General features: G+C 54.9%; 54 protein-coding genes, 2 tRNA genes and 1 pseudogene (2 of these 57 running past the window's edge). 37 read left to right on the top strand and 20 right to left on the bottom strand.

The window, feature by feature from the left end:
* A protein-coding gene (gene rstA, locus OGY35_RS19860) for a two-component system response regulator RstA (protein ID WP_286633211.1) crosses the window boundary here: on the top strand, positions 1-205 show its final stretch. The gene continues 530 nt to the left of window position 1, outside the view; 205 of the gene's 735 nt are visible here — the last part of the coding sequence; its start codon lies off the left edge, out of view; the stop codon is at positions 203-205.
* Between the two features lie 18 nt (positions 206-223).
* Here the strand turns inward: rstA and OGY35_RS19855 are convergent, their stop codons facing one another.
* The gene (locus OGY35_RS19855; protein WP_286633210.1) at positions 224-853 is read right to left on the bottom strand and encodes a hypothetical protein; all 630 of its coding nucleotides are present in this window, start codon (positions 851-853) and stop codon (positions 224-226) included.
* Positions 854-1066: 213 nt separating this feature from the next.
* Between OGY35_RS19855 and rstB the strand changes: the two genes are divergently transcribed.
* Together rstB and tus are read left to right on the top strand one after the other, a co-directional pair.
* Positions 1067-2368 carry a two-component system sensor histidine kinase RstB gene (gene rstB / locus OGY35_RS19850; RefSeq protein WP_286633209.1) on the top strand — a complete coding sequence of 434 codons (1302 nt, stop codon included), beginning with the start codon at positions 1067-1069 and terminating at the stop codon, positions 2366-2368.
* Positions 2369-2441: 73 nt separating this feature from the next.
* Positions 2442-3371 carry a DNA replication terminus site-binding protein gene (gene tus, locus OGY35_RS19845; protein WP_286633208.1) on the top strand — a complete coding sequence of 310 codons (930 nt, stop codon included), beginning with the start codon at positions 2442-2444 and terminating at the stop codon, positions 3369-3371.
* Here tus and fumC read toward each other — a convergent pair.
* Positions 3368-4771: a class II fumarate hydratase gene (gene fumC / locus OGY35_RS19840; RefSeq protein WP_286633207.1), complete on the bottom strand. Its 1404-nt coding sequence runs from the start codon at positions 4769-4771 to the stop codon at positions 3368-3370. The genes tus and fumC overlap by 4 nt on opposite strands.
* A 140-nt stretch (positions 4772-4911) precedes the next feature.
* Positions 4912-6558: a class I fumarate hydratase gene (gene fumB, locus OGY35_RS19835; protein WP_152404807.1), complete on the bottom strand. Its 1647-nt coding sequence runs from the start codon at positions 6556-6558 to the stop codon at positions 4912-4914.
* Between the two features lie 217 nt (positions 6559-6775).
* On the opposite strand from fumB, the gene manA reads away from it, so the two are divergent.
* Positions 6776-7951: a mannose-6-phosphate isomerase gene (gene manA / locus OGY35_RS19830; RefSeq protein ID WP_286633206.1), complete on the top strand. Its 1176-nt coding sequence runs from the start codon at positions 6776-6778 to the stop codon at positions 7949-7951.
* A gap of 101 nt (positions 7952-8052) precedes the next feature.
* Entirely contained in the window at positions 8053-9534 is a 1482-nt protein-coding gene (locus OGY35_RS19825) for a YdgA family protein (RefSeq protein ID WP_286633205.1), read from the top strand.
* Between the two features lie 26 nt (positions 9535-9560).
* On the opposite strand, the gene OGY35_RS19820 is transcribed toward OGY35_RS19825, so the two are convergent.
* Positions 9561-10589 (bottom strand): Mal regulon transcriptional regulator MalI, encoded by a 1029-nt coding sequence (locus tag OGY35_RS19820; protein WP_286633204.1) that lies wholly within the window; start codon positions 10587-10589, stop codon positions 9561-9563.
* Between the two features lie 176 nt (positions 10590-10765).
* On the opposite strand from OGY35_RS19820, the gene malX reads away from it, so the two are divergent.
* The 3 genes from malX to add all read left to right on the top strand — a co-directional run bounded on the left by malX (position 10766) and on the right by add (position 14646).
* Positions 10766-12358, top strand: a complete 1593-nt coding sequence (gene malX / locus OGY35_RS19815; RefSeq protein ID WP_152404811.1) for a PTS maltose transporter subunit IICB — start codon at positions 10766-10768, stop codon at positions 12356-12358.
* 10 nt (positions 12359-12368) lie between these two features.
* Positions 12369-13541: a MalY/PatB family protein gene (locus OGY35_RS19810; protein WP_286633203.1), complete on the top strand. Its 1173-nt coding sequence runs from the start codon at positions 12369-12371 to the stop codon at positions 13539-13541.
* Between the two features lie 103 nt (positions 13542-13644).
* Positions 13645-14646, top strand: coding sequence for an adenosine deaminase (gene add / locus OGY35_RS19805; RefSeq protein WP_286633202.1), 1002 nt, complete (start codon positions 13645-13647; stop codon positions 14644-14646).
* A 39-nt stretch (positions 14647-14685) separates the two neighbouring features.
* Here the strand turns inward: add and OGY35_RS19800 are convergent, their stop codons facing one another.
* Entirely contained in the window at positions 14686-15726 is a 1041-nt protein-coding gene (locus tag OGY35_RS19800; RefSeq protein WP_046480531.1) for an oxidoreductase, read from the bottom strand.
* 241 nt (positions 15727-15967) lie between these two features.
* On the opposite strand from OGY35_RS19800, the gene blr reads away from it, so the two are divergent.
* From blr to gstA, 12 genes are all read left to right on the top strand, one after another.
* Positions 15968-16093: a division septum protein Blr gene (gene blr, locus OGY35_RS19795; protein WP_178826111.1), complete on the top strand. Its 126-nt coding sequence runs from the start codon at positions 15968-15970 to the stop codon at positions 16091-16093.
* Positions 16094-16375: 282 nt separating this feature from the next.
* Positions 16376-16591 (top strand): transcription modulator YdgT, encoded by a 216-nt coding sequence (ydgT, locus tag OGY35_RS19790; RefSeq protein WP_012905703.1) that lies wholly within the window; start codon positions 16376-16378, stop codon positions 16589-16591.
* A 78-nt stretch (positions 16592-16669) separates the two neighbouring features.
* Positions 16670-17110, top strand: coding sequence for a DUF2569 domain-containing protein (locus tag OGY35_RS19785; protein WP_286633201.1), 441 nt, complete (start codon positions 16670-16672; stop codon positions 17108-17110).
* Between the two features lie 76 nt (positions 17111-17186).
* On the top strand, positions 17187-17768 hold the full coding sequence (rsxA, locus tag OGY35_RS19780; protein ID WP_005121199.1) for an electron transport complex subunit RsxA: 582 nt from the start codon (positions 17187-17189) through the stop codon (positions 17766-17768).
* Complete coding sequence (rsxB, locus tag OGY35_RS19775; RefSeq protein ID WP_286633200.1) at positions 17768-18346, top strand: electron transport complex subunit RsxB; 579 nt, start codon at positions 17768-17770, stop codon at positions 18344-18346. Before rsxA ends, rsxB begins: the two co-directional genes overlap by 1 nt.
* Positions 18339-20477: an electron transport complex subunit RsxC gene (gene rsxC, locus OGY35_RS19770; protein WP_286633199.1), complete on the top strand. Its 2139-nt coding sequence runs from the start codon at positions 18339-18341 to the stop codon at positions 20475-20477. Before rsxB ends, rsxC begins: the two co-directional genes overlap by 8 nt.
* A complete protein-coding gene (gene rsxD, locus OGY35_RS19765; protein WP_286633198.1) occupies positions 20478-21536 on the top strand; it encodes an electron transport complex subunit RsxD in 1059 nt (352 codons plus the stop codon).
* Positions 21537-21539: 3 nt separating this feature from the next.
* Positions 21540-22160 carry an electron transport complex subunit RsxG gene (gene rsxG / locus OGY35_RS19760; RefSeq protein WP_152404819.1) on the top strand — a complete coding sequence of 207 codons (621 nt, stop codon included), beginning with the start codon at positions 21540-21542 and terminating at the stop codon, positions 22158-22160.
* Between the two features lie 3 nt (positions 22161-22163).
* Positions 22164-22862 (top strand): electron transport complex subunit E, encoded by a 699-nt coding sequence (locus OGY35_RS19755; protein WP_046480516.1) that lies wholly within the window; start codon positions 22164-22166, stop codon positions 22860-22862.
* Complete coding sequence (nth, locus tag OGY35_RS19750) at positions 22859-23494, top strand: endonuclease III (RefSeq protein WP_286633197.1); 636 nt, start codon at positions 22859-22861, stop codon at positions 23492-23494. Before OGY35_RS19755 ends, nth begins: the two co-directional genes overlap by 4 nt.
* 608 nt (positions 23495-24102) lie before the next feature.
* A complete protein-coding gene (dtpA, locus tag OGY35_RS19745; RefSeq protein WP_152404821.1) occupies positions 24103-25608 on the top strand; it encodes a dipeptide/tripeptide permease DtpA in 1506 nt (501 codons plus the stop codon).
* A 105-nt stretch (positions 25609-25713) separates the two neighbouring features.
* Entirely contained in the window at positions 25714-26319 is a 606-nt protein-coding gene (gstA, locus tag OGY35_RS19740) for a glutathione transferase GstA (protein WP_152404822.1), read from the top strand.
* Between the two features lie 48 nt (positions 26320-26367).
* On the opposite strand, the gene pdxY is transcribed toward gstA, so the two are convergent.
* From pdxY to anmK, 5 genes are all read right to left on the bottom strand, one after another.
* The gene (gene pdxY, locus OGY35_RS19735) at positions 26368-27228 is read right to left on the bottom strand and encodes a pyridoxal kinase PdxY (protein ID WP_152404823.1); all 861 of its coding nucleotides are present in this window, start codon (positions 27226-27228) and stop codon (positions 26368-26370) included.
* 66 nt (positions 27229-27294) lie between these two features.
* The gene (gene tyrS, locus OGY35_RS19730) at positions 27295-28569 is read right to left on the bottom strand and encodes a tyrosine--tRNA ligase (RefSeq protein WP_042319202.1); all 1275 of its coding nucleotides are present in this window, start codon (positions 28567-28569) and stop codon (positions 27295-27297) included.
* 126 nt (positions 28570-28695) lie between these two features.
* Positions 28696-29352, bottom strand: coding sequence for a pyridoxamine 5'-phosphate oxidase (gene pdxH, locus OGY35_RS19725; protein WP_046480507.1), 657 nt, complete (start codon positions 29350-29352; stop codon positions 28696-28698).
* 58 nt (positions 29353-29410) lie between these two features.
* Positions 29411-29734 carry a C-type lysozyme inhibitor gene (gene mliC / locus OGY35_RS19720; RefSeq protein ID WP_044254665.1) on the bottom strand — a complete coding sequence of 108 codons (324 nt, stop codon included), beginning with the start codon at positions 29732-29734 and terminating at the stop codon, positions 29411-29413.
* Positions 29735-29827: 93 nt separating this feature from the next.
* Positions 29828-30949 carry an anhydro-N-acetylmuramic acid kinase gene (gene anmK / locus OGY35_RS19715; RefSeq protein WP_286633196.1) on the bottom strand — a complete coding sequence of 374 codons (1122 nt, stop codon included), beginning with the start codon at positions 30947-30949 and terminating at the stop codon, positions 29828-29830.
* A gap of 274 nt (positions 30950-31223) precedes the next feature.
* Here anmK and slyB point away from each other — a divergent pair, with 274 nt between their 5' ends.
* Positions 31224-31691 (top strand): outer membrane lipoprotein SlyB, encoded by a 468-nt coding sequence (gene slyB / locus OGY35_RS19710; RefSeq protein WP_046480503.1) that lies wholly within the window; start codon positions 31224-31226, stop codon positions 31689-31691.
* A 44-nt stretch (positions 31692-31735) separates the two neighbouring features.
* Here the strand turns inward: slyB and slyA are convergent, their stop codons facing one another.
* Entirely contained in the window at positions 31736-32176 is a 441-nt protein-coding gene (gene slyA / locus OGY35_RS19705; RefSeq protein ID WP_080949892.1) for a transcriptional regulator SlyA, read from the bottom strand.
* 222 nt (positions 32177-32398) lie between these two features.
* On the opposite strand from slyA, the gene OGY35_RS19700 reads away from it, so the two are divergent.
* From OGY35_RS19700 to OGY35_RS19690, 3 genes and pseudogenes are all read left to right on the top strand, one after another.
* Positions 32399-32608 (top strand): DUF1656 domain-containing protein, encoded by a 210-nt coding sequence (locus tag OGY35_RS19700; protein ID WP_152754576.1) that lies wholly within the window; start codon positions 32399-32401, stop codon positions 32606-32608.
* A 2-nt stretch (positions 32609-32610) separates the two neighbouring features.
* A complete protein-coding gene (locus OGY35_RS19695) occupies positions 32611-33468 on the top strand; it encodes an efflux RND transporter periplasmic adaptor subunit (RefSeq protein ID WP_152404827.1) in 858 nt (285 codons plus the stop codon).
* Positions 33469-35509: pseudogene (locus OGY35_RS19690) on the top strand (FUSC family protein).
* Here the strand turns inward: OGY35_RS19690 and sodC are convergent.
* The 3 genes from sodC to OGY35_RS19675 all read right to left on the bottom strand — a co-directional run bounded on the left by sodC (position 35485) and on the right by OGY35_RS19675 (position 37270).
* A complete protein-coding gene (gene sodC, locus OGY35_RS19685) occupies positions 35485-36006 on the bottom strand; it encodes a superoxide dismutase [Cu-Zn] SodC (protein ID WP_286633195.1) in 522 nt (173 codons plus the stop codon). The pseudogene OGY35_RS19690 and the gene sodC overlap by 25 nt on opposite strands.
* A gap of 78 nt (positions 36007-36084) precedes the next feature.
* On the bottom strand, positions 36085-36981 hold the full coding sequence (locus tag OGY35_RS19680; RefSeq protein WP_286633194.1) for an aldo/keto reductase: 897 nt from the start codon (positions 36979-36981) through the stop codon (positions 36085-36087).
* Between the two features lie 49 nt (positions 36982-37030).
* Complete coding sequence (locus OGY35_RS19675; RefSeq protein WP_152404831.1) at positions 37031-37270, bottom strand: DUF1289 domain-containing protein; 240 nt, start codon at positions 37268-37270, stop codon at positions 37031-37033.
* 101 nt (positions 37271-37371) lie between these two features.
* On the opposite strand from OGY35_RS19675, the gene OGY35_RS19670 reads away from it, so the two are divergent.
* From OGY35_RS19670 to OGY35_RS19650, 5 genes are all read left to right on the top strand, one after another.
* Positions 37372-37971, top strand: a complete 600-nt coding sequence (locus OGY35_RS19670; RefSeq protein WP_152404832.1) for a TetR/AcrR family transcriptional regulator — start codon at positions 37372-37374, stop codon at positions 37969-37971.
* Positions 37972-38028: 57 nt separating this feature from the next.
* Positions 38029-39126 carry an alkene reductase gene (locus tag OGY35_RS19665; protein ID WP_152404833.1) on the top strand — a complete coding sequence of 366 codons (1098 nt, stop codon included), beginning with the start codon at positions 38029-38031 and terminating at the stop codon, positions 39124-39126.
* Positions 39127-39222: 96 nt separating this feature from the next.
* Positions 39223-39630 carry a lactoylglutathione lyase gene (gene gloA, locus OGY35_RS19660; RefSeq protein ID WP_043000807.1) on the top strand — a complete coding sequence of 136 codons (408 nt, stop codon included), beginning with the start codon at positions 39223-39225 and terminating at the stop codon, positions 39628-39630.
* Between the two features lie 104 nt (positions 39631-39734).
* A complete protein-coding gene (gene rnt, locus OGY35_RS19655; protein WP_102601897.1) occupies positions 39735-40382 on the top strand; it encodes a ribonuclease T in 648 nt (215 codons plus the stop codon).
* A gap of 146 nt (positions 40383-40528) precedes the next feature.
* Positions 40529-45208, top strand: coding sequence for an ATP-dependent helicase (locus tag OGY35_RS19650; protein ID WP_286633193.1), 4680 nt, complete (start codon positions 40529-40531; stop codon positions 45206-45208).
* A gap of 82 nt (positions 45209-45290) precedes the next feature.
* On the opposite strand, the gene grxD is transcribed toward OGY35_RS19650, so the two are convergent.
* Entirely contained in the window at positions 45291-45638 is a 348-nt protein-coding gene (grxD, locus tag OGY35_RS19645) for a monothiol glutaredoxin 4 (RefSeq protein ID WP_042319226.1), read from the bottom strand.
* Positions 45639-45973: 335 nt separating this feature from the next.
* Between grxD and OGY35_RS19640 the strand changes: the two genes are divergently transcribed.
* Positions 45974-46807, top strand: a complete 834-nt coding sequence (locus OGY35_RS19640; protein WP_286633192.1) for a C40 family peptidase — start codon at positions 45974-45976, stop codon at positions 46805-46807.
* A gap of 126 nt (positions 46808-46933) precedes the next feature.
* Entirely contained in the window at positions 46934-47515 is a 582-nt protein-coding gene (gene sodB / locus OGY35_RS19635; RefSeq protein ID WP_061077390.1) for a superoxide dismutase [Fe], read from the top strand.
* Positions 47516-47561: 46 nt separating this feature from the next.
* On the opposite strand, the gene OGY35_RS19630 is transcribed toward sodB, so the two are convergent.
* The gene (locus tag OGY35_RS19630; RefSeq protein WP_286633191.1) at positions 47562-48728 is read right to left on the bottom strand and encodes an MFS transporter; all 1167 of its coding nucleotides are present in this window, start codon (positions 48726-48728) and stop codon (positions 47562-47564) included.
* A gap of 168 nt (positions 48729-48896) precedes the next feature.
* Complete coding sequence (cydH, locus tag OGY35_RS19625; protein ID WP_086512609.1) at positions 48897-48986, bottom strand: cytochrome bd-I oxidase subunit CydH; 90 nt, start codon at positions 48984-48986, stop codon at positions 48897-48899.
* Positions 48987-49280: 294 nt separating this feature from the next.
* On the opposite strand from cydH, the gene purR reads away from it, so the two are divergent.
* A complete protein-coding gene (gene purR, locus OGY35_RS19620; protein WP_042319232.1) occupies positions 49281-50306 on the top strand; it encodes an HTH-type transcriptional repressor PurR in 1026 nt (341 codons plus the stop codon).
* Here the strand turns inward: purR and punR are convergent.
* On the bottom strand, positions 50303-51235 hold the full coding sequence (gene punR / locus OGY35_RS19615; RefSeq protein ID WP_152404843.1) for a DNA-binding transcriptional activator PunR: 933 nt from the start codon (positions 51233-51235) through the stop codon (positions 50303-50305). The two genes, purR and punR, sit on opposite strands and share 4 nt — an antisense overlap.
* A 111-nt stretch (positions 51236-51346) precedes the next feature.
* Between punR and punC the strand changes: the two genes are divergently transcribed.
* Both punC and cfa read left to right on the top strand, forming a co-directional pair.
* On the top strand, positions 51347-52552 hold the full coding sequence (gene punC / locus OGY35_RS19610) for a purine nucleoside transporter PunC (protein WP_152404844.1): 1206 nt from the start codon (positions 51347-51349) through the stop codon (positions 52550-52552).
* A 290-nt stretch (positions 52553-52842) separates the two neighbouring features.
* Positions 52843-53991 (top strand): cyclopropane fatty acyl phospholipid synthase, encoded by a 1149-nt coding sequence (gene cfa, locus OGY35_RS19605; protein ID WP_152404845.1) that lies wholly within the window; start codon positions 52843-52845, stop codon positions 53989-53991.
* Positions 53992-54029: 38 nt separating this feature from the next.
* Here the strand turns inward: cfa and OGY35_RS19600 are convergent, their stop codons facing one another.
* Positions 54030-54671 carry a riboflavin synthase subunit alpha gene (locus OGY35_RS19600; protein WP_152404846.1) on the bottom strand — a complete coding sequence of 214 codons (642 nt, stop codon included), beginning with the start codon at positions 54669-54671 and terminating at the stop codon, positions 54030-54032.
* Positions 54672-54889: 218 nt separating this feature from the next.
* Between OGY35_RS19600 and mdtK the strand changes: the two genes are divergently transcribed.
* The 3 genes from mdtK (at position 54890) to OGY35_RS19585 (ending at position 56582) form a co-directional block, all read left to right on the top strand.
* A complete protein-coding gene (gene mdtK / locus OGY35_RS19595; RefSeq protein WP_152404847.1) occupies positions 54890-56263 on the top strand; it encodes a multidrug efflux MATE transporter MdtK in 1374 nt (457 codons plus the stop codon).
* A 151-nt stretch (positions 56264-56414) separates the two neighbouring features.
* Positions 56415-56491, top strand: a tRNA-Val gene (locus OGY35_RS19590).
* Positions 56492-56505: 14 nt separating this feature from the next.
* Positions 56506-56582 (top strand) — tRNA-Val (locus tag OGY35_RS19585).
* 54 nt (positions 56583-56636) lie between these two features.
* Here the strand turns inward: OGY35_RS19585 and OGY35_RS19580 are convergent.
* Positions 56637-57671 carry the 3' portion of a phospholipase D-like domain-containing protein gene (locus tag OGY35_RS19580; RefSeq protein ID WP_286633190.1) on the bottom strand. The gene runs 696 nt beyond the window's last position, so the window shows 1035 of its 1731 coding nt (coding positions 697-1731); its start codon lies beyond the right edge, outside the window; it ends in the stop codon at positions 56637-56639.

Here is a 57671-nt window from a genome sequence, read left to right as displayed (position 1 = left end):
CGGACAGATTATGGACCGCGATGCGCTGCTGAAAAATCTACGAGGCGTAAGCTACGACGGTATGGATCGCAGCGTGGACGTCGCCATCTCGCGCCTACGTAAGAAACTGCTTGATAACGCGGCAGAACCCTATCGTATTAAAACCGTACGTAACAAGGGCTATCTGTTTGCCCCGCACGCCTGGGATGAAGTACAAGGCCAGTAAGACGACGCCGTTCGCCCGTTACGGCATGACGATATGGGGAGGCAGTCTCAGGATCCGGAGATTGCCATAATGAATATCCAGCCCGGGGACCGTTTGAAACAGATGCTCATAGTAAACCGTCCAGTGCATGTGCGAACGGTTTTCTGTTGTACAGAACCGACGTAATTTTTCGTGGCAGGACAGTGGATAATGAATGCGTCCCAGTTGACGTGCAGGACTGGGATCGCGATTGGTCACCTGACAGGGGCAATAGGTAAGAAAGACGTCGGCGCGCCGGGGAAGACGATGTCGATGGTTCGCGAAATCCCGCAATACTTCATCCCAGTGTTCAATCATTGCTTCTTCCGCATGTCGCCCCTCGGGATCCATAGCGGTTCTCGCTGCCATATTCCTCGCGAAACCAATCAGTTCTCGGTAGCGCAGTTGGCCTTGTGCGCTATCGTAAGGCGGAGGGTCTTCGTGTCCTCGGTGCAGCAAGTCATGATGCAGTTCCAGCCTCCTTTGCAGAACGGAGCTGGCAACCTGATCGCGGGTCTGGCGACTATGAAAAATATAATAACGCGCGCCTTCCAGACTCAACACCAGGCCCACGGCCCCTGCCCGCGTACGTAATGGTAAGGCTTCCGTCAGCGTATTACGCACCAGCATTTGTTCTCTCCCTTGAAAAGATCCATTCCTGTTATTACGACACCATATACTTTAGCCAGGAAAGAGGTTTCCCTCTTCATCACAAAATTTTCACGCAGGACAGGACAGTGTACACTGCCTGGCGGGATGCGCATGATGACGACCAGGACAACAGAGCAACGTGCCTGCAATCCGTTTGCATCAGACACAACATTGAACATTCGGTGATTTTTAATGAAGAAACTGTTCGTGCAGTTTTATCTCCTGCTGTTTGTCTGCTTTCTGGTGATGACCCTGCTGGTCGGACTGGTTTATAAATTCACCGCGGAACGGGCCGGCAGGCAGTCGCTCGATGATTTGATGAAAAGCTCGCTCTATCTGATGCGCAGCGAATTGCGCGAGATCCCCCCGCGCGACTGGGGTAAAACGCTCAAAGAGATGGACCTTAATCTCTCTTTTGACCTGCGCGTTGAGCCACTGACGAAATTCACGCTGGATGCCCCAAGTATGCAGCGTCTGCGTGAAGGTGACATCATTGCACTCGACGATCAGTACACCTTCATTCAGCGTATTCCGCGCAGTCACTATGTACTGGCCGTTGGCCCCATTCCCTATCTCTATTTTCTCCATCAGATGCGCCTGCTGGATATCGCGCTAATGGCGTTTATCGCCATTTCACTGGCCTTTCCGGTGTTTATCTGGATGCGTCCTCACTGGCAGGAAATGCTGCGACTGGAAGCTGCCGCTCAGCGGTTCGGCACCGGTCATCTCAGCGAACGACTGAATTTTGACAGCAGTTCCAGCTTTGAACGCCTGGGCATTGCCTTTAACCAGATGGCGGACAATATCAATGCGCTGATCGCCAGTAAAAAACAGCTGATCGACGGGATTGCCCATGAACTGCGTACCCCGTTGGTTCGACTTCGCTACCGGCTGGAGATGAGTGAAAACCTCAGTGAGCAGGAGTCGCTGGCGCTTAATCGCGATATCGGGCAACTCGAAGCCTTGATTGAGGAACTGTTAACCTACGCCCGGCTCGACAGACCGCAGAATGAACTGCATTTGAGCGAACCGGACCTCCCAAACTGGCTCACGGCGCACATTGACGATGTACAGAGCGTGAATCCTGAGCGAACGCTTCAGGTTTCACACCTCGTCAACGGCGATTACGGTGCGCTGGATATGCGACTCATGGAACGGGTGCTGGATAATCTGTTAAACAACGCGCTGCGCTATTGCCAGTCCACGGTGCAGATAAGCCTGCAACTTAGCGATCGTTTCGCCACGCTGGTCGTTGAAGATGACGGTCCAGGCATTGCCCCGGAAGCCAGAGAGAACGTTTTCGAGCCTTTTGTTCGCCTGGATCCGAGTCGGGATCGTGCCACTGGCGGTTGCGGTCTGGGTCTGGCTATCGTCTACTCCATCGCTCAGGCGATGGGTGGCACGGTCAGTTGTGGGGAAAGTGAACTGGGCGGTGCCCGCTTCAGCTTTTGTTGGCCGATCCGGCACACACTTTCCGAATTAACCGCTGGCTGACGCCACCCGCACCGTAGTCGCAGGCGAAATAACCTGCTATAAATTGAGTATGTTGTAACTAATGAGGTGTGCAATGACCCGTTACGATCTCGTCGACAGACTGAATACCACGTTTCGCCTGATGGAGCAGGCGCTGGCAGAACTGACACAAACGCTCGGACAACATCAGCTGATGATTGCCCGCGTCTTTTCGCTACCGGAAGTGACCAAAGAGGCCGAGCACTCCCCGCTGGATACCATTGCGGTGAAGCAGCATCTTGGCAAAGAGGCCGAAACGCTGGCGCTGGCGCATTATCGTCACCTGTTTATTCAGCAGCAGTCCGAAACCCGCAGCAGTAAAGCGGCGGTGCGTCTGCCGGGTGTGCTGTGCTATCAGGTTGACGGTGCCGGCCAGGCCGCGCTGGAAAACCAGGTGCTGCGTATCAATCAGTTGAAAACCACTTTTGAGCATATTGTCACCGTCGAGTCCGGTTTGCCGTCCGCCGCGCGCTTTGAATGGGTCCATCGCCATCTGCCGGGGTTGATTACGCTTAATGCCTACCGGACGCTGACGGTGATAAACGATCCGGCGACACTGCGCTTTGGCTGGGCGAACAAGCATATCATCAAGAATCTGACGCGCGATGAGGTCCTGGCGCAACTGGAAAAGAGTCTGAATACCCCGCGCAGCGTGCATCCCTGGACGCGCGAAGAGTGGCAGGCAAAGCTTGAGCGCGAGTATCAGGACATCGCCGCCCTGCCGCAGCAGGCAAAACTGAAAATTAAGCGTCCGGTGAAGGTTCAACCCATTGCCAGAGTCTGGTACAAAGGCGAACAAAAGCAGGTACAGCATGCCTGCCCGACGCCGCTTATCGCGTTAATCAATACGGAAAACGGTGCAGGCATGCCGGATATTGGCGAGCTACTGAACTACGACGCCGAAAACGTACAGCATCGATTTAAACCGCAGGCGCAACCGCTGCATCTAATCATTCCGCGACTGCACCTGTATGTGGCAGATTAACGACCCGGTTTCATGCTGCCGACCATCTGCTCTGGCCGCACCCAGCTGTCGAACTCCGCTTCGGTGAGATAGCCCAGCGCCAGAGCCGCCGCTTTCAGCGTCAGCCCCTCTTTATGCGCTTTCTTGGCGATTTCCGCCGCTTTGTCGTAGCCAATATGGGTATTCAGCGCGGTGACCAGCATCAGCGATTCATTGAGCAACTGATTAATCCGCTCGCGATTTGGCTCAATACCGACCGCACAATGCGCGTTGAAGCTCTCCATACCATCCGCCAGCAGACGCACCGATTGCAGGAAGTTGTGAATCACCATCGGACGGAAGACGTTCAGTTCGAAATTGCCTGACGCTCCCCCGATGTTGATCGCCACATCGTTCCCCATCACCTGACAGCACAGCATCGTCAGCGCCTCGCACTGGGTCGGGTTGACCTTGCCTGGCATTATCGAGCTACCCGGTTCATTTTCCGGGATCGCAATTTCGCCAATGCCGCATCGCGGCCCCGATGCCAGCCAGCGCACGTCGTTGGCGATTTTCATTAGCGACGCCGCCAGCCCTTTCAGCGCGCCGTGGGCGTGAACCAACGCATCGCAGGTTGCCAGCGCTTCGAACTTGTTCGGTGCCGTGACAAAGGGAGCGTGGGTAATTGCCGCCAGTTCGTCGGCAACGCGGCGGGCATACTCCGGATGCGCATTCAGCCCGGTGCCAACGGCTGTACCGCCCAGCGCCAGTTCCGCCACGTGTGGCAGGCTGTTTTCGATGTGCCGCAGATTATGTTCTAACATCGCCACCCAACCGGAAATCTCCTGCCCCAGCGTCAGCGGCGTGGCGTCCTGGAGATGAGTACGGCCAATTTTGACAATATCTGCGAAGGCGTGTGATTTTTCGTTCAGCGTTTTTGTTAATACCTGCAACTGCGGAATAAGATGGCTGCGTAGCGCCAGCAGCGCAGCGACATGCATCGCCGTCGGAAAGACGTCGTTTGAACTCTGGCTCTTGTTGACATCATCATTAGGATGGACTTTGCGCTCCATGCCGCGAACGCCGCCAAGCAGTTCACTGGCCCGGTTTGCCAGCACCTCGTTCATGTTCATGTTGCTTTGCGTACCTGACCCGGTCTGCCAGATAGCCAGAGGAAACTCCTGGGCGTGTTTATCTGCCAGCACCTCATCGGCAGCCTGCATAATTGCGGCGGCTTTTTCGGCGTCCAGCAGCCCTAAATCTTCGTTAACCTTTGCCGCTGCGCGCTTGGTGAGCGCCAGCGCGTGGATCAGCGAGACGGGCATTTTCTCGGTAGAGATACGAAAATGCTCAAGCGAACGCTGGGTTTGCGCTCCCCACAGCTTATCTGCCGGGACATCAATCGCGCCCATCGAATCTTTCTCGCTGCGTACCGTTACCATGACCTGCTCCTTAGATAATGAATTGATTAGGTTATGTTCGACATTGCCCACTTGCTTGCGGTCTTATGAGTATCAACGATGACAGCACCACCGTTTGGTGGTTTGTGCGATAAAAAAACCGCCCCGAAGGGCGGCTGACGTTACTTAACGCAGCGTGCGCACTGCGACGTCTGAATCTGCTGGAAGAAATCGTTTCCTTTATCGTCAACGAGAATAAAGGCCGGGAAATCTTCGACTTCGATTTTCCAGATAGCTTCCATTCCCAGTTCCGGATATTCCACGCACTCCAGGCTCTTGATGCTGCCCTGCGCCAGAACGGCTGCCGGACCGCCAATGCTGCCGAGGTAGAATCCGCCGTGTTTTTGACAGGCATCGGTCACCTGCTGACTGCGGTTACCTTTCGCCAGCATGATCATACTCCCACCCTGCGACTGAAGCTGATCGACATACGAGTCCATACGCCCGGCGGTAGTCGGACCGAGTGAACCGGAGGCGTAGCCTTCCGGCGTTTTCGCCGGACCCGCGTAGTAAATCGGGTGATCTTTCACATACTGCGGCAGCCCTTCGCCATTATCCATCCGCTCTTTCAATTTAGCGTGCGCGATATCACGACCAACGATAATCGTGCCGTTCAGGGAAAGACGAGTCGAAACCGGGTATTGCGATAGCTGTTCAAGGATCGCTTTCATGGGACGATTCAGGTCCACGCGTACCGCTTCCCCTTCGCCCGCTTTACGCAGTTCTTCAGGAATGTACTTACCCGGATTGTGCTCCAGTTTTTCGATCCAGATGCCTTTGCGGTTGATCTTCGCTTTGATGTTTCTATCCGCCGAACAGGAGACGCCCATCCCGACCGGACAAGACGCGCCGTGACGCGGCAGACGGATCACGCGAACATCATGGGCAAAGTATTTGCCGCCAAACTGTGCGCCTAAGCCGAGGTTTTGCGCTTCCAGCAGCAGTTCTTTTTCCAGCTCAACGTCGCGGAACGCCTGACCGTGCTCATTTCCTTCCGTCGGCAGTTCGTCATAGTATTTTGCCGACGCCAGCTTCACGGTCTTCAGGTTCGCTTCCGCCGACGTCCCGCCTACCACAAAAGCGATATGATATGGCGGACAGGCTGCGGTTCCGAGCGTGCGCATCTTCTCGACCAGGTAGTTTTTCAGCTTGCCCGGTGTTAATAGCGCTTTGGTTTCCTGCCAGAGATAGGTCTTGTTCGCTGAGCCGCCGCCCTTCGCGATGCAAAGAAATTTGTACTCATCGCCATCGACGCTATAGAGGTCAATCTGCGCAGGCAGGTTGGTGCCGGTATTCACCTCTTTATACATATCCAGCGCGGCATTTTGCGAGTAGCGCAGGTTATCTTCGATGTACGTGTTGTACACCCCACGCGCCAGCGCCGCCTCATCACCACCGCCGGTCCAGACGCGCTGGCCTTTTTTCCCGACGATTATCGCCGTGCCGGTGTCCTGACAGGTTGGCAGAATACCTTTTGCCGCGATGTCGGAGTTACGCAGGAACTGCAGCGCCACATACTTGTCGTTTTCACTGGCCTGCGGGTCACGCAGAATATCGGCAACCTGCTGTTGGTGCGCAGGACGCAGCATAAATGAAGCGTCATGGAAGGCCTGGCGCGCGAGCAGCGTCAGCGCTTGCGGGTCGACTTTGAGGATCTCTTGTCCTTCAAATTCGGCGACGGAAACATATTCACTGGTCAGCAGGGTGTATTCGGTATCATCCTTTTTAAGGGGAAAAGGATCCTGATAATGAAAGGGTTTGTTTGACATTGTTCTCTCACTTACTGCTCGGTCTGATTTTCTTAGGCTTCAGGGCAGATGTTCCATTGCCCTCGTTAAAAGCGAGTTACACTATCCTACACATTTTTTTAACAAAAACTGAGACAAGTACGACTTTTTGCGCCCACAGGTTACTTCCCACAGGTTTCTTGCTTTAATAGTCGAATTAAGTTTTCACTGATTTCCAACTTGCAACAGGGCATTGAACATGCAAAAACTCATCAACTCCGTGCAGAACTACGCCTGGGGAAGTAAAACAGCGCTGACGGAACTCTATGGTCTGGCGAATCCGCAGCAGTTACCCATGGCGGAACTGTGGATGGGCGCACACCCGAAGAGCAGTTCGAAGATTGAAGATGCCAGCGGACGCATTGTGTCGCTGCGTGACGCGATCGACAGTCGGCAATCCGCCTTGCTCGGCGATGCCGTGGCAAAGCGCTTCGGGGAGCTGCCATTCCTGTTTAAAGTGCTGTGTGCTGCGCAGCCGCTGTCCATTCAGGTACACCCAAACAAGCGTAATTCTGAAATCGGCTTTGCTAAAGAAAATGCCGCCGGTATCCCGATGGATGCCGCAGAGCGCAACTACAAAGATCCGAACCATAAGCCGGAACTGGTTTTCGCCCTGACCCCGTTCCTTGCCATGAACGCATTCCGCGAATTCTCTGAAATCGTTTCACTGCTGCAACCGGTGGCTGGCGCGCACATCGCCATCGCCCATTTCCTGGAACACCCCAACGCTGAGCGTCTGAGCGAGCTGTTTGCCGGTCTGCTGAGTATGCAGGGCGAAGAGAAATCCCGGGCGCTGGCGATTCTGAAAGCGGCGCTGGAAACCCAACAGGGCGAACCGTGGCAGACTATCCGCCTTATCGCAGAATTTTACCCGGACGACAGCGGTCTCTTCTCGCCTCTGTTGCTGAACGTGGTGAAACTGAATCCTGGCGAAGCGATGTTCCTGTTCGCCGAAACGCCGCATGCCTATTTGCAGGGCGTGGCGCTGGAAGTCATGGCGAACTCCGATAACGTGCTGCGTGCGGGTCTGACACCGAAGTACATCGACATCCCGGAACTGGTCGCCAATGTTAAGTTCGACGCAAAACCGGCAAACCAGTTACTGACCACGCCGGTGAAAAACGGCGCGGAACTCGATTTCCCTATCCCGGTGGATGATTTCGCGTTCTCCCTGCACGCTCTGTCAGCCGAAGAGACGACGATTGACCAGCAAAGCGCGGCGATCCTGTTTTGCGTTGAAGGCGAAGCGGTGTTGAGCAAAGGCGAACAGAGTCTGGTACTTAAACCGGGGGAATCGGCGTTTATCAGCGCCGAAGAGTCGCCGGTGAGCATGAGTGGCGTGGGCCGTGTGGCGCGGGTTTACAACAAACTCTAGCAACTTACTGAATTCTGTAGTAACTCTTGCTAAGCTTGTAAAGGGCTTATGACTTTGCCGGGCGCTCCCTACCGCCTGGCTTCATTTTATGGACAAACAATATGAAAAAATCGCTGGTAGCTGCAGGTGTGATCGTCGCACTCGGCGTCGTCTGGACAGGCGGTGCGTGGTACACAGGTAAGAAGCTGGAAACCCATCTTGCTGAGATGGTCAGCCAGGCCAATGCGCAGATTAAACTCACCGCACCGGAAGCAAACGTGGAACTCGCTTATCAGAACTATCAGCGTGGCGTATTCAGTAGCCAGTTACAGTTAGTGCTTAAGCCGGTGGCGGGAAAAGAGAATCCGTGGCTGAAAGCGGGCCAGAGCGTGGTGCTTGATGAATCCGTCGATCACGGTCCCTTCCCGTTTGCCCAACTGAAAACCTTTAATCTCCTGCCGTCGATGGCTTCGGTGAAAACCACTCTGGTGAACAACGACGTCAGCAAACCGCTCTTTGAGATGGCGAAAGGTGAAACGCCTTTTGAGGTCAATTCTCGTATTAGCTATAGCGGCGATACCCGTTCCGCACTGTCGCTGAAACCGCTGAACTATGAGAAAGGGGCTGAGAAAGTCGCGTTCAGCGGCGGCGACTTTATCTTCAATGCTGATAAAGAAGGAAAAGTGGTATCCCTTTCCGGTGAGGCGAAGAGCGGTCTGGTCGATGCAGTAAATGAGTACGATCAGAAGGTCCAGGTCTCCTTTAATGACCTGAAAACAGAAGGTTCCAGCACGCTTGCCAGCTTCGGTGAGCGCGTCGGCAACCAGAAAGTCACGATTGGGAAAGTAGCGCTCGCCGTGGAAGGCAAAGAGATGGCGCTGCTGGAAGGCATGGAGATCAGCGGTAAAACCGATCTCGTGGATGACGGTAAAACCATCAACAGCCAGCTGGATTACGTCCTGAACAGCCTGAAGGTTCAGAATCAGGATCTGGGCAGCGGCAAGCTGACGCTGAAAGTGGGCCAGATTGACGGCGCGGCCTGGCATCAGTTCAGCCAGCAGTATAACGCCCAGACCCAGGCGCTGTTATCTCAACCGGACATAGCGGATAACCCGGAACTGTATCAGCAGAAAGTGACCGAAGCCTTCTTCGGTGCCCTGCCGCTGTTGATGAAAGGCGAACCGACGATCACCATTGCACCGCTGAGCTGGAAAAATGCCAAAGGCGAAACCGCGCTGAATGTATCTCTGTTCCTGAAGGATCCGTCCACCGCACAGGGCGAGCCGCAGACGCTGGCTGACGAAGTCGATCGCTCTGTGAAATCGTTCGACGGTAAGCTGTCGATTCCGGTGGACATGGCCGTTGAGTTCATGACCCAGGTTGCCCGACTCGAAGGTTATCAACAGGATGAAGCGGCTAAGCTTGCCAACCAGCAGGTGAAGGGGCTGGCCGCAATGGGACAGATGTTCCGCATTACCACCCTTGAGGACAACACCATTGGCACCAGCCTGCAGTACGCTAGCGGTCAGGTGACCTTAAACGGTAAGAAGATGCCGCTGGAAGAGTTTGTCGCGATGTTTGGTATGGTATTGCCGCAGCAATAATCGTTAAAGCCCCTCTACGGAGGGGTTTATTTTTGCACCACCAGCCGCGCAGACAGCGTCTGATTACGGGAGTGACTCTCTTCGTGTGCAAGACGTTGCAGCATGCGCTCCGCCAGGCTGTACCCCATTTCCCGGGCCGGTATCGTCGCCCAGACAATCGGCAAATCGTCCAGTGCGTTTTCCGCCACGTCAGCAAAGGCGCCTAACGAGACCTGTTGTTCAAAGTAGCGATCGACACCCACTTCACCGCTCTGCCGCCCCGCCCGCATCAGACCAAACCACGCCCCCATCGCAATGGTTTCGTTGTAGCACACCACGGCGCTGATGGTTGGATTGCGCCGCAGTAACGCGCCGATTGCCTCGGCGGCCTGCTTCTGGCTGGACGCGCACTCCATCACCCAGTCGCTGTGAAACGGTAAACCGTATTTCAGCAGCGTCGCACAGTAGCCGCCGACGCGTTCCGCACGCGTTAATGAAGAACTCTGCCCACCCAGCCAGGCGATGCGCTGATGACCGTGGCGAATCAGATGCTCGGTCAACAGTTGCGCGGCCTGCATGTTGTCCGGACGCACGGTATCCATATCATCCAGATAGCTGGCCCGCGAGGCAAAAACCACCGGAATGCCCTTCTCTTCCGCCATCACGCACAGATCGTCGCTACTGCCAGCCGCCCCGGCGATCACCACCCCGTCAACGCCCTGATTCAGTAACATGGCAAAGCGCTGGGCCAGTTGTTCGCCATCCTGACCGCCATGCAGTAAAAACACCATCCGCCCCTGTGCTTCCAGCGCTTCCGTTAGCCCCGCCGTCAGTTCCGCATAAAACTGCGCCGACAAATCGCGGACAATCAGTCCGATCACGCCGCTCTGCCCACCCCGTAACGCCGAGGCCTGACGGTTACGCACAAAACCCAGTTGTTCTATTGCCGCATTCACCCGTTCGCCGGTGGCGGTTGAAATGCGGCCCTTGCCGCTGAGCACCAGTGAAACCGTACTGACGGAGACACCTGCCGCAAGGGCGACATCGTGAATAGTGATTTTTTTGGCTATAGCCATAAAAACGCCGGACTCCCTGATAATGTGACAGATAAAACGTTTTATCTATAACTTATATTTATACGCGTAATCATCCGCTGATAATGTGACTCTCACCGCACTAAAAAATGGTAAAACGTTTTATCTTCTTGCTCAAATTTGCTCATTACCAATGGATTTGCACAAGGAGTCGTTAGATGACGGCGAAGACAACACCAAAAATTACGTTGTGGGAGTTTTTCCAGCAGTTGGGGAAAACGTTTATGTTGCCCGTGGCACTGCTTTCGTTTTGCGGGATTATGCTCGGGATTGGCAGTTCGTTAAGCAGCCACGATGTGATCACCCTGCTTCCGGCACTGGGTAATCCGGTGCTACAGGCCATCTTTACCTGGATGAGCAAAGTGGGCTCCTTCGCCTTTAGTTTCCTGCCGGTGATGTTCTGTATTGCTATCCCGCTCGGACTGGCGCGCGAAAACAAAGGCGTTGCGGCGTTCGCCGGTTTTGTCGGTTACGCGGTTATGAACCTCGCCGTCAACTTCTGGTTGACCGCGAAAGGTATTCTGCCAACCACCGATGCGGCAGTACTGAAAGCCAACAACATCCAGAATATCCTCGGCATCCAGTCCATCGACACCGGGATCCTCGGCGCGGTAATCGCCGGTATCATCGTCTGGATGCTGCACGAACGTTTCCATAACATCCGCCTGCCGGATGCGCTGGCGTTCTTCGGCGGCACCCGCTTTGTCCCGATCGTCTCCTCGGTGGTGATGGGTCTGGTCGGTCTGGTGATCCCGCTGGTGTGGCCGGTTTTCGCGATGGGAATCAGCGGCCTGGGCCATATGATTAACAGCGCGGGTGACTTTGGTCCAATGCTGTTTGGTACGGGCGAACGCCTGCTGTTGCCGTTTGGTTTGCATCACATTCTGGTGGCGCTGATTCGCTTTACCGACGCCGGAGGCACCCAGGAAGTGTGTGGTCATTCGGTGAGCGGCGCACTGACTATTTTCCAGGCACAGTTGAGCTGTCCGACCACGCAGGGCTTCTCGGAAAGCGCCACCCGCTTCCTGTCACAGGGTAAAATGCCGGCGTTCCTCGGCGGCTTGCCGGGTGCAGCGTTAGCGATGTACCATTGCGCACGTCCGGAGAACCGTCACAAGATCAAAGGACTGCTGATCTCAGGGTTGATTGCCTGCGTCGTTGGCGGCACGACTGAACCGCTGGAGTTCCTGTTCCTGTTTGTCGCGCCGGTGCTCTATGTTATTCACGCGTTACTGACCGGTCTGGGCTTTACCATGATGTCGGTACTGGGCGTGACTATCGGTAATACCGACGGCAATATTATCGACTTTGTGGTGTTTGGGATCCTGCACGGGCTGTCGACCAAGTGGTATCTGGTACCGGTCGTGGCGGCAGTCTGGTTCGTGGTGTACTACGCCATCTTCCGCTTCGCCATCACCCGCTTTAACCTCAAAACACCGGGTCGTGACAGTGAAATCGCCAGCACGCTCGAAAAAGCCGTTGCCGGAACGCCGGGAAAATCGGGTTATAACGTTCCTGCTATTCTGGCCGCGCTGGGCGGTGCTGATAACATCGTCAGTCTGGATAACTGCATTACCCGGCTGCGTCTTTCTGTTAAAGATATGTCGCAGGTGAACGTGCAGGCGCTGAAGGATAACCGAGCCATTGGCGTTGTGCAGTTGAATCAGCATAACCTACAGGTGGTGATTGGTCCGCAGGTCCAGTCGGTTAAAGACGAAATGGCAGGCCTGATGAATACGGTTCAGGCATAAGGACACGCGCATGTTTGATTTTTCACAGGTTGTCGACCGTCACGGTACGTGGTGCACGCAATGGGATTACGTGGCCGATCGTTTCGGTACCGCCGACCTGCTGCCGTTTACCATCTCTGATATGGATTTCGCGACGGCTCCCTGCATCCTGGAGGCGCTAAATCAGCGCCTCGCACATGGTGTACTGGGCTACAGTCGCTGGAAGAATGATGCGTTTCTCAGCGCGATCGCCCACTGGTTTGCCCGGCGTCACAACACGCCCATTGATACCGGGTCGCTGGTGTATGGCCCTTCTGTAATCTATATGGTGTCGCAGCTCATCCGCCAGTGGTCTTCTGTCGGCGACGGTGTGGTGCTTCACACTCCGGCCTATGATGCCTTTTATAAGGCCATCGAAGGCAATGAGCGCCACGTTGTGCCGGTGGCGCTGGAGCAGCGAAATGGCGGCTGGCATTGCGACATGGACAAACTGGATGCGGCGCTGGCTCGCCCGGAAAGTAAAATTCTGCTGCTGTGCAGTCCGCATAACCCAACTGGTAAAGTCTGGACGCGCGAAGAACTGGAGACGATGGCGGAACGCTGCCAGCGTCACGGCGTGCGGGTGATATCTGATGAGATTCATATGGATATGGTCTGGGGCGAACAGCCGCATATTCCCTGGAGCAACGTAGCACGCGACCACTGGGCGCTGTTCACGTCCGCCTCCAAGAGCTTCAACATTCCGGCGCTGACCGGCGCCTGGGGACTGATCGAAAACGCTGACAGTCGCGATGCGTATCTGAGTGCGCTAAAAGGCCGCGATGGCCTGTCGTCTCCCGCCGTGCTGGCGCTGACTGCGCACATTGCAGCCTACGAACAGGGCGCGCCGTGGCTGGATGCGCTGCGGGAGTATCTCAGGGACAATCTGCGCTACGTTGCGGATACGCTGAACCACGCATTTCCTGAACTCAACTGGCAGATGCCTCAGTCGACCTATCTCGCATGGATTGACCTGCGGGCGTTGAACGTTGACGATAGCGCATTGCAGAATGCGCTGATTCAGCAGGAAAAAGTCGCCATCATGCCCGGCTACACCTACGGTGATGAAGGACGCGGTTTTGTGCGCCTGAATGCCGGTTGTCCCCGTTCAAAACTGGAAAAAGGGGTGAACGGGTTAATTAACGCAATCCGCTCAATACGCTGACAGCCTGTTGCGCAATGGAATTAATCATTGCGCAACATAGCTTTTCCCCTGCTTTTGTTTTTATAATAGAGCGCACTTTTATATTCGAATAATGAGTGCGACCATGATTGATACTTCCCTGCCGTTAACTGACATTCATCGCCACCTTGATGGAAATATCCGGGCACAAACCATTCTGGATCTTGGCCGCCAGTTCAATTTGCCCCTCCCCGCACAAACCCTTGAAGCGTTGATCCCTCATGTGCAGGTGACAGCCACAGAACCCGATCTCGTCAGCTTTCTGTCGAAACTGGACTGGGGCGTAAAGGTCTTAGCCTCCCTTGACGCCTGTCGCCGCGTGGCTTTTGAAAACATCGAAGACGCCGCGCGTAATGGCCTGCACTATGTTGAGCTGCGTTTTTCCCCAGGCTACATGGCAATGACGCATCAGCTGCCGGTCGCTGGCGTGGTTGAAGCCGTGATTGCCGGCGTGCGTGAAGGCTGCCAAACCTTTGGCGTACAGGCGCAACTGATCGGCATCATGAGCCGGACCTTCGGCGAAGCCGCCTGCCTGCAAGAACTGGAAGCACTGCTGGCGCACCGCGATCGGATAGCCGCCCTCGACCTTGCCGGTGATGAACTGGGCTTCCCCGGCAGTCTGTTCCTGTCCCATTTCAACCGAGCCCGTGATGCCGGTTGGCATATTACGGTGCACGCCGGTGAGGCCGCCGGTCCGGAAAGCATCTGGCAGGCCATTCGCGAACTGGGTGCGGAACGTATCGGTCACGGCGTAAAAGCGGTAGAGGATCCCGCGCTGATGGATTTCCTCGCTGAACAGCGTATTGGAATCGAATCCTGTCTGACGTCAAATATTCAAACCAGCACCGTGGCGTCGTTATCCGTCCATCCGCTGAAGACGTTCCTGGAGCACGGCATCCTCGCCAGCCTGAATACTGACGACCCGGCGGTCCAGGGGGTGGATATTATTCACGAATATACGGTCGCGGCACCGGCAGCGGGACTGAGCCGTGAGCAGATTCGTCAGGCGCAGATCAACGGGCTGGAAAGCGCCTTCCTGAGCGCAGCGGAAAAACAGGCGCTGCGTGAAAAAGTCGCAACGGCATAAAGATAAAGGCCCGATGAATTTCATCGGGCCTTTCAGACATCAGGCAAGACATAACGTCGAACGATGCTTCGCCGACTCAATGCCCAGCTCAATCAATTCCATGATCTGGATGGCCTGGCTCGCCGGTACCGGGTTTTCGCCGTTACCATTCAGCGCGTCGCGGATCCCGGCATAATACGCCGGATAATTCCCCGGCACGGTCAGCCAGGTCTCCTCCACCCGCGTTTCGCCCTCAACGCGTGTGACGATGCCATCACGCATATCATAGCCCCAGTCTTCCTGTGGCAGACGTTCCCCGCTTTTTAGGCGCTCTTCCTGCGGATCCAGACCATACTTCACATAGCTGCCGCGCGAACCATGCACGATGTAACGTGCCGATTCCGCCGCGGCCAGCATCGTACCGTGCAAAATAACCCGACGCTGTGGATAGGAAAGCGTGGCATGGAAGTAGTCCGTTGACTGCGCCCCCGGACGCAACTGCGCTAAATCTACCGTCATGCTGACAGGCAGGCCGAACAAATTGATCGCCTGGTCAAGGAGATGCGGAGCCAGATCGTACCAGATACCGCTCCCCGGCCCCCCTTGCTCACGCCAGCGGTCGCGGACCTGCGGACGAAAGCGATCGAAATGCGATTCGAAATAGGCGACCTCACCCAGAACGCCTTCTGCCAGCATCGCTTTCAGGGTCAAAAAGTCACTGTCCCAGCGGCGATTGTGGAAAACAGAAAGCACCCGTCCCAGGCTGCGCGCCAGCGCATCCAACTCACGAGCTTGTGACAGTGTCACGGTGAAGGGCTTATCCACCACCACATGTTTGCCGGCTTCCAGCGCTGCTTTGGCCAACGGGAAGTGGGTATCGTTGGGGGTAGGAATGACAATCAGATCGATATTGGGGTCATTAAACAGATGCTTCGGCTCAGAGACAACGGCCACGGAAGGCCAGTCCGCCTTCACTTTCGCTGCATCGCTACTGGATACTGCCGCCAGCTCCAGTCCCGGTGTGCCGTCAATCAGGGGAGCATGGAACGTTTTACTGGCGTATCCGTAGCCAATCAGTCCTACACGGATGTTGTCACTCATATCTATGCCTCTCGTTTCAGTCTGCGACTATTTCACACTATCCATAAACCACTAACAATAGTTTACTCACCCCGCTGCAAGAAAGGTCGTTATTTAACTTAAGTCAAATAAATGTCACTTTCGCGCATTTTGTCGATATAAAGTCACTGAAATCGTTCCCAAAACACTTGCCGGGATAATTATTGCTAAGTAACATCTGCTGCCTGTATTTAAGGATAAAACAACGCAAATGTCGTCAGTCATCGATCGTCTTATTGAATTAACTGGTTGGGTGGTTCTCGCAGTCTCTGTGGTGCTCCTCGGCGTCGCTAATCATATTGATAATTATCAGCCTCCCGAACCGACCGCCGCTATTCAGCAGAAATAGTGTGCCAGGCGACGTATGTCGCCTGGAAGGTCTGTTTTCCCCTGTTGATTGCAGAAAAAGCCGTAAAAATTATCTGAAAAAGCGGATTGTGCGGCTTCCTGCCTCTGCGCGTATTGCCAGTCATAGCGAAGCGCGTTACCCTTCGCTCTGGTGTCGTCTGACACGTCAAACACCACTTAAGAAAATACTTTGTTGACATTTGCCTGCCGGTTCTTTTCGCCGGAAAGGTTTATTTACGTTCACGACTCGTAGGCTTTATTTTTATAATAGGGATCCCTGTTTATGACTGTTCAGGATTATTTATTAAAATTTCGCAAAATTAGCTCGCTCGAAAGTCTGGAAAAACTGTTTGACCATCTGCACTACACCCTTACCGATGACCAGGACATTATCAATATGTATCGCGCTGCCGATCACCGTCGCGCTGAACTGGTCTCCGGCGGTCGCCTTTTTGATGTTGGCCAGGTACCGAAATCAGTCTGGCGCTACGTGCAATAAGAAAGTAGCGCTTGCCGGTAAAAGCTTTATAATAACCGCCCCAAAAAGAACGGTACATATGGCAATTCCGGAGATTTTATGACCACAACACCGGCACAGCGCATTGGCGGTTGGTTACTGGGCCCGCTGGCCTGGCTTTTAGTCGCCTTGATGAGTGCCTCGCTGGCCCTGTTTCTGTATGCTACAGCACTCGCCTCTCCCAAAACGTTTGCGATGCTGGCAGAGCAAAGTACCGGCAATCTGCTGTTGTGGGGCGTCTCTTTTCTCACCGCGATCGCCATGTGGTATTACACCCTGTGGTTGACGATTGCGTTCTTTAAGCGCAGACGCAGTGTTCCGAAACATTATATTATCTGGCTACTGGTCTCCGTCTTACTGGCGGTTAAAGCCTTTGCTTTTTCGCCGGTACCCGACGCACTCGCGGTACGCCAGTTGCTATTTCCGCTGCTGGCGGCGGCACTGTTAGTGCCCTATTTCAAGCGCTCAGTACGTGTGAAAACCACCTTTGTGAATCCGTAATAACCCTACAGTTAACCTGTTGTCGCCTGCTGTAGATTGTCAGATAATAGGCGGCTTTTTTATTTCAGGCCGAAAAATGACTGATTACCTGCTGCTGTTTGTCGGAACTGTACTGGTCAATAACTTTGTACTGGTTAAGTTTCTGGGTCTTTGTCCCTTTATGGGCGTTTCCAAAAAACTGGAAACCGCGATGGGGATGGGGCTCGCGACCACGTTTGTGATGACGCTGGCTTCAATCTGCGCCTGGCTGATTGACACCTGGATCCTGATTCCGCTCGATCTCATTTATCTGCGTACGCTGGCCTTTATTCTGGTTATCGCGGTCGTGGTGCAATTTACCGAAATGGTGGTGCGCAAAACCAGCCCGGCGCTCTATCGTCTGCTGGGGATCTTCTTGCCACTTATCACCACCAACTGTGCGGTCCTCGGTGTGGCGCTGTTGAATATCAATCTCGGCCACAACTTTTTGCAGTCGGCACTGTACGGCTTTTCCGCCGCTGTCGGCTTCTCACTGGTGATGGTGCTGTTTGCGGCGATTCGCGAGCGTCTCGCCGTCGCGGATGTGCCAGCTCCGTTTCGCGGTAACGCCATTGCGCTGATTACCGCCGGGTTAATGTCTCTGGCCTTTATGGGCTTTAGTGGTTTGGTGAAGTTGTAATGAATGCTATCTGGATTGCCGTTGCCGCCGTGAGCCTGCTGGGTCTGGTGTTCGGCGCTATCCTGGGTTATGCCTCCCGTCGTTACGCGGTGGAGGATGATCCTGTCGTTGAAAAGATTGATGAAATTCTGCCGCAAAGCCAGTGTGGGCAATGCGGCTATCCTGGCTGTCGCCCCTACGCGGAAGCGATTGGTGGCCAGGGTGAAAAAATTAACCGTTGTGCGCCCGGCGGCGAAGCGGTCATGTTGAAAATTGCGGAACTGCTGAACGTCGATCCCCAACCGATTGATGGCGATGAACAAGACGTTGCGCCGGTTCGCATGCTGGCGGTAATTGATGAAGCTAATTGCATTGGCTGCACCAAATGTATTCAGGCCTGTCCAGTGGACGCAATTATTGGCGCTACGCGCGCCATGCACACGGTGATGAGTGATTTGTGCACGGGCTGTAATCTCTGCGTTGACCCCTGCCCGACTCACTGCATTGAACTGCGTCCGGTCGCCGAAACGCCTGACAACTGGAAGTGGAATTTGAACACGATCCCCGTGCGTATTATCCCCGTGGAACAACATGCTTAAGTTATTCTCTGCTTTCAGAAAAGATAAGATCTGGGATTTCAACGGCGGCATCCATCCGCCGGAAATGAAAACACAGTCAAACGGCACGCCGCTGCGCCAGGTTCCCCTCGCGCAGCGTTTCGTTATTCCGCTCAAACAGCATATCGGTGCTGAAGGGGAACTGTGCGTCACCGAAGGGCAGCATGTACTGCGCGGACAGCCGCTAACCCGTGGATGGGGAAGAATGCTCCCGGTTCATGCGCCTACCTCCGGGACGGTGGTGGCGATTGCGCCCCACTCGACGGCGCACCCTTCAGCATTAGCCGAGCTGAGCGTAATCATTGATGCCGACGGTGAAGACCGTTGGATTGAACGTGAAGGCTGGCAGGATTACCGTTCGCAGAGTCGCGACGCCCTGATCGCCCGCATTCATCAGTTCGGCGTCGCCGGGCTGGGCGGAGCCGGTTTCCCGACCGGGAATAAATTACAGGGCGGCGGCGACAAAATTCAAACGCTGATCATCAACGCCGCGGAATGTGAACCCTATATCACCGCCGACGATCGTCTGATGCAGGATTGTGCGGCGCAGATCGTCGAGGGTATCCGCATTCTGGCGCATATTCTGCAACCGCGTGAAATCCTTATTGGTATTGAAGATAACAAACCGCAGGCGATCTCAATGCTGCGTGCGGTGCTGGCCGGCGCGCAGGATATCGCGCTGCGCGTGATCCCAACGAAATACCCTTCGGGCGGGGCAAAGCAGCTTACCCAAATCCTGACCGGAAAACAGGTTCCGCACGGCGGTCGTTCTTCCGACATCGGCGTACTGATGCAAAACGTCGGCACGGCGTATGCGGTTAAACGTGCGATTATTGACGGCGAACCGATTACCGAGCGCGTTGTGACCCTCACCGGTGAAGCGGTCAGTCGTCCGGGTAACGTCTGGGCGAGACTCGGTACGCCGGTACGCCATCTGCTAAATGATGCGGGTTTCTGCCCTTCTGCCGATCAGATGGTGATCATGGGCGGCCCATTGATGGGCTTCACCCTGCCGTGGCTCGATGTCCCGGTGGTGAAGATAACCAACTGTTTGCTGGCACCGTCGGCAACGGAAATGGGCGAGCCGCAGGAAGAGAAAGGCTGCATTCGCTGTAGCGCCTGTGCCGACGCCTGCCCGGCCGATCTTCTGCCCCAGCAGCTTTACTGGTTCAGTAAAGGACAGCAGCATGACAAAGCCACCGCGCATAACATTGCCGACTGCATTGAGTGTGGCGCTTGCGCCTGGGTCTGCCCAAGTAACATTCCGCTGGTGCAATATTTCCGTCAGGAAAAAGCGGAGCTTTATGCAATAAGCCAGGAAGAAAAGCGCGCGGCGGAAGCCAAAGCGCGTTTCGAAGCGCGTCAGGCTCGCCTGGAGCGTGAGAAAGCCGCGCGTCTGGAACGTCATAAGAAAGCCGCCGTACAGCCAGCGGCGAAGGATCAGGATGCCATTGCCGCCGCCCTGGCTCGCGTTAAAGAGAAACAGGCTCAGGCGACGCAACCAGTAATGATTAAAGCAGGTGAAACGCCGGACAATAGCGCGGTGATTGCGGCTCGTGAAGCGCGTAAAGCGCTGGCACGAGCAAAACAGGCCGGGAACGCCACCGCTACTGACACCGATCCGCGCAAAGCGGCCGTCGAAGCCGCTATTGCCCGCGCAAAGGCGCGCAAACAGGAACAGCAGGCCAGCAGCGAACACGCTGCGTCTGATGAACCGGTGGATCCGCGTAAAGCCGCCGTCGAAGCCGCTATTGCCCGCGCAAAGGCGCGCAAACAGGAACAGCAGGCCAGCAGCGAACACGCTGCGTCTGATGAACCGGTGGACTCGCGCAAAGCCGCCGTCGAAGCCGCTATTGCCCGCGCAAAGGCACGCAAGCAGGAGCAGCAGGCCAGCAGCGAACCCGCCGCGTCGGATGAACCGGTGGACTCGCGTAAAGCCGCCGTCGAAGCCGCTATTGCCCGCGCAAAGGCGCGCAAGCAGGAGCAGCAAGCCAGCAGTAAACCCGCCGCGTCGGATGAACCGGTGGATCCGCGTAAAGCCGCCGTCGCCGCCGCAATAGCACGGGCAAAAGCCAAAAGAGACGCTCAGCAGCAGGTTGTTAACGAGGATTAAATGGTATTCAGAATCGCAAGCTCTCCCTACACGCATAATCAGCGTCAAACGTCGCGCATTATGCTGCTGGTCTTACTTGCCGCCGTGCCGGGAATTGCCGTGCAATGGTGGTTTTTCGGCTGGGGAACTCTGTTGCAGATCGTACTCGCCTGCGCAAGTGCGCTGCTGGCTGAAGCCGCCGTGCTCAGATTACGTAAGCAACCGGTAGTGGCGATTTTAAAGGACAACTCCGCGCTACTGACCGGTCTGCTGCTTGCCGTCAGTATTCCCCCGCTCGCGCCCTGGTGGATGGTGATCCTCGGTACGGTATTCGCGGTGATCATCGCCAAACAGCTGTATGGCGGTCTGGGACAAAACCCGTTCAACCCGGCGATGATTGGCTATGTGGTGCTGCTTATCTCTTTCCCGGTGCAGATGACCAGTTGGTTACCGCCACAGGATATTGCCGCCACAACGCCAGGACTGCTCGATGCCCTGCAGATCATCTTTACCGGACAGACCACCGGCGGGGGCGACATGCATACGCTGCGCATGGGGATTGACGGGATAAGCCAGGCCACGCCGCTGGACACCTTCAAAACGTCCCTGCATGCCGGTCATTCTGTTGAGCAGATCATGCAATACCCCATTTACAGCGGCATCTTTGCCGGTGCGGGCTGGCAGTGGGTCAACCTGGCCTGGCTGGCTGGCGGTGTTTTTCTGCTGCAACAAAACGCTATTCGCTGGCATATTCCGGTTAGCTTCCTGCTCTCATTAGCCGTCTGCGCGACGCTGGGTTGGCTATTTGCGCCTGAGACGCTCGCCTCCCCGCAAATTCATCTGCTCTCCGGGGCAACGATGCTCGGCGCATTCTTCATTCTGACTGACCCGGTGACGGCGTCGACGACCAATCGCGGTCGTCTGGTGTTTGGCGCGCTGGCAGGCTTGCTGGTGTGGTTAATCCGCAGTTTCGGCGGCTATCCGGATGGCGTGGCCTTTGCCGTGCTGTTGGCCAATATCACGGTCCCGCTGATTGACTACTACACGCGTCCGCGCGTGTACGGACACCGCAAAGGATAATCCATGCTGAAAACGATTCGTAAACATGGCATCACCCTGGCGCTGTTTGCGGCGGGGTCGACTGGACTGACTGCCGCCATCAACCTGATGACCAAAACCACCATTGATGAGCAGGCGGCCATTCAGCAAAAGGCGCTGTTTGATCAGGTTCTGCCTGCCGATCGCTATAATAACCGTTTGCAGGATCGCTGCTTCGTGGTCAGCGCGCCCGCACTGGGGAAAGGCGAGCATCGCGTCTATATTGCGGAGCAGGACGGTACGCCCGTGGCGGCCGTGCTTGAGACAACGGCGCCGGATGGCTATTCTGGCGCCATTCAGTTGCTGGTCGGTGCCGACTTCAGCGGCACGGTTTTGGGCACTCGTGTAACGGAACACCATGAAACGCCTGGGCTGGGCGATAAAATTGAACTGCGCCTGTCAGACTGGATAACCGGTTTCAGCGGTAAAAAGATTCAGGGTGACAACGACAGCCACTGGGCCGTGAAAAAAGATGGCGGAGATTTTGATCAGTTTACCGGGGCAACGATTACGCCGCGCGCGGTGGTCAATGCCGTCAAGCGTGCAGGGCTGTATGCCCAAACGCTGCCTGCGCAACTGCCTCAACTTCCGGCCTGCGGAGAGTAAGTCATGAGTGAAATTAAAGACGTCATCGTTCAGGGATTGTGGAAAAATAACTCCGCGCTGGTGCAACTGCTGGGGATGTGCCCGCTGCTGGCGGTCACCTCGACTGCCACCAATGCCCTCGGGCTGGGGCTTGCCACCACGCTGGTGCTGACGCTGACCAACCTGACTATCTCCGCGCTGCGCCGCTGGACGCCAGCCGAAATTCGTATCCCGATTTACGTGATGATCATCGCCTCGGTGGTCAGTGCGGTACAAATGCTGATCAACGCCTATGCCTTTGGTCTTTACCAGTCATTGGGGATCTTTATCCCGCTGATCGTGACCAACTGCATTGTGGTGGGACGCGCTGAAGCCTTTGCCGCCAAAAAGGGTCCGGCGCTGTCGGCGCTGGACGGCTTCTCCATTGGGATGGGGGCAACCGGCGCTATGTTTGTGCTGGGTTCCCTGCGCGAGATAATCGGTAACGGGACGCTGTTTGACGGGGCGGACGGACTGCTCGGCAACTGGGCAAAGGTGCTGCGCGTGGAAATTTTCCACACCGACTCTCCTTTCCTGCTGGCAATGTTACCGCCTGGCGCATTTATTGGGCTGGGACTCATGCTGGCGGTGAAATATCTCATTGATGAAAAGATGAAAAAGCGCCGCGCCAGTGCGGCTGTCGCGACGGAGTTGCCCTCCGGTGAACCAGGGAATGCCTCATGAATAAAGCAAAGCGGTTAGAAATATTAACCCGATTACGCGCGAACAATCCGCATCCGACCACCGAGTTGAACTTCAACTCCCCCTTTGAGCTGTTGATCGCGGTGCTGCTGTCGGCGCAGGCGACGGATGTCAGCGTGAACAAGGCCACGGCGAAACTCTATCCGGTTGCAAATACCCCCGCCGCGATGCTGGAGCTCGGCGTTGAAGGGGTCAAGTCCTACATCAAAACGATCGGCCTGTTTAACAGCAAAGCCGAGAACGTGATTAAGACCTGCCGTATTTTGCTTGAGCAGCATCATGGCGAGGTGCCAGAAGATCGTGCGGCGCTTGAAGCGCTGCCGGGCGTGGGCCGCAAGACGGCGAATGTTGTGCTGAATACCGCCTTCGGCTGGCCAACCATCGCCGTCGACACGCATATCTTTCGCGTGTGTAACCGTACCCAGTTTGCACCGGGCAAAAACGTTGAGCAGGTGGAAGAGAAATTACTGAAGGTGGTTCCCGCGGAATTTAAGGTCGACTGCCACCATTGGCTTATCCTGCACGGGCGCTATACCTGTATTGCCCGTAAGCCGCGCTGTGGTTCCTGTATCATTGAAGATCTCTGTGAATTCAAAGAGAAGGTGGATATCTGACCGCCAGGGGCTGGTAACATTGTCCAGCCATCACTTTTTGTTATCCTCTACTTCTTTCTTCCCAATCCGTCAATGATTCCGCTTTCTACGTCTTATACAAATGATTCATCCTGGCTATAAGCACTTATTCAGGTTAATCCTTTTTTTAATAACGAAAATTTCTATCCAATTGTGATCTCGATCATAGTGATAACTCTATGTAAATTTTTCTGTTCATTTTGGTTAACTTTGCATTCAGATGACAATGCGTCAGTTTTTATACACAAAACATTACACTGGCTATTTTTTAGATGCTGGCCTTTATCACTACATTATCCGACAAATAGCAGAACATATCGCCATACAACCATTTTCAGGGCAATGTGACAGCGTAATAAACTGCCATTACTCAATTAATAAAATTTAACGCTAGATAACATTTGCCCACCCCGTGGAATCCACCATTCAATATATATGTAACAGAGTATTACAAAGGACTTGTCTGAAAGTGCAAGATAGTGAACATTACTCGCCGTTTCCCCTCCCACTATAACAATTTCACGGCTACCCAAGAGGTATCACGTGACAGAACACCCCCGTTAATATGGGATGTAAAAAAAGAGGTTAAAGTGTCTACTGCAAACAAGAAACCAACGGAAAGCGTCAGTCTTAACGCTTTCAAACAACCGAAGGCGTTCTATCTCATCTTCTCGATTGAGCTCTGGGAGCGTTTCGGTTATTACGGCTTACAAGGAATTATGGCCGTTTACCTTGTTAAACAACTGGGTATGTCTGAAGCGGATTCAATCACTCTTTTCTCATCCTTTAGCGCCCTGGTTTACGGTCTGGTCGCCATTGGTGGCTGGTTAGGTGACAAAGTTCTGGGTACCAAGCGCGTCATTATGCTCGGTGCGGTGGTACTGGCTATCGGCTATGCACTGGTGGCATGGTCCGGACACGACGCCGGTGTCGTTTATATGGGGATGGCCGCCATTGCCGTCGGTAATGGTCTGTTTAAGGCTAACCCGTCCTCTCTGCTGTCGACCTGCTATGCGAAAGATGACCCGCGTCTTGATGGCGCCTTTACGATGTACTACATGTCCGTCAATATCGGTTCATTCTTCTCTATGCTGGCAACACCGTGGCTGGCCGCGCATTACGGCTGGAGCACCGCGTTCGCGCTGAGCGTCGTCGGTATGCTGATAACCGTAGTAAACTTCGCATTCTGCCAGCGTTGGGTGAAAAACTATGGTTCTAAACCTGACTTCGAACCTATCAACATCCGCAACCTGCTGCTGACCATCGTCGGTGTTGTCGCGCTGATCGCAATTGCGACCTGGCTGCTGCATAACCAACAAATCGCACGTATGGTGCTGGGCGTGATCGCACTTGGTATCGTCTTTATCTTCGGTAAAGAAGCGTTCGCCATGCAGGGTGCCGCTCGTCGTAAAATGATTGTGGCCTTCATTCTGATGCTGGAAGCTATCATCTTCTTCGTACTGTATAGCCAGATGCCGACGTCGCTGAACTTCTTCGCTATTCGTAACGTTGAGCACTCTATTCTTGGCATTGCATTCGAACCTGAACAGTATCAGGCGCTGAACCCGTTCTGGATCATCATTGGTAGCCCTATCCTCGCGGCTATCTATAACAAGATGGGTGACACTCTGCCGATGCCAACTAAGTTTGCCATTGGTATGGTGCTGTGTTCAGGCGCGTTCCTGATCCTGCCGCTGGGAGCAAAATTCGCGACCGATGCGGGTATCGTTTCCGTTAACTGGCTGATCATCTGCTACGGCTTGCAAAGTATCGGTGAGCTGATGATTTCCGGTCTGGGTCTGGCCATGGTGGCACAGCTGGTTCCACAGCGTCTGATGGGCTTCATCATGGGCAGTTGGTTCCTGACCACCGCCGGTGCCAACATCATTGGCGGTTATGTCGCCAGCATGATGGCGGTTCCTGAAAATGTGACCGATCCGCTGATGTCTCTGGAAGTGTATGGTCGCGTGTTCCTGCAGATTGGCGTGGCGACCGCCGTGATCGCTGTTCTGATGCTGCTGACGGCGCCGAAACTGAACCGCATGACTCAGGACGACGAACCAGGCGAGAAAGCGTCCAAGACCGCTACCGCGTAAATTTCTGGGAAACGCGTAATGAAGCTGCTAACTTTGCGTTAGCAGCTTTTTTTTTGCCTGAACCCGAACCAGGATACGTTAAACCTCAGTTGAAAGGAGTTATCGATGAAACTGTTCTACAAGCCAGGCGCCTGCTCTCTTGCTTCCCATATTACCCTTCGCGAGAGTGGGAAAGATTTCACGCTGGATGGTGTGGATTTGATGAAGAAGCGTCTGGAAAACGGTGATGATTTTTTCGCGGTCAATCCGAAAGGACAGGTTCCCGCCCTGCTGCTCGATGACGGCACGCTGTTAACCGAAGGCGTGGCGATTATGCAATACCTCGCCGATAGCGTTCCTGACCGCCAGTTGTTGGCGCCCGTGAGCAGCATCTCGCGCTATAAGACGCTGGAGTGGCTTAACTACATTGCAACTGAGCTGCACAAAGGCTTCACCCCGTTGTTTCGCCCTGATACTCCGGAAGAGTACAAACCGACCGTTCGTGCGCTGCTGGAGAAGAAGATGCAGTACGTTGATGCTTCCCTCAAAGAGGGACAGTGGATATGCGGATCGCGTTTCACTATCGCAGATGCCTACCTTTTCACCGTACTGCGCTGGGCATACGCGGTGAAGCTCAATATGGATGGGTTGGCGCATATCGCGGCGTATATGAAGCGCATGGCTGAGCGTCCGGGCGTTGCGGCGGCGCTGAAAGCTGAAGGGTTACAATAAGCGAATTGTGCCGGATGGCGGCGGTAGTCGCCTCATCCGGCAAGTGGGTCAGAGTTGTGTGGCGCTGAAGTAATGCTCTGGTTGCGCGATCCTGTCCTGTGCGGCAACCACCTGTAGTTCATATTCCTGCATCGCTTTGGTGGCAATCATAATCTCATACACCGCCGCAGTGACATGCTCCAGCGCCTGCTGGTTTGTCGCCCCCTGCAACAACTTCACTAACAGCAACCCGCTGGTTACATCGCCAACGCCGACCGGCTGGCGTGTGCCGAAATCCACCAGCGGACGGCTGATGTGCCAGGCGTCATCAACAGTGACCAGCAGCATTTCAAAACGATCCTGACTGTAACCCGCGCGCGCCAGATGTTTTACCAGCACGATCTCCGGTCCCTGTGCGATTAACTCGCGGGCGGCGACAACGGCGTCATCCACACTGTTCACCGCGTGTTCGCAGAGGATTTCCAGCTCAATCAAATTCGGCGCAATAATATCGCTTGCTGGCAGCGCGTGACGAACATGAAATTCGGCGACGCCCGGGGCGACGATGCAGCCTTTCTCCGGATGTCCCATCACCGGGTCACAAAAATATTTCGCCGCCGGGTTGGCCGCTTTCACCTGACGCACGATCCCCAGAATATGCTCGCCCTGCTCGGCAGAACCCAGGTAACCGCTCAGCACGGCATCGCAGCGCTTCAGCTGATCGATATCAGCTATGCCCTGCACGATCTCGGTCAGATGTGATGGCGGCATGACGCAGCCTGTCCATTTGCCGTATTGCGTGTGATTAGAGAATTGAACCGTATTGAGGGGCCAGACGTTGGCACCGAGGCGGCGCATCGGGAATTCCGCGGCACTATTGCCAGCATGCCCAAAAACAACGTGGGACTGGATGGCGAGAATATTCTTCATTTTTTGCTTACCACAACCCTGAAAATAGAAAGGGGCGTGGTTTCCCACGCCCCTGCTGACTTTCGATTACTTCCAGCACACCAGACAGTAATTCTTCTTACCGCGACGCAGCAGCGTGTAGCGGCCATACAGGCGATCGCCTTCGACGAAGGTGTATTCCGGATCTGACTGCTTCTCACCATTAATGGTGATCGCGTTTGACGCAATGGTTTTACGCGCCTGACCACGAGACGGCTGCAGTTCTGAATCTACCAGCGCCTGCATCAGGTCAGCGCCTTTTTCCATTTCAACCATCGGCACGCCATCCTGCGCCAGCTGTTCGAAGTCCGCTTCGCTCAAATCGCTCAGCGTGCCGTTGAACAGGCTCTCCGTGATGCGTTTTGCCGCGATAAGACCTTCTTCACCGTGCACCAGACGCGTGACCTGCTCGGCCAGCACATATTGGGCACGCGGCGCTTTGCCGCTGTTCTTGTCTTCTTCTTCCAGCGCATTGATCTCTTCAATGTCCATGAAAGTGAAGAACTTCAGGAAACGATACACGTCGGCGTCCGCCGTGTTGATCCAGAACTGGTAGAATTTGTACGGACTGGTTTTCTTCGGATCCAGCCATACTGCGCCGCCTTCGGTTTTCCCGAACTTGGTGCCGTCGGCTTTAGTGATCAGCGGAACGGTCAGACCGAAGACCTGATTCTGATGCAGACGACGCGTCAGGTCGATCCCGGAAGTAATGTTACCCCACTGATCGGAACCCCCGATTTGCAGCGCCACACCATGCAGTTTATTCAGGCAGGCAAAATCATAACCCTGTAACAGGTTGTAGGAGAACTCGGTGAAGGAGATCCCCTGATCGTCACGGTTCAAACGCTGCTTCACCGCTTCTTTGTTGATCATCTGGTTTACAGAGAAATGCTTACCGATATCGCGCAGGAAGGTCAACACGTTCATGTTGCCGAACCAGTCATAGTTGTTCGCCGCGATAGCGGAGTTTTCGCCGCAGTCGAAATCCAGGAACGGAGCAACCTGTTTACGGATTTTGTCTACCCACTCCTGAACGGTGTCTTCGGTGTTCAGTTTACGCTCGGCGGCTTTAAAGCTCGGGTCGCCAATCAGACCGGTCGCGCCGCCGACCAGCGCCACAGGTTTGTGACCTGCCTGCTGGAAGCGTTTCAGGCATAACAATGGAACCAGATGCCCCAAATGCAAGCTGTCAGCGGTAGGATCGAAGCCGCAATAGAGCGCGATCGGGCCTTGCGCCAGTCGCTCTGCTAACGCTTCCTCGTCCGTCACCTGGGCGACCAGCCCCCGCTCTTGCAATTGTTTAATCAAGTTACTGCTTGCCATCAAAATCTCCATGTATAAAACGACTGCACCTTTGCCGGTACACGACTTTTCGCCAGACGCGAAAGCTCTATAGAATAAAGCGCTGGCGCACACAGCGCTAGCGCTTAAAACAACAATTTTCCGGGTTTATGGCGCGAGACGGTCAATTTTCCATGCGTTATTTTCACGCTGGTATAAAAAGCGGTCATGCAGTCGGTGTTCACCGCCCTGCCAGAACTCCATCTGCTCAATGCTGACGCGAAATCCGCCCCAGAAACTGGGCAGCGGCACTTCACCTTGCTGGAATTTCTGTTTCAGTTCGAGGAATTTGCTTTCGAGGATCCCGCGCGCGGAAATGCGGCTGGACTGTTTCGAGACCCAGGCACCTATCTGGCTGTCACGTGGACGACTGTGGAAATACTTCACCACTTCCAGCGTCGATAAGCGCTCGGCTTTGCCGGTCACCATCACCTGACGCTCCAGCATATGCCAGGGAAACAGCAGGCTGATCCGTGGATTTTTTTCGATTTGATGCGCTTTGCGGCTGCCAAGGTTGGTATAGAACACCAGACCTTTTTCATCGTAGTGTTTCAACAACACAATACGCTGATAAGGTTGGCCATTTTCGTCAACGGTCGCCACGACCATGGCGGTGGGATCCGCCAGTCTGGCGTCACATGCCTGAGCCAGCCAGCGTTCGAAAAGGGTTAACGGCTCAGCGGGAAGATCGCGGCGGCGCAGACCGCCTTTGGTATATTCACGGCGCAGATGCGCGATTTGCTGCAATTCGTCGTTATCAGACATGGTGCTCGCTACGGATTGTCAGTGGGTGGCGCTATTGTGCGCCGCCCTGCTGGAAATCTCAACGCTTCGGGTTTTGTAACTGGCAGTTATTCAGCACGATACGGTCACGTTTGTAGACGGTCGCACCGTCGCCTTTCGACCAGAACACATAAATTCCGTCGGTATAACGCGCGCCCGACGCCGAGATGCCCTGCTTCAGATTGAGCAGTTTGTTGTCATAAACAAAGTTCACCTCCTGACGGGTATTATTCAATTTCACCGTCAGCGGTTTTTCATCACACTGGTATTCCAGCGTGTCCGTTTGCATTCGCTCAACAAACTGATTGTAGACGCTACAACCGGACAGCATAAGCGGGAAACAGATGAGTAGCAGTTTTTTCATAGACGTATCCTGAAGACTTTCCTGGTCCGGGAGGGTGAATTCACCCTCCTTAATCTCCACAGTGTAACGGCAGAAGACGAAAGAAAAATTCAGTTAACTCTGAGTTCGCGGGTTGGCGGGGAAAACAGCACCGAGCACACTCGCTTCGCGGGCACCGGTGACCGAGGGCAGATTGCCCGGAAGACCGGCAAGCGTACGCCATGCCAGCCACGCAAACGCCAGCGCTTCCATATCATCGCCGCTAATCCCGGCTTCATCGGTGGTGGTCACTTCGGTTCCCGGCAGCAGTCCCGCCAGGCGTGTCATCAACAGCGGGTTGCGACTGCCGCCGCCGCAGACCATCAGGCGCTCACACCCTCCGCTCAGCAGCACCTGCTCGGAGATGGTTACCGCCGTCAGTTCCGTCAGCGTCGCCTGAACGTCTCGCGGGCTAATCCCCGGGAACGCCGTCATCTGACGTTCGATCCAGCCATAGTTGAAGTATTCCCGTCCGGTACTTTTCGGTGCCGGTAGCGAGAACCAGGGGTCACTGAGCATGTTTTGCAGCAACGGAATAATCACCGTCCCGCCGCAGGCCCATTGCGCATCTTTATCATAAGGTTTACCGCACTGCCGCCAGATCCAGGCATCCATCAGCATATTGCCAGGACCGGTATCGTATCCACGAACGGGTTGCCCTGGAATCAACATCGACAGATTCGCTATACCGCCAATGTTGAGCACCATTCTTCGCTCCGTTGGATGCGCGAGCAGCGCCTGATGAAATGCGGGCACCAGTGGCGCGCCCTGTCCGCCCAGCGCAATATCACGACGGCGGAAATCGCCGACCACCGTGATACCGGTACGCGCCACAATCTGGTTGTTATCGCCAATCTGTAGCGTGTGCGGTGCAACGCCGCCAGGTTCATGCCACACGGTTTGCCCGTGGCAGCCGATGGCGACAATGTCTTGCGGACGGAGTTTTTCCTGTGCCAGCAGCGCATTTACCGCCTCTGCAAACAGCATGCCCAACTGGACATCCAACTGACCAAACTGGGAGAGCGTCAGGGATTGTCCCTGACAGATATCGAGAATCGCCTGTTTAAGGGACACCGGCATCGGCCAGGTGAGACTCCCCTGTTGAGCCACCATCGTGTCATCAATCGTCGCCAGTACTACATCGACACCATCAAGACTGGTGCCAGACATCACGCCAATATAACGGCCCGATTTCATACATGTTCCTTTTTTAAGCATAATGTTGCGTCAACACTCCATCACAAACGCGCAGTCAATGCTACGCTTCATTCACGTTTTTCCCCCGAAAGCGCGTGCGCAATGTCAATTAAGTGGATCCGCTGAATAGTTCGTTTAAAGTTGGTTAACCTGGCTGTTATTATGATTTCTGCATCGTTAAGACAGAACATGTGACCTTAAACGCACAAATACCATATAATTTGACCATGAGGGATGCTTGGGTAGCGTTTCATGGTGAACAGGAGATTTTTAGATGATTAAACGTGTGCTGATCGTTTCACTGGCAGGCCTGTCTCTGGTGGGTTGTTCCAACACAGATAGCCTTTCAGGCGATGTCTACACCGCCTCCGAAGCGAAGCAGGTGCAGAATGTCACCTACGGTACGATTGTGAACGTCCGTCCGGTCAAAATTCAGGCCGGTGATAATGAAAACGTGATCGGCGCCATTGGCGGTGCCGTGCTCGGCGGCTTCCTGGGGAATACTGTCGGTGGTGGTACGGGTCGTTCCCTGGCAACCGCGGCAGGCGCTGTCGCTGGTGGCGTTGCCGGTCAAGGCGTACAGGGCGCGATGAACAAAACGCAGGGCGTTGAGCTGGAAATCCGCAAGGATGATGGCAACACCATCATGGTTGTTCAGAAACAAGGGGATACGCGTTTCTCTGCAGGACAGCGTGTCGTGCTGGCCAGCAACGGTCGTCAGGTTACCGTCTCTCCGCGCTAAGTGAATTAACGTGTGGTCAGATCCTGACCACACGTTTCATGATTTTAATCGTGCGACTGGAGCTCAATAATATTGTGTTCAAGTCGGGTGATCAGCTTGATCAGCAGATCAATTTCCTGCGCAGTAATCCCTTCCAGAATTTCACCACGCGTTTTATTGATAACCGCTTCCATATCGGCAATCAGCGGCTCTGCTTTTTCCGTTAGCTTTATACGTTTAGCACGGCGATCGCTGACACAGGTTTGACGCGAAATGAGCCCTTTCTCTTCGAGCTGATCCAGCGTACGTACCAGTGACGGCTGTTCAATGCCAATCGCTTTTGCCAGTTGTATCTGTGATTGATCCGGTGGCAATTGATGAATATTATGCAGCGTTACCCAGTGTGTCTGCGTCAATTCCAGAGGCTTAAGACGGTGGTCTATCAAAGCACGCCAAATGCGCACCAACCGTGCCAGATCAGAACCTAATGGCGATTCCAATTTCATCTCCTTATAATTAGCTTGCTAAGATATTATACTGATTTTAGAATAGTGTGCAGCAATTGTATTGCTAAAACAAATGTATTGCTGCAATTGGTTACCGCCAGACATATTTTTCAGACATTACGCGAAAAAAGCGCTCGTCATGCCGGTTTTTGCTAAACCTGTATACACGTAACCTGACGCAAAGGACTATTGCTTGTGACCTCCGCACTCAATACTACAGGGATGCCCTTACAAGACCTGGTGATTGGCGCATCTGTTTACTTCCCACCGCTGTTCAAGGCCTTCGCGCTGGGATTTTTCCTCTGGCTTTTCATCCATCGCCTGCTGCGCGAACGCATCTACTCCGGTGAAATCTGGCATCCATTATTGATGGATCTGTCGATTTTTGCCCTCTGCGTCTGTTCGGGTCTTTTTCTATTGGTTGCGTGGTAATTATGACGCTGAAAACACTGAAGTATTTCTCCACAATTGTGATTGCTGCCCTCGCCGTTCTGGCGGGTTGGTTTATGTGGAATTATTACATGCAATCGCCCTGGACGCGTGACGGTAAGGTGCGCGCCGAGCAGGTCAGCATTACCCCCCAGGTGTCTGGCACTATCGTCGATCTCCAGGTAAAGGATAACCAGTTCGTCAACGCGGGCGATCTGCTCTTTCGCATTGATAAGACCCCTTTTCATATCGCCGAACTCAACGCGCAGGCTCAACTGGCTAAAGCGCAATCGGAACTGGCAAAGGCCAACAATGAAGCCAACCGCCGCCGCCGTTTATCGCAGAACGTCATTTCTGCAGAAGAGTTAGACACCGCTAATCTGAACGTCAAAGCGATGCAGGCAAGTGTGGACGTCGCTCAGGCGACGCTCAGACAGGCGCAGTGGCAACTGGCGCAGACGGATGTCCATGCCCCGGTCTCCGGCTGGATAACCAATCTGTCGACGCGTACCGGTGATTTCGCCACCACCGGGCAACCGCTGTTTGCTCTGGTGGATAGCCACTCCTTCTATGTGATGGGGTATTTTGAAGAAACCAAGTTGCGTCATATCCGCGAGGGCGCGCCTGCCAGAATAACGCTCTACAGCGGCAATATTCAGTTACAGGGTCACGTATCCAGCATCGGTCGCGCCATTTACGACCAAAGCGTGGAGAGCGATTCCGGACTGGTGCCGGATATCAAACCTAACGTGCCCTGGGTGCGTCTGGCGCAGCGCGTGCCGGTACGTATCGAATTTGATCAACTACCCCATGACGTGACGCTCGTTTCCGGCACGACCTGTAGCGTAGCGATCGGCAAATAAATGTCCCCCCTGTACCGCTATCTGAGCAAAACGCCGTGGCTGAAAGCGACGGCCGGGCAGTGGCGCTATGCATTGCGTAATACCCTCGCGATGTGTCTCGCGTTGACGTTCGCCTATTATCTGAACCTGGATGAACCCTATTGGGCCATGACCTCTGCCGCGGTGGTCAGTTTTCCCACCGTCGGCGGCGTTATCAGCAAGAGCCTCGGGCGTATTGCCGGGAGTTTGCTCGGCGCAACCGCCGCGTTGATTCTCGCCGGGCATACTCTCAACGAGCCATGGCTTTTTCTGCTGAGCATGTCCGCCTGGATTGGTTTTTGTACCTGGGCCTGTGCGCAGTTTACCAACAACGTGGCCTACGCTTTTCAGCTTGCCGGTTACACGGCGGCGATTATTGCCTTCCCGATGGTCAACATCGTTGAGATCACTCAACTCTGGGATATCGCGCAGGCGCGCGTCTGTGAAGTGATTGTCGGGATCCTCTGCGGCGGCACGATGATGATGATCCTGCCGAGCACCTCCGATGGCACCGCGTTGCTGACGGCGTTGAAGAATATGCATGCGCGCTTGCTGGAACATGCCAGTCTGCTGTGGCAACCCGAGACTACCGACGCCATCCGCTCTGCCCACGAAGGGGTGATCGGGCAAATATTGACGATGAACTTACTGCGTATCCAGGCCTTCTGGAGCCATTACCGCTTTCGTCGCCAGAATGCGCTGTTGAATGCCCTCTTGCATCATCAGCTGCGCCTGACCAGCGTCATCTCAAGCCTGCGCAGGATGTTGCTTAACTGGCCAAATCCCCCAGCCCACACGCGCGATGTCATTGACCAACTTTTGACGGCCCTGGCCCGCTCGCAAACGGACAGTTACACCATCGCTCGAATTATTGCCCCGCTTGCCCCCGCTAACGGGGCTGATTACCGTCATGTCGCCTTCTGGCAGCGGTTATGTTACTTCTGCCGTCTCTATCTGCGCACCAGCCATCAGTTATACCTGATCGAAAATGGCGGGGCACTGACGCCTGTCCATATTCCCCGTGCGCCTGCGCTGGCGCGACACACTGATAATGCTGAAGCGCTCTGGAGCGGTTTGCGCACTTTCGTCACGCTGACGGTGATTGGCGCCTGGAGCATTGGATCACAGTGGGAATCGGGTTCGGGGGCGCTGACGCTGGCCGCCATCAGTTGCGTGCTCTACTCTGCCGTTGCCACGCCGTTTAAATCACTGACGCTGCTGATGCGTACGCTGGTGTTGTTATCGCTGTTCAGCTTTGTGGTGAAGTTTGGCCTGATGGTGCAGATCAGTGAACTGTGGGAATTCTTACTGTTTTTATTCCCCCTGCTGACCACCATGCAACTGCTTAAGCTACAGATGCCAAAACTGGCGGGGCTTTGGGGACAACTCATTGTCTTTATGGGATCGTTTATCGCCGTGACCAATCCGCCCGTCTATGACTTTGCTGATTTCCTTAATGATAACACCGCCAAGATCGTCGGAGTCGCCTTGTCCTGGCTTGCTTTCGCCATCTTGCGTCCGGGATCGGATGCGCGTAAAAGTCGCCGTCATATCCGCGCGTTACGCCGGAGTTTTGTCGACCAACTGAGCCGCCATCCTGCACACAGTGAAAACGAGTTTGAGTCGCTGACGTATCACCACATCAGCCAGCTAAGCAACAGCCAGGATGCGCTGGCCAGACGCTGGCTTTTACGCTGGGGCGTGGTGCTGCTCAACTGTTCACACGTGGTCTGGCAGCTTCGCGCCTGGGAATCGCGCTCCGATCCGCTGTCGCGCGTGCGGGATATCTGTATTTCGTTACTACGCGATGTAATGAATGAGCGCGGTGTCCAGCAGCGACCCCTCGCCGCCACGCTCACCGAATTGCTGCGCATCTGTGAGACGCTTTCGCATCATCATCAGCCGGCTGCGCAAGAACTGGCAGCCATCATCTGGCGGCTGTATTGCTCACTTTCTCAGCTGGAACAAGCGCCGCCAGAAGGAACGCTCACGTCCTGATTACTTGATCACCCCACAGGCGTAACGCGCCCCGCCGCCGCCCAGCGGTTTAGGCTGATCGGACATATTATCGCCGCCGACATGGATCATCAGCGCTTTGTCTTTGACATCATTCAGGGATTTCAGGCGTGTTGCCGTGACGGGAATAATGGCTTTACCTTCGTTATTAACCACCAGCACAGGCAGATCGCCCTGGTGCCCTTCGCCATCCGGTCCGGCATGTTTACCGGTTTTGTGCGGGTCAAAATGTCCTCCTGCGGACTCAGCAGGAGACGCTTTGCCATCTTTAATCGCGGGCTGACAGCTGCCGTTGGCATGGATATGAAAACCATGTTCTCCCGGCGGCAGCGCTTTCAGATCCGGCGTAAACTCCAGCCCTTTCTCCGTTTGGGTAATGGTCACCTCCCCAATAGACTGCCCAACGCCTTGCGAGGTGACCAGATTCATCTCCACTGTCTCACTGGCGGCTTGCGCGCCCGTACAGGCTAACAGGGTTAACACAGCCAGACTCAATCGCTTCATAGGACCTCCGTTCTGTATGCATGTCGGTTAAGTGTAAACCAGTGACACCATTTTGAACGCAGAACCATGATTTAGCGATTACGGTACGTCGTACCCCAACGCCGCTTTTCGGATACGGAACCACTGCTGACGGCTCATTTTGAGCGACTCCGCTTCCACCGCCGCGCGAACGCGTTCAATTTTACCGGAGCCGATGATCGGCAGCGGCTGCGACGGCAGACGCAGTATCCAGGCGTAAACCACTTGCTCAATGGACGAGGCGTTGAGTTCTTGTGCAATGACCGCCAGTTCGTTGCGCAGTGGCTGGAACGCATCGTCATTAAACAGGCGCCCGCCACCGAGGCAGGACCAGGCCATCGGACGAATACGCAGTTGCTGAAGTTGATCGAGCGTGCCGTCTAATAGCAGCGGTTGGTAAACCGGTGAAATCTCCACCTGATTGGTCGCCAGCGTGAAAGGAAGACGCGATTGCAACAGCGTGAACTGTGCGGGGGTAAAGTTGGAGACGCCAAAATGGCGCACTTTACCGCTCTGGTGCAGGTGTTTGAAGGCTTCAGCGACCTCATCGGCATCCATCAGTGGGTCCGGGCGGTGGATCAACAGCAGATCCAGATGGTCAGTCGCCAGGTTAGTCAGCGACTGTTCCGCGCTTTTCACAATATGATCGCGGTCAGTGATGTAGTGGCCAAGCGCGTTTTCCGCGCGGGCGGTGGTGGCGATACCGCATTTGGTGACGATCTGCATGCGCTCGCGCAGATGAGGAGCCAGTTTCAGCGCCTCGCCAAAGGCGGCTTCGCACAGATAACCACCGTAAATATCCGCATGGTCCACGGTGGTGACACCTAAATCCAGGTGCGCTTCAATAAAGCTCACCAGCTCCCGGGGGGACATTTTCCAGTCCATCAGTCGCCAGTATCCCATGACAAAGCGGGAGAATTCCGGGCCTTGCGGTGCAAGAGTAATACGCTGAACCATAACAGCTTCCTCGTGAAGTAAATTACTGCGAGTATATACAATTAGTGGCTTAAAAGAGTGAAGGCTGTTGAGGTTCTTCTGGCGCCGCAGGTTTATTTGCGCGTAATTTACGCAGCAGACGCTGGCGGCATAACCGCAGCACGTCTTGTTTTTGTCCGTCGCTCATGTTTTGCCAGTTGAATCGCTCCTCCCTGCTGCGCAGACACCCCCGGCAAAAACCGCGCTCATCTGACTGGCAAATTCCCCGACACGGGCTCTGCACGGGGAAAAACTCTAACTGCTCTGCCACGCCCTTTCCTCTTAATCAGGTCTTCATTCTATTGAAGACGTAAACACGCTTTCTGGCAACCTGACTTGCATTAGACCGACTGGTCTATTACACTCCCTGCCATGAACAAGCAAACTGAATACGATACTCGCGAACACTTACTGGCTACCGGTGAGCATCTTTGCATGCAGCGGGGCTTTACCGGTATGGGACTGAGCGAGTTGCTTAAAACCGCCGGGGTGCCGAAAGGATCGTTTTATCACTATTTTCGATCCAAAGAAGCCTTTGGCGTCGCGATGCTGGAACGTCACTTTGCCGGTTATCATCAGCGGCTGGCGGCGCATTTTGACACGGGCCCTGGCAATTATCGCGATCGCATTCTGGCTTATTATCAGCAAACTCTGAACCAGTTTTGCCAGCAAGGGATCATCAGCGGCTGCCTGACGGTTAAACTTTCCGCCGAAGTGTGCGATCTGTCGGAAGATATGCGCACCGCGATGGACCAGGGCGCCGGAAAGATTATGACGATCCTGGCGCAGGCGCTGGAAAAAGGCCGCGACAGTCATTGTTTGACGTTTGCAGGCGAGCCGCTGCAACAGGCGCAAATTCTCTACGCGTTGTGGCTGGGGGCGAATCTGCAGGCCAAGATTTCGCGCAGTGCCACCCCACTGGAAAATGCGCTGGCACATGTGGAACGTATTATTGCAACGCCTGGTGCTTAACAGGCGTTTTATTTACTCTCTCACTAGACGACCGGTCTATTTATAACGGGAAATATTATGTCATCTGATAAACTGTTTACCCCACTGAAAGTGGGCGCGATCACCGCACCAAACCGTATTTTTATGGCTCCTCTGACGCGTTTGCGCAGTATTGAGCCTGGCGACATCCCGACTCCGTTAATGGCCGAGTATTATCGCCAGCGCGCCAGCGCGGGTCTTATCATCAGCGAAGCAACACAGATTTCCGCACAGGCGAAGGGTTACGCCGGCGCGCCGGGTCTGCACAGCGATGAGCAAATCGCCGCGTGGAAGAAAATCACCGCGGGCGTCCATGCTGAAAACGGTCATATCGCCGTTCAGTTATGGCACACAGGCCGTATTTCTCACTCCAGCCTGCAACCGGGCGGTCAACCGCCGGTGTCAGCATCGGCTATCAGTGCCGGTACCCGTACTTCCCTGCGTGATGAACACGGTCAGGCGATCCGCGTAGATACCTCAATGCCTCGTGCACTGGAAATCGATGAAATTCCGGGCATCGTCAATGATTTCCGCCAGGCCATCGCCAATGCGCGTGAAGCCGGTTTCGATCTGGTTGAACTGCACTCCGCGCACGGTTACCTGCTGCACCAGTTCCTTTCCCCTTCTTCTAACCATCGTAACGATCGGTACGGCGGCAGCGTAGAGAATCGCGCACGTCTGGTGCTGGAAGTGGTTGATGCAGGCATTAAAGAATGGGGTGCAGACCGTATCGGTATTCGCGTCTCGCCTGTCGGCACCTTCCAGAACGTTGACAATGGTCCGAACGAAGAAGCCGATGCGCTGTATCTGATTGAAGAACTGGGTAAACGCGGCATCGCTTATCTGCACATGTCTGAACCCGACTGGGCGGGCGGCAAGCCGTATACCGACGCGTTCCGTGAAAAAGTGCGCGCTCGTTTCCACGGTCCGATCATCGGTGCCGGCGCCTATACGCCAGAGAAAGCAGAAACCTTAATTGAGAAAGGACTGATCGATGCTGTCGCCTTTGGGCGCGATTACATCGCTAACCCGGATCTGGTCGCGCGCCTGCAACGTAAAGCCGAACTCAACCCACAGCGCAGCGAAAGTTTCTACGGCGGCGGCGCTGAAGGTTATACCGATTACCCGACGCTCTGATCCCCCATCCGCATTACTGCATTGATAGCGGCGTAAAAACGCCGCTATACTAAAACAACATTTTGAATGTATTGACCATTTTTAAGGGGACAAAACATGCGTTTACTTCACACGATGCTGCGCGTTGGCGATCTGCAACGCTCCATTGATTTTTACACTAAAGTCCTGGGCATGAAGTTGCTGCGTACCAGCGAAAACACGGAATACAAATACTCTCTGGCGTTCGTCGGCTACGGCGAAGAGAGTGATGAAGCGGTGATTGAGCTGACCTACAACTGGGGCGTCGATAAATACGAACTGGGCACTGCTTACGGTCATATCGCCCTGAGCGTGGATAATGCGGCCGAAGCCTGTGAACGCATTCGTCAGAACGGCGGAAACGTCACCCGTGAAGCCGGCCCGGTGAAAGGCGGCACGACCGTTATTGCATTTGTTGAAGATCCGGACGGTTACAAAATCGAACTGATCGAAGAGAAAGATGCCGGGAAAGGTCTCGGTAACTAACATCCTACCGGGCGCAGTTGCTCTCTGCGCCCGTAGTTTTACTGCATCACTCCGCTTTTTTTGGCATAATGCGCGCTGCAATTTTTCCGTACTAAGAGACCCTGATGTCCGATAACGCTCAACTTACCGGTCTGTGCGACCGTTTTCGTGGTTTCTATCCCGTCGTCATTGATGTTGAAACGGCTGGATTTAACGCCAAAACCGATGCGCTGCTTGAGATCGCCGCCATCACGCTGAAAATGGATGAACAAGGCTGGCTGATGCCGGACAGCACGCTACAATTCCACGTGGAGCCGTTTGAAGGCGCGAATTTGCAGCCAGAAGCGCTGGCGTTTAACGGTATCGACCCGTCTAACCCGCTGCGTGGCGCGGTAAGCGAATATGACGCCCTGCACGCCATTTTCAAAATGGTGCGCAAAGGCATTAAAGACAGCGGTTGCAGTCGCGCCATCATGGTGGCGCATAATGCGACGTTCGATCATAGCTTTATGATGGCTGCCGCCGAGCGAGCATCGCTCAAGCGCAACCCGTTCCATCCGTTCGTGACGTTTGATACCGCCGCCCTGAGCGGACTTGCTCTCGGACAAACGGTGCTCTCCAAAGCGTGTCTTGCGGCAGGCATGGAGTTTGACGGTACCCAGGCGCACTCTGCACTTTATGATACCGAGCGCACCGCCGTGCTGTTTTGCGAAATCGTCAACCGCTGGAAGCGTCTGGGCGGTTGGCCGTTACCCCTGCCTGAAGAAGCCTGATGATATGGCCTGATAACGCGGTTTATCAGGTCGTGCCACCCCCACCCCGACACTGTATATTTGACCAGTATCAATACACCCTGCTTATTTCCCGCTATTCTGTAAAAAGGTCTTGATCCGCCAACACCGCAAAAGGGACAGGGAACATGTCAGCAAACAATGCGTCGCCCCCACTGCCGGATATTTTCTCGCAGGCGACCCGCGACTGGTTTATCTCGGCATTTCAGCATCCCACGCTGGTGCAGTCGCAAACGTGGGCCGTTACCGCGACGAATCAACATGCGCTGGTGATAGCCCCAACCGGTTCGGGGAAAACCCTTGCCGCGTTTCTCTACGCACTGGATCGCCTGTTTCGTGAAGGTGAGGAAAAGCCCACGACGCCGCTCTCCGGCAAAGAAAAGAAAGTCACCCGCATCCTCTATATTTCTCCGATAAAAGCCCTCGGCACGGATGTTCAGCGCAATCTGCAAATTCCCCTTCAGGGGATTAGCGAAGAGCGGAAGAAATGCGGCGCGACAGAGGTGACCATTCGGGTCGGTATCCGTACAGGAGATACGCCACCTCAGGAGCGTGCGAAGCTCAGTCGTCATCCGCCTGATATTCTGATCACCACGCCGGAGTCGCTTTATCTGATGCTCACCTCGCGCGCCAGAGAGTCGCTGCGCGGGGTTGAAACGGTGATCGTCGATGAAGTACACGCGGTGGCAGGCACAAAACGTGGTGCGCACCTCGCGCTCAGCCTTGAACGACTGGATGCGCTTCTGACGAGGTCGGCGCAGCGTATTGGTCTGTCGGCGACGGTGCGTTCCGTTACGGAGGTTGCGGCTTTTCTGGGCGGCGATCGCCCGGTTACCGTGGTCAATCCCCCCGCGACCCGTCACCCGGATATCCGCATTGTTGCACCTGCCGCCAATCTGGATGACGTCTTAGCCGATAATAGTGACAGCAGCGATGCCATTCACAAAGGCAGAGAAGGTTCCGTCTGGCCGCGCATTGAATCCGGTATTCTCGATCAAATCCTTCGCCATCGCTCCACTATTGTCTTCACCAACTCGCGCGGGCTGGCGGAAAAACTGACGGCTCGTCTGAATGAACTCTATCTCTCGCGACGACACGCCCCCCCTGAATCGCAGGCGGAACCCGTACACTATGACTCGTCAACCGGCTCCACCAGCAATCGGGCGCAGGACGCCGTAGAATACATTGCCCGCTCGCATCACGGTTCGGTGTCCAAAGAGCAGCGGGCCGTCACGGAGCATGCCCTGAAATCAGGCGAACTTCGCTGTGTGGTGGCGACGTCAAGTCTGGAGCTGGGGATCGACATGGGCGCCGTTGATCTGGTGATTCAGGTGGCAACGCCCCTTTCAGTCGCCAGCGGCCTGCAGCGCATCGGACGAGCCAGCCACCAGGTTGGCGGCGTCTCGAAGGGGCTATTCTATCCCAGAACCCGCCGGGATCTGATTGATTCTGCGGTGATTGTCGAGTGTATGTACGCCGGGCAACTGGAGACCCTGACGCCTCCGCGCAACCCGCTGGATATTCTGGCGCAACAAACCGTGGCCACCGTTTCCATGGATCCGGTCAATGTCGATGACTGGTATGCCCTCGTCCGCCGGGCTTCTCCATGGAAAGCGCTGCCAAGAGGCGCGTTTGACGCCACGCTGGATATGCTGGCGGGACGCTATCCCTCTGGCGATTTTGCGGTATTCAGACCGCGTATTATCTGGAACCGCGAAACCGGGTTATTAACGGCACGCCCCGGCGCACAACTTCTGGCGGTGACCAGCGGTGGTACCATTCCGGACCGTGGCATGTTCAGCGTGCTGCTCCCCGAAGGGGATGAACAGGCGGGGTCACGACGCGTGGGCGAACTGGATGAAGAGATGGTGTATGAGTCTCGCGTCAACGACATCATTACGCTTGGTGCCAGTTCGTGGCGTATTCAACAGATCACCCGCGATCAGGTTATCGTCGTCCCTGCGCCCGGACGCTCGGCCAGGCTTCCGTTCTGGCGCGGCGAAGGCGTCGGGCGTCCTGCGGAACTGGGGGAACGTATTGGTGATTTCATCCATACCCTGTCCGATGACAACGCGGAGCGACAACTCTCCCCCCGACTGCGCGACGATAATGTTTTATCGAATATCAAAGGGTTAATTAACGATCAAAAGAATGCCACGGGCGTGCTCCCCTGGAGCCGTCATCTGGTACTTGAACGCTGTCGTGATGAGATAGGTGACTGGCGGGTCATTCTGCATTCGCCTTATGGCCGCCGGGTACATGCCCCCTGGGCCCTTGCGATTGCCGGACGCCTCCATGCGCAATGGGGGGCTGACGCGTCGATTGTCGCCAGCGATGACGGGATTGTCGCCCGCATTCCGGACAGCGACGGAAAGCTGCCGGATGCCGCCATTTTTCTGTTCGATCCGGAAAAACTGTTGCGCATTGTCCGGGAAGCCGTCAGCAGCACGGCGCTGTTTGCCGCCCGCTTCAGAGAATGCGCCGCCCGCGCCCTGCTGATGCCTGGCCGCACGCCGGGACGTCGCTCACCACTCTGGCAGCAGCGCCTGCGCGCCAGCCAGCTTCTGGAAATTGCAGCGGGCTATCCTGACTTTCCCATTATTCTGGAAACCGCCCGAGAATGCCTCCAGGACGTCTACGATCTTGACGCGCTCGAACAGGTCATACGCCGCCTGAACACCGGCGAGATCCAGATATCTGAAGTCACCACGCCCGCTCCTTCGCCGTTTGCTACCGATCTGTTGTTTGGTTATGTCGCGGAATTTATGTACGCCACCGACGTTCCACTGGCGGAGCGGCGGGCCTCGGTACTGGCGCTGGACAGCGAACTGCTGGGCAACCTGTTAGGCCAGGGCGATCCGCTGGAGTTGCTCGACCCGGAGATTATCCGCCAGGTAGAGGATGAGCTTCAGCGGCGGGCTGCGGGCAGAAAAGCCCAGGGAATGGAAGGCGTTTACGATTTGCTGCGCGAACTGGGGCCAATGACCATCGAGGATATTGCGGCCAGGCACGAAGCAACGATCGCTGACATCGGGCCCTGGCTCGATGGCCTGACGGCTGACAAGCGTATTTTCCCGGTTGTTATTGCAGGTACTGCGCAGATGGCCTGTATGGATGACGCGGCCAGACTTCGTGATGCGCTGGGTGTCCGCCTGCCAGCGACGATTTCGGCTGCATGGTTGCATCCGGTGAACACACCGCTGCGGGACCTCTTCATGCGCTTCAGCCGCACCCATACGCTCTTTACCGGCGATCAGATTGCGCAGGCGTTCGGGTTGGGTGTAGCCGTCGCCGACGATCTCCTGCGCCAGTTACGCGATGAGGGCGTCCTGATCCAACTGCGGACGGGGGCGTCATCCACTCCCAACGACGCGCGTTCTTCAACGTGGGTGAATGAAGACATATTTCATCGGCTGCGCATCCGCTCGCTGCATGCCGCCAGAGAAGCAACCCGCCCTGTCCCGGCGGCGAGCTACACCCGCCTGCTGCTGGAACGTCATGGGCTCATTTCACCCGCCGACGGCAGCCCGGCGCGCCTTCCGGCGTCCTCAGCGGGAATGCTTGAAGGAAGTGACAGTGTCACGAGGGTTATTGAACAACTTGCCGGACTCGGCCTGCCCGCCTCACTGTGGGAAAGCCAGATTTTCCCTGCCCGGGTCAGGGACTATTCGCCGGACATGCTCGATGAGCTGCTTGCAACCGGTGAAGTCATCTGGTCAGGGCAAAAGAAACTGGGCGATGATGACGGACGAGTGGTACTGCATCTACGGGATTATCTGGCGGAGACGCTTTCCCCGCCATCCGGTGACAGCGAGTCGCTTTCAGACTTGCAGCGCGCCATTTTAGACGTCCTCTCAGGCGGCGGCGCATGGTTTGCACAGCAACTCAGCGCGTTGATTCAGGCCCGGACGCAAAGGTCTGGCAATGATGAGTGGATAACGCCGGCCACGCTGCATGAGGCCCTTTGGGGGCTGGTCTGGCAAGGGTACATCACAACCGATATCTGGGCCCCGCTACGAGGCCTGTCGCGCACTGTCTCTGCGTCACGTCAGCCGTCGCGACGCTCACCGCGTATGCGTCGTGGACGCCCTGTCTATGCCTCAACTCGCCCCACGTCAGTTTCCGTACCGGTTTCTTACACCACTCCTGCGCTGGCCGGACGCTGGTCACTGCTGCCGCGAGAGACGTTAAATGATACCGAGCGAATGTTGGCCTGCGCGGAGAATATGCTCGATCGCTACGGCGTGATCGGTAGGCAGGCGGTGATTGCGGAGAATGTCCCTGGGGAGTTTCCTGCCATGCAGACACTGTGTCGAAGCATGGAGGATTCGGGACGCATTTTACGAGGGCGTTTCGTTGAGGGAATGGGCGGTGCGCAGTTTGCCGAGCGGCCTACTATCGATCGCCTTCGCGATCTTACCTCATCAAATACTGAACATCAGGCTTTTACGGCGGTGGCGTTATCCGCAAACGACCCGGCCAATCCCTGGGGCGCGCTTCTGCCGTGGCCGACGCATCCGTCGTCTCTGGTACCCGGACGCCGTAATGGCGCATTTGTCGTTATTTCTGCCGGCCAGCTGCGGCTGTATCTCGCTCAGGGCGGGAAAAAGATGATGGTCTGGAGCGAAAATGAGGAGACGATTTCAGCGGAAATATTCAGGGCGTTGGCGAGTGCTTTACGCCGTGAGCCGCGACTTCGTTTTACCCTGACAGAAGTTAACGATAAACCGGTCCGGCAAACCCGTCTGTTTACCCTGCTTCGGGAGGTCGGGTTTTCCAGTTCGCCGCAGGGACTTGACTGGGGGTAGACATGCCGAGGGTGCAGCAGAGCGGCAGAAATGAAAAGGAGCTTACCCTGACACGGAAAAGCTCCTCTTAACCATCTACTGATTACTCAGCATCTGATTCTTCAGATTTGTATTTTGCAGCGGTCTCTTTGATCAGTTGCTGCAGTTCGCCACGCTGGTACATTTCGATCAAAATGTCACAGCCGCCAACCAGTTCACCGTCAACCCACAGCTGCGGGAAGGTCGGCCAGTTCGCGTATTTCGGCAGTTCAGCGCGAATATCCGGGTTTTGCAGAATATCCACATAGGCAAAACGCTCACCACAGGCGGAAAGCGCCTGCACAGCCTGGGCTGAAAACCCGCAGCTTGGCAGTTTTGGAGAACCTTTCATGTACAGGAGAATCGGGTTTTCAGCGATCTGGCGCTGGATTTTTTCGATAGTGGTGCTCATTGTCTTGCTTCCTTAACTTCTTTTACGGCAGTCGTCTGACATTGTAGCGGTTCAGGGCGACATCGGAAAATAACATTTTCATTACGCTTTACTATTTTATCGTCTGAACGCTTAAGTTGCATTCCCAATAATGGTTTCCCCGGTGCTTATGTCAGAAGTGCGCGCCAAATAACCAAATTTAGCTTTGGCTGCTGTTTTTTTTTGCACTCAATAGCGAAACCGCATTTTTAACAATAAAAGCTATTAACTTTATCCGTTTCTATAGATTAGAATCATCAGGTTTTGTAAATCACACGCAGGTATGATTGCGACCTGCCTTAACAGAGGAATGCTCAGTGGCGCGGATAAACCGACTTTCCCTCACGCTCTGTGCTTTACTATTTACAACGATTCCCTTTATGCCGATGGCACATGCGTCCAAGCAAGCCAGGGACACCGCTGATCTTTCGCATAATAAGAAAGCCAGCGACAAAAAGAAAAGTACGGCAACAGCAAAAAAAACGAATAAAACCAGTCAAAAAACCGTTAAGAAAACCACCAGCAAATCCAGTACTAAAACCGCCTCTTCTTCTAAGAAAAAAATTACCGCTCCCGCTAAAGCCAGCAAAACAGCCAGCCACAAAGGAAAAACCGTCGCGACGAAAAAGACAGCCTCCGTCACCTGGAGCGAAAAATGCACCCCGCGCAAAGGGCACAAACCGACGTGTGTGAAAGTGAAGAACACAGGGCCAGGAAAGATTGCGGATGCACATAAAGTCAAAGTGCAAAAAGCGACCAGCACGGCGATGAACAAATTAATGAGCCAGATTGGCAAACCGTACCGCTGGGGAGGCACGTCGCCGCGCACCGGTTTCGATTGCAGCGGTCTGGTCTATTACGCCTATAAAGATCTCGTGAAATTCCGTATTCCGCGCACCGCAAATGAAATGTATCACCTGCGTGATGCCGCACCGATTGACCGTGAAGAATTAAAAAATGGCGATCTGGTGTTCTTCCGCACTCAGGGACGCGGCACCGCCGACCACGTTGGCGTTTATGTCGGCAACGGCAAATTTATCCAGTCGCCGCGCAGCGGTCAGGAAATCCAGATCACGTCGCTCAGCGAAGATTACTGGCAACGCCACTACGTTGGCGCTCGCCGGGTCATGACCCCCAAAACCATTCGTTAAAACTTTACCCTGTTGTTAACGCAACAGGGTAAGTTCATCTTTTGTCTCACCTTTCAATTTGCTACCCTATCCTTACGCACAATAAGGTTATTGCGCGAAATACTATTAATAATAAGGAGAGAAGCAATGTCGTTCGAATTACCTGCACTACCGTATGCCAAAGACGCGCTTGCGCCGCACATTTCCGCCGAAACGCTGGAATATCACTATGGCAAACACCATCAGACCTATGTCACCAACCTGAACAACCTGATCAAAGGCACCGCCTTTGAAGGAAAATCACTGGAAGAGATCGTACGAAGCTCCGAAGGTGGCGTGTTCAACAACGCCGCTCAGGTCTGGAACCACACATTCTACTGGAACTGCCTGGCGCCGAATGCGGGCGGCGAGCCAACCGGTAAACTGGCTGACGCGATTGCCGCCTCTTTCGGCAGCTTTGCGGAGTTCAAAGCGCAGTTTACCGATGCGGCGATCAAAAACTTCGGTTCCGGCTGGACCTGGCTGGTAAAAGGAAAGGATGGCAAGTTGGCTATCGTTTCAACATCTAACGCCGGCACGCCGTTGACCACCGACGCCACCCCGCTGATGACCGTCGACGTGTGGGAGCATGCGTATTACATTGACTACCGCAATGCACGTCCTGGCTACCTGGAGCACTTCTGGGCGCTGGTGAACTGGGAGTTTGTCGCGAAGAACTTCGCCGCGTAAAAAAGATAACGCAGAAGGGCGTCCCTTCTGCGTTTTTGTTCTGCCATTAACCTGCGACGCACACCTGTTCAGGCTGTTTTCTCGCCGAGACAAACACTAACAACAGCGCCATACCTGCCACAATCGCCCCCATCACAGGAACAAAACTGTAGCCTAACCCGCCAGAAATCACGGCCCCACCGGCGGCGGCACCCAGTGCATTTCCGAGATTAAAAGCGCCGATATTCACGGAAGACGACAGGCCTGGCGCTTCGTGAGCCACACGCATGACGCGCATTTGCAGCGGAGGCACCACCGCAAAGGTCGCCGCCCCCCAGACCACCATACTGACCGCCGCCCCCAGTTCATTTTGAGCCAATAAGGGGATAGCCAGCATAATCACCATCAGCAGCAGCAAAAAGCCCTTCAGCGTACCGTTAACCGAGCGATCGGCCAGTTTACCGCCGAGGTAGTTACCAATGGAGAAGCCCACGCCAATCAGAACCAGCATCCCGGTCACGAAGGTCGGGGTCGCATGGGTGATGCTTTGCAGAACAGGCGAAATATAGGTATACAGCGTAAACATAGCGCCCGCCCCCAACACGGTAGTCAGCAGCGCGGAGAGCACCTGAGGACGCATTAACACCGCCAGCTCTTTTTTCACTTCCGGACGCGCCCCGGCACCGCCTTTCGGCAACGAGAAAAAGAGACTCAGCATCGAGATAACGCCCAGACCGGCTGTCGCCATAAACGACATTCGCCAGCCGATGGTTTCCCCCAGCCAGGTCGCCGCCGGAACGCCGCCGATATTGGCGATAGTCAGCCCCATAAACATCGTGGCAACGGCGCTGGCCTGTTTGTGCTTCGGCACCACGCTGGCTGCTACAACGGAACCCAGGCCGAAGAACGCGCCGTGGTTGAGGCTGGTTAAAATGCGTGACAGCATCAGCGTGGTGTAATCCGGCGAAATCGCCGAGAGCACGTTACCAAGCGTAAAGATTGCCATCAGAAAAATCAGCGCATTACGGCGTCCACGATGTGACAGAAGCAGCGTCATCAGCGGGGCCCCAACCATCACGCCGACGGCATAGGCGCTAATCAACATGCCTGCGGCGGGGATGGACACATCAACGCCGCGCGCAATGACGGGCAGCAGCCCCATTGGCGAGAATTCGGTCGTACCGATGCCGAATGCGCCGATGGCCAGCGCCAGTAACGGATAATTAATTTTCATGCAGTGATGACTCCGGCTCTTCGCGATGAGGCGCGAGGCTTAACTAAGAGTCAAAAGCATGACATCAATCACAAAAAAAGAGAAGTTAACAAAAATACAAAAGACTTTTGCAGATTCGATAACAATATGGCGGGAGGTTCGAGGGAGCAGGCACTCCCCCGAGGGAAATCAATGCAGTGCCGCTGTCAGACCGCCAGCAACGATTAAAGCCAGAACAATAAACGTGGTCACTAATGAAAATTTCAGATCGGTGCTCATCAACTTTTCTCCTTTTTATTCCCACACAAAAAGTGATATAGCGCATTTTTGCACACTTGAGTGCAAAAATCTCCCACGATTTAGAGTGATATGTGCTTTTAATACTTCCCCTTTTCGTTAAGATCAGCCAAAATTCGACGCTTACTTGATTAGCGTACCGGCCATTGACCCCTTCCTGACGCTCTGTGGCGTTTTCCCGGCATGCCGCAACCCTGACGTTGCGCACAGGATGATTAAAGGCAAACGTTTACTTAGCATATTTTAATGTTCAGGTTGGGTCTGGAGTGAGATTTAATGGCAACAATTAAAGATGTAGCGAAACGCGCAAACGTTTCCACTACAACCGTATCACACGTAATTAACAAAACGCGTTTCGTCGCTGAAGAAACACGCAATGCAGTGTGGGCGGCAATCAAAGAATTGCACTATTCCCCCAGCGCTGTTGCCCGTAGTCTGAAGGTCAACCATACCAAGTCTATCGGCTTGCTGGCGACCAGCAGCGAAGCCCCCTACTTTGCCGAAATTATCGAAGCCGTTGAAAAGAACTGCTTCCAGAAAGGCTATACCCTGATCCTCGGTAACGTCTGGAACAATCTGGAAAAACAGCGTGCCTATCTGTCCATGATGGCGCAAAAACGCGTTGATGGCCTGCTGGTGATGTGTTCCGAATATCCCGATCCCCTGCTCTCGATGCTGGAAGAGTACCGTCATATCCCGATGGTGGTCATGGACTGGGGCGAAGCCAAAGCCGACTTCACCGATACGGTGATTGATAACGCCTTTGAGGGCGGTTATATGGCTGGCCGTTACCTTGTCGAACGCGGACATCGCGAAATTGGCGTGATCCCGGGACTAATGGAGCGCAACACCGGCGCGGGCCGTCTGGCCGGTTTTATGAAGGCGATGGATGAAGCGCTGATTAAAGTGCCGGAAAACTGGATTGTGCAGGGCGACTTCGAACCGGAATCCGGCTACCGTGCAATGCAGCAAATTCTGTCGCAGGCGCATCGCCCGACGGCGGTCTTCTGTGGCGGCGATATCATGGCGATGGGTGCCCTTTGCGCTGCGGATGAGATGGGCCTGCGCGTACCGCAGGACGTGTCGCTGATAGGCTATGACAATGTGCGCAACGCTCGCTTCTTTACGCCAGCGTTGACCACCATCCACCAGCCAAAAGATTCGCTGGGTGAAACGGCCTTTAACATGCTGCTGGACCGTATCGTCAATAAGCGCGAAGAGTCACAGTCCATTGAAGTCCACCCGCGCCTGGTGGAGCGCCGCTCCGTTGCGGATGGCCCTTTCCGCGACTACCGTCGTTAAACCTCTTTTGCGGGAGTCTCGTCAGGCTCCCGCAGCCACTCTTTGTTCAGCGTTTCGCTGTCTCCCAGATAGTCCAGCAGCCAAATCAGCGCGGGGGACATATCGTTCTGCTGCCAGGTCAGGCAACAGGCTGCGTCCGGGAAAGGGTTCTCCAGATCCAACGCCACCCACTGCCCCTTATTGAGATACGGCTTGGCAAAATGCGTCGGCACCATGCCGACACAAAGTCCGGCGCTGATACAGGTCGCGGAAGAGTCCCAGTCCGGAACCACCACCCGCTTCTGGTTGTCCAGCAGCCAGGTCACGCGTTTCGGCAGCGTGCGGGAGGTATCTTCCAGCACCAGTGACGGCCAGTTGCGCAACGTGTCATCGCTTAAAGGCCCGCTCATGGCGGCCAGTGGATGTGTGCTGGCAACGACACAACACCAGCTCAGTTTGCCCATATCGCGGAAGGTGTATCGACCTCCTACCGGGATCGCCTGGGTTGCGCCGATAGCGAGTTCAACCCTGCCATCTGACAGCGCGTCCCAGACGCCATTGAACACCTCCTGAAAGACCAGCAGCTCCACGTCATCAAAGTGGCGATAGAAATCGACTATCAGCTGTCTTGTGCGTTCAGGGCGCACGATATTGTCCACCGCGATGGGAAGTTGCCCACGCCAGCCGTTGGCTATCTGCTGACACTGCTGGCGCGTGATCTGCATTTTTTTGATGACAGAGCGGCCCTCTTTCAAAAACCAGGCTCCCGCCGGGGTCAGCACTACATCGCGATGACGACGTTCAAAGAGCGGGACTGCCAGCCACTCTTCCAGTTGGCGGACCGTATAGCTGACCGCTGAGGGCACCCGGTGCAACTCCTGAGCGGCGGAGCTGAAACTCCCGTTGCGCGCCACGGCATCAACGACTTCCAGTGCATATTCTGACCACATAATCTGCCTACAAAATTTTTGAATGCAATAAACAAATATTACCGTTTCACAAGCCGAAATTCACTCCCTACACTCTGCGCCAGTGTTATTCATTAAAATTAGAGAACAACTATGCAACCAGGAAAAGGGTTTTTAGTCTGGCTGGCAGGGCTCAGCGTGTTGGGTTTTCTGGCAACCGACATGTATTTGCCCGCTTTTGCCGCCATTCAATCTGACCTGCAAACACCGGCATCTGCCGTCAGCGCCAGCCTGAGTCTGTTTTTAGCGGGCTTTGCCGTCGCGCAACTGCTGTGGGGCCCGCTCTCGGACCGCTACGGCCGTAAACCGATCCTGCTGCTGGGTCTGTCCATCTTCGCCCTCGGTAGCCTGGGTATGCTGTGGGTCGAAAGCGCGACAGGGCTGTTGGTTCTGCGCTTTATTCAGGCGGTGGGCGTCTGTGCGGCGACCGTCATCTGGCAGGCGCTGGTCACCGATTACTATCCCTCACATAAAATTAACCGTATTTTCGCGACGATCATGCCGCTGGTCGGACTGTCTCCTGCCCTGGCGCCGTTATTAGGAAGTTGGATCCTGACCCATCTTTCCTGGCAGGCGATCTTTGCCACGTTGTTTTTCATCACGCTGCTGCTGATGCTGCCTGCGCTGTTCTTAAAACCCTCTACCCGGGCGCGAAACGACAGCAAGGATAAATTGACCTTCACCACGCTGCTGCGCGCGAAAGCGTACCGCGGTAACGTCCTGATTTACGCTGCCTGTTCCGCCAGCTTTTTTGCATGGCTGACCGGCTCGCCGTTTATTCTGAGTGAAATGGGCTACAGCCCGGCGGTGATTGGACTGAGCTATGTACCACAAACCATCGCGTTTCTGATTGGGGGCTACGGTTGTCGCGCCGCGCTGCAAAAATGGCAGGGACAACAGCTTCTGCCCTGGCTACTGGTCATCTATGCGCTGAGCGTGGTGGCGACATGGGCGGCAAGCTTTATCCATCACATTACGCTTGCGGAAATCCTGATCCCGTTCTGTGTAATGGCGATTGCCAACGGGGCTATCTACCCGATTGTGGTTGCGCAGGCGCTGCGTCCTTTCCCGCAGGCTACGGGGCGTGCCGCTGCCCTGCAAAATACCCTGCAGTTGGGTCTGTGCTTCCTGGCAAGTCTGGTGGTCTCCTGGCTTATCAGCACCCCGCTGCTGACCACGACCAGCGTGATGCTGTCGACGGTCGTACTGGCTGGACTGGGTTATAAGATGCAGCTGCAAACCTCAAGCGCCAGTGAACAGCCTGATAATCACGGGATAGCCCACAGCGAATCCCATTGATATTATTGATAATCACTCTTAATTAGTCGGCTAACAATTTTTGGTTGAATCATCGATTTTTGAGGCCTATACTAAATTTCGGTTGTTAAAATTACGATAATAATTATGTGTTAACGGGAACCGGAGCGTTCCCGGTTCACCACGGATGGCCTTTTCGGCAAGGGGTCCTCCCTTCCTCTGTTCTACGTCGGATAATAGACTCGCGGAATGATCCCGCGAGATTTCTCACAAAGCCAAAAAGCGTCTACGCTGTTTTAAGGTTCTGATCACCGACCAGTGATGGAGAAGCTATGAGTTCATCGTGTATAGAAGAAGTCAGTGTACCGGATGACGACTGGTACCGTATCACTAGCGAATTATTAAGCCGCGCCGGTATTGCCATCAACGGCTCTTCACCAGCAGATATACGCGTCAAAAACCCCGATTTTTTCAAACGTGTTTTACAAGAGGGGTCGCTTGGTCTGGGTGAAAGTTATATGGATGGCTGGTGGGAGTGCGATCGACTGGACCAGTTTTTTAGCAAAGTCCTGCGCGCAGGACTGGAAAACCAACTTCCGCACCATTTCAAAGATACTCTCCGCATCGCCGGCGCTCGCCTGTTCAATTTGCAAAGTAAAAAACGCGCCTGGATCGTCGGTAAAGAGCATTACGATCTCGGTAACGATCTGTTCAGCCGCATGCTCGACCCGTACATGCAGTATTCCTGCGCTTACTGGAAGGACGCTGACACTCTGGAAGCGGCGCAGCAGGCCAAACTGCGGTTAATCTGCGAGAAGTTGCAACTGCAACCCGGCATGCGGGTGCTGGATATCGGCTGCGGCTGGGGCGGTTTGTCGCACTACATGGCGACGAACTACGACGTTAGCGTGGTTGGCGTGACAATTTCCGCCGAGCAGCAGAAGCTGGCGCAGGCGCGCTGTGCGGGACTGGATGTGTCGATTCTGCTGCAGGATTATCGTGACTTGCGCGATCAGTTCGACCGCATTGTGTCAGTAGGTATGTTTGAGCACGTCGGTCCAAAAAACTACCCGACCTATTTCGACGTCGTTGATCGCAACCTGAAACCGGAGGGGTTGTTCCTGCTGCACACCATCGGTTCGAAAAAAACCGACAACAATGTCGATCCGTGGATCAATAAGTACATCTTCCCCAACGGTTGCCTCCCGTCAGTGCGCCAGATAGCTAACGCCAGCGAAGCGCACTTTGTGATGGAAGACTGGCACAACTTCGGCGCGGATTACGACACAACGCTGATGGCGTGGTACGAACGTTTCCTCGCCGCCTGGCCGGAAATTGCCGATAACTATACCGAGCGCTTTAAACGGATGTTCAGCTACTACCTGAACGCCTGCGCCGGTGCATTTCGCGCCCGCGATATTCAGCTCTGGCAGGTGGTGTTCTCACGCGGCGTCGAAGACGGCCTGCGCGTTGCCCGCTAATCTTCATGCCCCCGCCGTCCTGCGGGGGCTGCGCTGTCTTACGCTTCGCTGGCGGTTTTCACCACCGCAGCTTCACGCGCAGCCAGCACGCGTTCCACCGTATCCACCACGGCCTGCGTTTGCGGGTCGATTTCGATATTGACGCGCGCGCCCAGTTTCTTTCTCCCAAGCGTCGTGCGTTCCAGTGTTTCCGGAATAAGATGTACGCAAAAGCGCGTCGCAGTCACTTCGCCAACGGTCAGGCTGATCCCGTCAATGCCAATAAATCCTTTGTACAGAATGTACTTCATCAACGTCGGGTCCTGGACTTTGAACCAGATCTGACGGTTATTCTCAGACGTCAAAATCTTTGATACTTCCGCCGTGGTCATAATGTGACCGGACATCAGATGTCCGCCAATCTCATCGCTGAATTTTGCCGCGCGCTCGACGTTCACCAGGTCACCCACTTTCAGATCGCCCAGATTGGTAATGCGCAGCGTCTCCTTCATCAGATCAAAACTGATGCGGTTACCGTTAATTTCTGTCACGGTCAGGCAGCAGCCGTTGTGCGCCACCGATGCGCCCGTTTCCAGCGCGTCCAGCATGTATTCAGGTAATTCCACTACATGGGTGCGAAAATTTGGTTTTTCATCAATCGACACCAGTTTGGCGGTGCCCTGCACAATACCTGTAAACATACCTGCAACTCCTGAATTCAGTTAAACCATTTCTGCCTGCCACAATAGCAGTTGGAAAATCAGGTTGCCAGTGAAGCACCCATTGCGCCTGTTTTTTCACTGGAGAAATATGTATTCATCGCTACAATAGACTGAAATTTCCCCTGCATCTTCTTCTTGCTGCCACTCGTGGCGGCTTTTTTAGTCTCTCAAATAAAAACAAAATGATAGGTGTACACGTGCAGAAGTATATCAGTGAAGCGCGTCAGTTATTGGCTCTGGCAATTCCGGTGATTCTTGCGCAAATCGCCCAAACCGCAATGGGGTTCGTTGATACCGTGATGGCGGGTGGCTACAGCGCCACCGACATGGCAGCCGTCGCCATCGGGACGTCCATCTGGCTGCCCGCCATTCTGTTCGGTCACGGGCTGCTGCTGGCGCTAACCCCGGTGATTGCTCAGCTCAACGGTTCCGGGCGCCGCGAACGCATTGCGCATCAGGTTCGCCAGGGATTCTGGCTGGCGGGTTTCGTCTCGGTGCTGGTTATGGTCGTGCTGTGGAACGCCGGTTACATCATCCGCGCGATGCACAATATTGATCCGGCCCTGGCGGATAAGGCCGTCGGTTACCTGCGCGCATTATTATGGGGCGCACCGGGTTATCTGTTCTTTCAGGTCGCGCGTAACCAGTGTGAAGGTCTGGCAAAAACCAAACCCGGCATGGTGATGGGTTTTCTTGGTCTGCTGGTCAACATCCCGGTGAACTATATCTTTATCTATGGTCACTTCGGCATGCCGGAACTCGGCGGTGTCGGCTGTGGCGTGGCTACCGCAGCGGTCTATTGGGTAATGTTCTGCGCGATGCTCTGGTATGTCAAACACGCACGTTCAATGCGCGATATTCGTAATGAGCAGCGCTTCAGTAAGCCAGATAGCGTAGTGATGAAACGTCTGGTGCAACTGGGTCTGCCGATTGCGCTGGCGCTGTTTTTTGAAGTCACGCTGTTCGCCGTCGTGGCGCTGCTGGTTTCGCCGCTGGGCATTGTCGATGTTGCAGGCCACCAGATTGCCCTGAACTTCAGTTCACTGATGTTTGTATTGCCGATGTCGCTGGCGGCGGCGGTCACCATTCGCGTGGGCTACCGTCTGGGACAAGGCTCTACGCTGGATGCGCAAACCGCTGCGCGTACCGGTTTAGGCGTTGGCGTCTGCATGGCATGCCTCACTGCCATCTTTACCGTGACGCTGCGTGAGCATATCGCCCTGCTCTATAACGACAATCCTGAAGTGGTGACGCTGGCGGCGCAACTGATGCTGCTGGCGGCGGTGTATCAGATTTCAGACTCCATTCAGGTCATCGGTAGCGGGATCCTGCGTGGTTATAAAGATACGCGCTCGATTTTCTTTATCACCTTTACAGCGTACTGGGTGCTGGGACTGCCGAGCGGTTATATCCTCGCACTGACCGATCTGGTGGTGGATCGTATGGGTCCGGCGGGATTCTGGATGGGCTTTATCATCGGCCTGACCTCGGCCGCGATTATGATGATGCTGCGGATGCGCTTCCTGCAACGCCAGCCGTCGACGGTCATTCTGCAGCGCGCTGCGCGATAAAACGGCAATAGCCGCCAACTGGCGGCTATTCTCTCGACATTTTGCGCACTTCCTCCGCAATCGGGTGAAATCCGGAAGAAAATTACCATTTCCCTCTTGCCTCATCCCGGCTCTGCCGCTAATATTCGTCCCCGTTGTCACACACAACATTGCGTTCATAGCTCAGTTGGTTAGAGCACCACCTTGACATGGTGGGGGTCGTTGGTTCGAGTCCAATTGAACGCACCATCTCATCTTTATATGCGTCTGTAGCTCAGTTGGTTAGAGCACCACCTTGACATGGTGGGGGTCGATGGTTCGAGTCCATTCAGACGCACCATTTCGTTATCTTCCTGTTATACCCCGAATTCTCATCTGCTAACCGGTAATCCCGTTAATGGCTGAACAGTAAACGGTCGTTTTGCGCCTGACTGTCCGCGATATAGAAACGGGTAAACCACGCTGGCTGCCCTGTTATCGCCGTGGGTTTGAGCAGTTTGAGCACCTGAACGTCGCCAGCCCCCTGCATTCGCTGACGAAACTGGAGATGATCGAACACTCTGATGGCTTCAATAACATAGGCCGTCGCAATCTTTTGATCTTCAATCATGATCAGGTGGTCACCATTATTCTTCTCACCCGAGGGGGCCAGATTGCTCGAGCCGGTGAACACTTTGGCGCTGGCCAGATTAAAATCGGTCACCACAAATTTATGGTGAATATTGATTCCCTTACCACCTGCCCATTCAGCGCGAAATGGCTCTGGCGCTTTTTTCGCCAGGTAGGCAAAATCGGCAACGGCCAGCGTGCCATCCGGTTTCACCACCTGTAATTTTCCCGCCGTATTCACCGTGCCATAGCTGAAGACAGGACGATTCAGTAATTCTGCAAGCGCAACGCCCACCGGCGATTCCCTCATGTTATTAAGAAAAGCGATGGAATAGAACACTGACGAACTCGCCTGGTTAATGGCGTTCACCACCGGGTCCAGCGAAAGCGACGTTGCGCGATGGGGAGAATAAGAGACGTTAATCGTCGGCCCATTTGCATGTTTTATTGTCTGTATACTCTGCGATAACGGAGAATGGCGAAACGCGTTAGGCTCGGTAAACGCCTCATCAAACATCTGGCCGAACGATGCCGCAACGCCAGAGGAATGAAAGACCAGCACGTTATTCGCCTGGATATAGAGACCGCGGAAAGAAAAATTGGTTGAGCCGCACAGCACTTTAACCGCCTGATTTTGCTTATCGCGCTGGATCAGTACCTTATGGTGCTGAAGGTTAAAAAAGCGGGTACGTGTAACCTGCGCCCCCGCGACAGCCAGTCGCTCCGACGCCACACTTTCGCTGCTGTTCTTCGCGCCGTGCCCTTCCAGGATGCCCGTCTCTTTATCTTTCTTCGAAGAATCATCAATAACCGCCCGCAG

Source organism: Citrobacter sp. Ct235 (assembly GCF_030332305.1).
Taxonomy (GTDB): domain Bacteria; phylum Pseudomonadota; class Gammaproteobacteria; order Enterobacterales; family Enterobacteriaceae; genus Citrobacter_A; species Citrobacter_A telavivensis.
Note: the sequence above shows the minus strand (reverse complement) of the source record. Positions and strands in the feature narration are given on the sequence as shown.

What these genes read in the sequence shown, in the direction of transcription:
- OGY35_RS19630 (WP_286633191.1), bottom strand. Translation starts at nt 48,728, where the DNA reads ATGAAAATTAATTATCCGTTACTGGCGCTGGCCATCGGCGCATTCGGC.
- sodC (WP_286633195.1), bottom strand. Translation starts at nt 36,006, where the DNA reads ATGAAGCGATTGAGTCTGGCTGTGTTAACCCTGTTAGCCTGTACGGGC.
- nth (WP_286633197.1), top strand. Translation starts at nt 22,859, where the DNA reads ATGAATAAAGCAAAGCGGTTAGAAATATTAACCCGATTACGCGCGAAC.
- OGY35_RS19820 (WP_286633204.1), bottom strand. Translation starts at nt 10,589, where the DNA reads ATGGCTATAGCCAAAAAAATCACTATTCACGATGTCGCCCTTGCGGCA.
- anmK (WP_286633196.1), bottom strand. Translation starts at nt 30,949, where the DNA reads ATGAAATCGGGCCGTTATATTGGCGTGATGTCTGGCACCAGTCTTGAT.
- tus (WP_286633208.1), top strand. Translation starts at nt 2,442, where the DNA reads ATGACCCGTTACGATCTCGTCGACAGACTGAATACCACGTTTCGCCTG.
- add (WP_286633202.1), top strand. Translation starts at nt 13,645, where the DNA reads ATGATTGATACTTCCCTGCCGTTAACTGACATTCATCGCCACCTTGAT.
- ydgT (WP_012905703.1), top strand. Translation starts at nt 16,376, where the DNA reads ATGACTGTTCAGGATTATTTATTAAAATTTCGCAAAATTAGCTCGCTC.
- rsxD (WP_286633198.1), top strand. Translation starts at nt 20,478, where the DNA reads ATGGTATTCAGAATCGCAAGCTCTCCCTACACGCATAATCAGCGTCAA.
- OGY35_RS19600 (WP_152404846.1), bottom strand. Translation starts at nt 54,671, where the DNA reads ATGTTTACAGGTATTGTGCAGGGCACCGCCAAACTGGTGTCGATTGAT.
- rsxC (WP_286633199.1), top strand. Translation starts at nt 18,339, where the DNA reads ATGCTTAAGTTATTCTCTGCTTTCAGAAAAGATAAGATCTGGGATTTC.
- gstA (WP_152404822.1), top strand. Translation starts at nt 25,714, where the DNA reads ATGAAACTGTTCTACAAGCCAGGCGCCTGCTCTCTTGCTTCCCATATT.
- rstB (WP_286633209.1), top strand. Translation starts at nt 1,067, where the DNA reads ATGAAGAAACTGTTCGTGCAGTTTTATCTCCTGCTGTTTGTCTGCTTT.
- OGY35_RS19810 (WP_286633203.1), top strand. Translation starts at nt 12,369, where the DNA reads ATGTTTGATTTTTCACAGGTTGTCGACCGTCACGGTACGTGGTGCACG.
- fumC (WP_286633207.1), bottom strand. Translation starts at nt 4,771, where the DNA reads ATGGTAACGGTACGCAGCGAGAAAGATTCGATGGGCGCGATTGATGTC.
- punR (WP_152404843.1), bottom strand. Translation starts at nt 51,235, where the DNA reads ATGTGGTCAGAATATGCACTGGAAGTCGTTGATGCCGTGGCGCGCAAC.
- OGY35_RS19650 (WP_286633193.1), top strand. Translation starts at nt 40,529, where the DNA reads ATGTCAGCAAACAATGCGTCGCCCCCACTGCCGGATATTTTCTCGCAG.
- manA (WP_286633206.1), top strand. Translation starts at nt 6,776, where the DNA reads ATGCAAAAACTCATCAACTCCGTGCAGAACTACGCCTGGGGAAGTAAA.
- OGY35_RS19700 (WP_152754576.1), top strand. Translation starts at nt 32,399, where the DNA reads ATGCCCTTACAAGACCTGGTGATTGGCGCATCTGTTTACTTCCCACCG.
- rnt (WP_102601897.1), top strand. Translation starts at nt 39,735, where the DNA reads ATGTCCGATAACGCTCAACTTACCGGTCTGTGCGACCGTTTTCGTGGT.
- tyrS (WP_042319202.1), bottom strand. Translation starts at nt 28,569, where the DNA reads ATGGCAAGCAGTAACTTGATTAAACAATTGCAAGAGCGGGGGCTGGTC.
- rsxB (WP_286633200.1), top strand. Translation starts at nt 17,768, where the DNA reads ATGAATGCTATCTGGATTGCCGTTGCCGCCGTGAGCCTGCTGGGTCTG.
- slyB (WP_046480503.1), top strand. Translation starts at nt 31,224, where the DNA reads ATGATTAAACGTGTGCTGATCGTTTCACTGGCAGGCCTGTCTCTGGTG.
- punC (WP_152404844.1), top strand. Translation starts at nt 51,347, where the DNA reads ATGCAACCAGGAAAAGGGTTTTTAGTCTGGCTGGCAGGGCTCAGCGTG.
- OGY35_RS19680 (WP_286633194.1), bottom strand. Translation starts at nt 36,981, where the DNA reads ATGGTTCAGCGTATTACTCTTGCACCGCAAGGCCCGGAATTCTCCCGC.
- OGY35_RS19825 (WP_286633205.1), top strand. Translation starts at nt 8,053, where the DNA reads ATGAAAAAATCGCTGGTAGCTGCAGGTGTGATCGTCGCACTCGGCGTC.
- rsxA (WP_005121199.1), top strand. Translation starts at nt 17,187, where the DNA reads ATGACTGATTACCTGCTGCTGTTTGTCGGAACTGTACTGGTCAATAAC.
- slyA (WP_080949892.1), bottom strand. Translation starts at nt 32,176, where the DNA reads ATGAAATTGGAATCGCCATTAGGTTCTGATCTGGCACGGTTGGTGCGC.
- OGY35_RS19665 (WP_152404833.1), top strand. Translation starts at nt 38,029, where the DNA reads ATGTCATCTGATAAACTGTTTACCCCACTGAAAGTGGGCGCGATCACC.
- cfa (WP_152404845.1), top strand. Translation starts at nt 52,843, where the DNA reads ATGAGTTCATCGTGTATAGAAGAAGTCAGTGTACCGGATGACGACTGG.
- rsxG (WP_152404819.1), top strand. Translation starts at nt 21,540, where the DNA reads ATGCTGAAAACGATTCGTAAACATGGCATCACCCTGGCGCTGTTTGCG.
- purR (WP_042319232.1), top strand. Translation starts at nt 49,281, where the DNA reads ATGGCAACAATTAAAGATGTAGCGAAACGCGCAAACGTTTCCACTACA.
- malX (WP_152404811.1), top strand. Translation starts at nt 10,766, where the DNA reads ATGACGGCGAAGACAACACCAAAAATTACGTTGTGGGAGTTTTTCCAG.
- OGY35_RS19800 (WP_046480531.1), bottom strand. Translation starts at nt 15,726, where the DNA reads ATGAGTGACAACATCCGTGTAGGACTGATTGGCTACGGATACGCCAGT.
- grxD (WP_042319226.1), bottom strand. Translation starts at nt 45,638, where the DNA reads ATGAGCACCACTATCGAAAAAATCCAGCGCCAGATCGCTGAAAACCCG.
- OGY35_RS19695 (WP_152404827.1), top strand. Translation starts at nt 32,611, where the DNA reads ATGACGCTGAAAACACTGAAGTATTTCTCCACAATTGTGATTGCTGCC.
- OGY35_RS19785 (WP_286633201.1), top strand. Translation starts at nt 16,670, where the DNA reads ATGACCACAACACCGGCACAGCGCATTGGCGGTTGGTTACTGGGCCCG.
- mliC (WP_044254665.1), bottom strand. Translation starts at nt 29,734, where the DNA reads ATGAAAAAACTGCTACTCATCTGTTTCCCGCTTATGCTGTCCGGTTGT.
- OGY35_RS19855 (WP_286633210.1), bottom strand. Translation starts at nt 853, where the DNA reads ATGCTGGTGCGTAATACGCTGACGGAAGCCTTACCATTACGTACGCGG.
- OGY35_RS19670 (WP_152404832.1), top strand. Translation starts at nt 37,372, where the DNA reads ATGAACAAGCAAACTGAATACGATACTCGCGAACACTTACTGGCTACC.
- pdxY (WP_152404823.1), bottom strand. Translation starts at nt 27,228, where the DNA reads ATGAAGAATATTCTCGCCATCCAGTCCCACGTTGTTTTTGGGCATGCT.
- pdxH (WP_046480507.1), bottom strand. Translation starts at nt 29,352, where the DNA reads ATGTCTGATAACGACGAATTGCAGCAAATCGCGCATCTGCGCCGTGAA.
- sodB (WP_061077390.1), top strand. Translation starts at nt 46,934, where the DNA reads ATGTCGTTCGAATTACCTGCACTACCGTATGCCAAAGACGCGCTTGCG.
- gloA (WP_043000807.1), top strand. Translation starts at nt 39,223, where the DNA reads ATGCGTTTACTTCACACGATGCTGCGCGTTGGCGATCTGCAACGCTCC.
- fumB (WP_152404807.1), bottom strand. Translation starts at nt 6,558, where the DNA reads ATGTCAAACAAACCCTTTCATTATCAGGATCCTTTTCCCCTTAAAAAG.
- OGY35_RS19755 (WP_046480516.1), top strand. Translation starts at nt 22,164, where the DNA reads ATGAGTGAAATTAAAGACGTCATCGTTCAGGGATTGTGGAAAAATAAC.
- cydH (WP_086512609.1), bottom strand. Translation starts at nt 48,986, where the DNA reads ATGAGCACCGATCTGAAATTTTCATTAGTGACCACGTTTATTGTTCTG.